Origin of the sequence: Mycolicibacterium stellerae (assembly GCF_003719305.1) — a bacterium.
Classification (GTDB): Bacteria; Actinomycetota; Actinomycetes; order Mycobacteriales; family Mycobacteriaceae; genus Mycobacterium; species Mycobacterium stellerae.
In genome coordinates this window covers 1-56,801 of the sequence record NZ_RARC01000021.1, presented here as the reverse complement: position 1 = coordinate 56,801, position 56,801 = coordinate 1, and the positions used below count along the sequence as shown (strand labels likewise).

At 65.4% G+C, this 56,801-nt stretch carries 56 protein-coding genes and 1 pseudogene (1 of these 57 running past the window's edge); 40 read left to right on the top strand and 17 right to left on the bottom strand.

The window, feature by feature from the left end:
• The 3 genes from D6M19_RS22685 to D6M19_RS22675 all read left to right on the top strand — a co-directional run.
• A protein-coding gene (locus tag D6M19_RS22685; RefSeq protein ID WP_123027520.1) for a transglycosylase domain-containing protein crosses the window boundary here: on the top strand, positions 1–72 show its final stretch. Its footprint begins 2,409 nt before the window's first position; 72 of the gene's 2,481 nt are visible here — the last part of the coding sequence; the start codon falls outside the window, past its left edge; its stop codon occupies positions 70–72.
• Between the two features lie 83 nt (positions 73–155).
• Positions 156–1,790, top strand: coding sequence for a glycosyltransferase family 87 protein (locus D6M19_RS22680; protein ID WP_123027575.1), 1,635 nt, complete (start codon positions 156–158; stop codon positions 1,788–1,790).
• Between the two features lie 140 nt (positions 1,791–1,930).
• Positions 1,931–2,524: an SGNH/GDSL hydrolase family protein gene (locus D6M19_RS22675; protein WP_234834999.1), complete on the top strand. Its 594-nt coding sequence runs from the start codon at positions 1,931–1,933 to the stop codon at positions 2,522–2,524.
• Positions 2,525–2,656: 132 nt separating this feature from the next.
• On the opposite strand, the gene D6M19_RS22670 is transcribed toward D6M19_RS22675, so the two are convergent.
• Positions 2,657–3,964, bottom strand: coding sequence for an adenylate/guanylate cyclase domain-containing protein (locus D6M19_RS22670; RefSeq protein ID WP_123027519.1), 1,308 nt, complete (start codon positions 3,962–3,964; stop codon positions 2,657–2,659).
• A gap of 141 nt (positions 3,965–4,105) precedes the next feature.
• On the opposite strand from D6M19_RS22670, the gene rpsF reads away from it, so the two are divergent.
• The 5 genes from rpsF to D6M19_RS22645 all read left to right on the top strand — a co-directional run bounded on the left by rpsF (position 4,106) and on the right by D6M19_RS22645 (position 9,344).
• A complete protein-coding gene (rpsF, locus tag D6M19_RS22665; RefSeq protein WP_123027518.1) occupies positions 4,106–4,396 on the top strand; it encodes a 30S ribosomal protein S6 in 291 nt (96 codons plus the stop codon).
• A 76-nt stretch (positions 4,397–4,472) separates the two neighbouring features.
• Positions 4,473–4,988: a single-stranded DNA-binding protein gene (locus D6M19_RS22660; protein WP_123027517.1), complete on the top strand. Its 516-nt coding sequence runs from the start codon at positions 4,473–4,475 to the stop codon at positions 4,986–4,988.
• 37 nt (positions 4,989–5,025) lie between these two features.
• The gene (gene rpsR, locus D6M19_RS22655; RefSeq protein WP_123027516.1) at positions 5,026–5,283 is read left to right on the top strand and encodes a 30S ribosomal protein S18; all 258 of its coding nucleotides are present in this window, start codon (positions 5,026–5,028) and stop codon (positions 5,281–5,283) included.
• Positions 5,284–5,315: 32 nt separating this feature from the next.
• A complete protein-coding gene (gene rplI / locus D6M19_RS22650) occupies positions 5,316–5,774 on the top strand; it encodes a 50S ribosomal protein L9 (RefSeq protein WP_123027515.1) in 459 nt (152 codons plus the stop codon).
• 480 nt (positions 5,775–6,254) lie between these two features.
• Positions 6,255–9,344 (top strand): replicative DNA helicase, encoded by a 3,090-nt coding sequence (locus D6M19_RS22645; protein ID WP_123027514.1) that lies wholly within the window; start codon positions 6,255–6,257, stop codon positions 9,342–9,344.
• A gap of 193 nt (positions 9,345–9,537) precedes the next feature.
• Here D6M19_RS22645 and D6M19_RS22640 read toward each other — a convergent pair whose 3' ends face one another.
• The 4 genes from D6M19_RS22640 to D6M19_RS22625 form a co-directional block, all read right to left on the bottom strand.
• Positions 9,538–10,350: an NAD-dependent epimerase/dehydratase family protein gene (locus D6M19_RS22640; protein WP_123027513.1), complete on the bottom strand. Its 813-nt coding sequence runs from the start codon at positions 10,348–10,350 to the stop codon at positions 9,538–9,540.
• Between the two features lie 14 nt (positions 10,351–10,364).
• Positions 10,365–10,748 (bottom strand): MarR family winged helix-turn-helix transcriptional regulator, encoded by a 384-nt coding sequence (locus D6M19_RS22635; protein WP_123027573.1) that lies wholly within the window; start codon positions 10,746–10,748, stop codon positions 10,365–10,367.
• 136 nt (positions 10,749–10,884) lie between these two features.
• Positions 10,885–11,577 (bottom strand): helix-turn-helix transcriptional regulator, encoded by a 693-nt coding sequence (locus tag D6M19_RS22630; RefSeq protein WP_164478632.1) that lies wholly within the window; start codon positions 11,575–11,577, stop codon positions 10,885–10,887.
• Positions 11,578–11,598: 21 nt separating this feature from the next.
• Positions 11,599–12,003, bottom strand: a complete 405-nt coding sequence (locus tag D6M19_RS22625; RefSeq protein WP_123027512.1) for a nuclear transport factor 2 family protein — start codon at positions 12,001–12,003, stop codon at positions 11,599–11,601.
• A 152-nt stretch (positions 12,004–12,155) separates the two neighbouring features.
• Here D6M19_RS22625 and D6M19_RS22620 point away from each other — a divergent pair, with 152 nt between their 5' ends.
• Together D6M19_RS22620 and D6M19_RS22615 are read left to right on the top strand one after the other, a co-directional pair.
• On the top strand, positions 12,156–12,917 hold the full coding sequence (locus D6M19_RS22620) for an AraC family transcriptional regulator (RefSeq protein WP_206428604.1): 762 nt from the start codon (positions 12,156–12,158) through the stop codon (positions 12,915–12,917).
• A 175-nt stretch (positions 12,918–13,092) separates the two neighbouring features.
• Positions 13,093–14,292, top strand: coding sequence for an FAD-dependent monooxygenase (locus D6M19_RS22615; protein WP_123027511.1), 1,200 nt, complete (start codon positions 13,093–13,095; stop codon positions 14,290–14,292).
• Positions 14,293–14,417: 125 nt separating this feature from the next.
• Here D6M19_RS22615 and D6M19_RS22610 read toward each other — a convergent pair whose 3' ends face one another.
• Entirely contained in the window at positions 14,418–15,167 is a 750-nt protein-coding gene (locus tag D6M19_RS22610) for an IclR family transcriptional regulator (RefSeq protein ID WP_123027510.1), read from the bottom strand.
• A 145-nt stretch (positions 15,168–15,312) separates the two neighbouring features.
• Between D6M19_RS22610 and D6M19_RS22605 the strand changes: the two genes are divergently transcribed.
• The 5 genes from D6M19_RS22605 (at position 15,313) to D6M19_RS22585 (ending at position 21,428) form a co-directional block, all read left to right on the top strand.
• On the top strand, positions 15,313–16,074 hold the full coding sequence (locus D6M19_RS22605) for an MIP/aquaporin family protein (RefSeq protein ID WP_123027508.1): 762 nt from the start codon (positions 15,313–15,315) through the stop codon (positions 16,072–16,074).
• 10 nt (positions 16,075–16,084) lie between these two features.
• Positions 16,085–17,083, top strand: coding sequence for a dihydroxyacetone kinase subunit DhaK (gene dhaK, locus D6M19_RS22600; protein WP_123027506.1), 999 nt, complete (start codon positions 16,085–16,087; stop codon positions 17,081–17,083).
• Complete coding sequence (gene dhaL / locus D6M19_RS22595; protein WP_123027504.1) at positions 17,084–17,731, top strand: dihydroxyacetone kinase subunit DhaL; 648 nt, start codon at positions 17,084–17,086, stop codon at positions 17,729–17,731.
• A 4-nt stretch (positions 17,732–17,735) separates the two neighbouring features.
• The gene (gene ptsP / locus D6M19_RS22590) at positions 17,736–20,168 is read left to right on the top strand and encodes a phosphoenolpyruvate--protein phosphotransferase (protein WP_123027570.1); all 2,433 of its coding nucleotides are present in this window, start codon (positions 17,736–17,738) and stop codon (positions 20,166–20,168) included.
• 156 nt (positions 20,169–20,324) lie between these two features.
• Positions 20,325–21,428 (top strand): coiled-coil domain-containing protein, encoded by a 1,104-nt coding sequence (locus tag D6M19_RS22585; RefSeq protein ID WP_123027502.1) that lies wholly within the window; start codon positions 20,325–20,327, stop codon positions 21,426–21,428.
• Here D6M19_RS22585 and D6M19_RS22580 read toward each other — a convergent pair.
• Together D6M19_RS22580 and D6M19_RS22575 are read right to left on the bottom strand one after the other, a co-directional pair.
• Positions 21,425–23,575, bottom strand: coding sequence for a DNA gyrase subunit A (locus D6M19_RS22580; RefSeq protein WP_123027501.1), 2,151 nt, complete (start codon positions 23,573–23,575; stop codon positions 21,425–21,427). The two genes, D6M19_RS22585 and D6M19_RS22580, sit on opposite strands and share 4 nt — an antisense overlap.
• A 9-nt stretch (positions 23,576–23,584) precedes the next feature.
• Positions 23,585–25,618, bottom strand: coding sequence for a toprim domain-containing protein (locus tag D6M19_RS22575; protein ID WP_123027500.1), 2,034 nt, complete (start codon positions 25,616–25,618; stop codon positions 23,585–23,587).
• 195 nt (positions 25,619–25,813) lie between these two features.
• Between D6M19_RS22575 and D6M19_RS22570 the strand changes: the two genes are divergently transcribed.
• From D6M19_RS22570 to D6M19_RS22525, 10 genes are all read left to right on the top strand, one after another.
• Positions 25,814–27,106, top strand: a complete 1,293-nt coding sequence (locus D6M19_RS22570) for a DUF2786 domain-containing protein (RefSeq protein WP_206428603.1) — start codon at positions 25,814–25,816, stop codon at positions 27,104–27,106.
• A gap of 352 nt (positions 27,107–27,458) precedes the next feature.
• Positions 27,459–27,980: an MSMEG_0572/Sll0783 family nitrogen starvation response protein gene (locus D6M19_RS22565; RefSeq protein WP_123027569.1), complete on the top strand. Its 522-nt coding sequence runs from the start codon at positions 27,459–27,461 to the stop codon at positions 27,978–27,980.
• Positions 27,981–28,012: 32 nt separating this feature from the next.
• Positions 28,013–28,912, top strand: a complete 900-nt coding sequence (locus tag D6M19_RS22560; RefSeq protein ID WP_123027497.1) for a carbon-nitrogen hydrolase family protein — start codon at positions 28,013–28,015, stop codon at positions 28,910–28,912.
• Positions 28,905–29,201, top strand: coding sequence for an MSMEG_0570 family nitrogen starvation response protein (locus D6M19_RS22555; protein WP_123027495.1), 297 nt, complete (start codon positions 28,905–28,907; stop codon positions 29,199–29,201). Before D6M19_RS22560 ends, D6M19_RS22555 begins: the two co-directional genes overlap by 8 nt.
• A complete protein-coding gene (locus tag D6M19_RS22550) occupies positions 29,198–30,475 on the top strand; it encodes an MSMEG_0569 family flavin-dependent oxidoreductase (protein WP_123027494.1) in 1,278 nt (425 codons plus the stop codon). Before D6M19_RS22555 ends, D6M19_RS22550 begins: the two co-directional genes overlap by 4 nt.
• Before the next feature lie 11 nt (positions 30,476–30,486).
• Positions 30,487–31,938 carry an AMP-binding protein gene (locus D6M19_RS22545; protein WP_123027493.1) on the top strand — a complete coding sequence of 484 codons (1,452 nt, stop codon included), beginning with the start codon at positions 30,487–30,489 and terminating at the stop codon, positions 31,936–31,938.
• An 11-nt stretch (positions 31,939–31,949) separates the two neighbouring features.
• A complete protein-coding gene (locus D6M19_RS22540) occupies positions 31,950–33,005 on the top strand; it encodes an MSMEG_0568 family radical SAM protein (protein ID WP_123027492.1) in 1,056 nt (351 codons plus the stop codon).
• The gene (locus D6M19_RS22535) at positions 32,975–34,417 is read left to right on the top strand and encodes an MSMEG_0567/sll0787 family protein (protein WP_234834998.1); all 1,443 of its coding nucleotides are present in this window, start codon (positions 32,975–32,977) and stop codon (positions 34,415–34,417) included. Before D6M19_RS22540 ends, D6M19_RS22535 begins: the two co-directional genes overlap by 31 nt.
• Positions 34,418–34,427: 10 nt before the next feature.
• Entirely contained in the window at positions 34,428–35,279 is an 852-nt protein-coding gene (locus D6M19_RS22530) for a carbon-nitrogen hydrolase family protein (protein WP_123027490.1), read from the top strand.
• Positions 35,276–36,361, top strand: coding sequence for an MSMEG_0565 family glycosyltransferase (locus D6M19_RS22525; RefSeq protein WP_123027489.1), 1,086 nt, complete (start codon positions 35,276–35,278; stop codon positions 36,359–36,361). Before D6M19_RS22530 ends, D6M19_RS22525 begins: the two co-directional genes overlap by 4 nt.
• 56 nt (positions 36,362–36,417) lie before the next feature.
• Here the strand turns inward: D6M19_RS22525 and D6M19_RS22520 are convergent, their stop codons facing one another.
• The 3 genes from D6M19_RS22520 to D6M19_RS22510 all read right to left on the bottom strand — a co-directional run bounded on the left by D6M19_RS22520 (position 36,418) and on the right by D6M19_RS22510 (position 39,101).
• On the bottom strand, positions 36,418–37,086 hold the full coding sequence (locus tag D6M19_RS22520) for an NADPH-dependent F420 reductase (RefSeq protein ID WP_123027488.1): 669 nt from the start codon (positions 37,084–37,086) through the stop codon (positions 36,418–36,420).
• A gap of 101 nt (positions 37,087–37,187) precedes the next feature.
• Positions 37,188–38,210 (bottom strand): aldo/keto reductase, encoded by a 1,023-nt coding sequence (locus D6M19_RS22515; RefSeq protein ID WP_234834997.1) that lies wholly within the window; start codon positions 38,208–38,210, stop codon positions 37,188–37,190.
• A gap of 12 nt (positions 38,211–38,222) precedes the next feature.
• Positions 38,223–39,101, bottom strand: a complete 879-nt coding sequence (locus D6M19_RS22510) for an SDR family NAD(P)-dependent oxidoreductase (protein ID WP_123027487.1) — start codon at positions 39,099–39,101, stop codon at positions 38,223–38,225.
• 210 nt (positions 39,102–39,311) lie between these two features.
• Here D6M19_RS22510 and D6M19_RS22505 point away from each other — a divergent pair, with 210 nt between their 5' ends.
• Positions 39,312–39,890, top strand: coding sequence for a TetR/AcrR family transcriptional regulator (locus tag D6M19_RS22505; RefSeq protein ID WP_123027486.1), 579 nt, complete (start codon positions 39,312–39,314; stop codon positions 39,888–39,890).
• Between the two features lie 164 nt (positions 39,891–40,054).
• On the opposite strand, the gene D6M19_RS22500 is transcribed toward D6M19_RS22505, so the two are convergent.
• Positions 40,055–40,549 (bottom strand): Lrp/AsnC family transcriptional regulator, encoded by a 495-nt coding sequence (locus D6M19_RS22500; RefSeq protein WP_234834996.1) that lies wholly within the window; start codon positions 40,547–40,549, stop codon positions 40,055–40,057.
• A 38-nt stretch (positions 40,550–40,587) separates the two neighbouring features.
• Here D6M19_RS22500 and D6M19_RS22495 point away from each other — a divergent pair, with 38 nt between their 5' ends.
• Both D6M19_RS22495 and D6M19_RS22490 read left to right on the top strand, forming a co-directional pair.
• The gene (locus tag D6M19_RS22495; protein WP_234834995.1) at positions 40,588–41,043 is read left to right on the top strand and encodes a PTH2-like family protein; all 456 of its coding nucleotides are present in this window, start codon (positions 40,588–40,590) and stop codon (positions 41,041–41,043) included.
• 187 nt (positions 41,044–41,230) lie between these two features.
• Positions 41,231–42,271, top strand: a complete 1,041-nt coding sequence (locus D6M19_RS22490; RefSeq protein ID WP_123027485.1) for a zinc-dependent alcohol dehydrogenase family protein — start codon at positions 41,231–41,233, stop codon at positions 42,269–42,271.
• Here the strand turns inward: D6M19_RS22490 and D6M19_RS22485 are convergent.
• Entirely contained in the window at positions 42,260–42,922 is a 663-nt protein-coding gene (locus D6M19_RS22485; protein WP_123027484.1) for a TetR/AcrR family transcriptional regulator, read from the bottom strand. The two genes, D6M19_RS22490 and D6M19_RS22485, sit on opposite strands and share 12 nt — an antisense overlap.
• 216 nt (positions 42,923–43,138) lie before the next feature.
• The gene (locus D6M19_RS22480; RefSeq protein ID WP_123027483.1) at positions 43,139–44,188 is read right to left on the bottom strand and encodes an aldo/keto reductase; all 1,050 of its coding nucleotides are present in this window, start codon (positions 44,186–44,188) and stop codon (positions 43,139–43,141) included.
• A gap of 74 nt (positions 44,189–44,262) precedes the next feature.
• Here D6M19_RS22480 and D6M19_RS22475 point away from each other — a divergent pair, with 74 nt between their 5' ends.
• The 11 genes from D6M19_RS22475 to D6M19_RS22425 all read left to right on the top strand — a co-directional run bounded on the left by D6M19_RS22475 (position 44,263) and on the right by D6M19_RS22425 (position 54,161).
• Entirely contained in the window at positions 44,263–44,802 is a 540-nt protein-coding gene (locus D6M19_RS22475; protein ID WP_123027482.1) for a TetR/AcrR family transcriptional regulator, read from the top strand.
• Between the two features lie 127 nt (positions 44,803–44,929).
• Positions 44,930–45,769 carry a class I SAM-dependent methyltransferase gene (locus tag D6M19_RS22470; RefSeq protein ID WP_123027481.1) on the top strand — a complete coding sequence of 280 codons (840 nt, stop codon included), beginning with the start codon at positions 44,930–44,932 and terminating at the stop codon, positions 45,767–45,769.
• Positions 45,766–46,641, top strand: a complete 876-nt coding sequence (locus D6M19_RS22465; RefSeq protein WP_123027480.1) for a lysophospholipid acyltransferase family protein — start codon at positions 45,766–45,768, stop codon at positions 46,639–46,641. The genes D6M19_RS22470 and D6M19_RS22465 overlap by 4 nt, the downstream gene beginning before the upstream one ends.
• 133 nt (positions 46,642–46,774) lie before the next feature.
• On the top strand, positions 46,775–48,055 hold the full coding sequence (locus D6M19_RS22460; protein WP_234834994.1) for a glycoside hydrolase family 27 protein: 1,281 nt from the start codon (positions 46,775–46,777) through the stop codon (positions 48,053–48,055).
• A gap of 250 nt (positions 48,056–48,305) precedes the next feature.
• Entirely contained in the window at positions 48,306–48,917 is a 612-nt protein-coding gene (locus D6M19_RS22455; protein ID WP_206428602.1) for a DedA family protein, read from the top strand.
• 79 nt (positions 48,918–48,996) lie between these two features.
• A complete protein-coding gene (locus tag D6M19_RS22450) occupies positions 48,997–49,698 on the top strand; it encodes a response regulator transcription factor (protein ID WP_123027565.1) in 702 nt (233 codons plus the stop codon).
• Between the two features lie 478 nt (positions 49,699–50,176).
• Complete coding sequence (locus D6M19_RS22445; RefSeq protein WP_234834993.1) at positions 50,177–50,794, top strand: MspA family porin; 618 nt, start codon at positions 50,177–50,179, stop codon at positions 50,792–50,794.
• Positions 50,791–51,012 carry a hypothetical protein gene (locus D6M19_RS22440; RefSeq protein WP_123027477.1) on the top strand — a complete coding sequence of 74 codons (222 nt, stop codon included), beginning with the start codon at positions 50,791–50,793 and terminating at the stop codon, positions 51,010–51,012. Before D6M19_RS22445 ends, D6M19_RS22440 begins: the two co-directional genes overlap by 4 nt.
• A gap of 75 nt (positions 51,013–51,087) precedes the next feature.
• Positions 51,088–51,987, top strand: coding sequence for a polyphosphate polymerase domain-containing protein (locus D6M19_RS22435; protein ID WP_123027476.1), 900 nt, complete (start codon positions 51,088–51,090; stop codon positions 51,985–51,987).
• Between the two features lie 57 nt (positions 51,988–52,044).
• Positions 52,045–52,722: a DUF4956 domain-containing protein gene (locus D6M19_RS22430; protein ID WP_123027475.1), complete on the top strand. Its 678-nt coding sequence runs from the start codon at positions 52,045–52,047 to the stop codon at positions 52,720–52,722.
• Positions 52,722–54,161: a CotH kinase family protein gene (locus D6M19_RS22425; protein ID WP_123027474.1), complete on the top strand. Its 1,440-nt coding sequence runs from the start codon at positions 52,722–52,724 to the stop codon at positions 54,159–54,161. Before D6M19_RS22430 ends, D6M19_RS22425 begins: the two co-directional genes overlap by 1 nt.
• Here the strand turns inward: D6M19_RS22425 and D6M19_RS22420 are convergent.
• Positions 54,158–55,009 (bottom strand): annotated as a pseudogene (locus D6M19_RS22420) (lysophospholipid acyltransferase family protein). The gene D6M19_RS22425 and the pseudogene D6M19_RS22420 overlap by 4 nt on opposite strands.
• Positions 55,006–55,848 (bottom strand): class I SAM-dependent methyltransferase, encoded by an 843-nt coding sequence (locus D6M19_RS22415; protein WP_123027473.1) that lies wholly within the window; start codon positions 55,846–55,848, stop codon positions 55,006–55,008. Before D6M19_RS22415 ends, D6M19_RS22420 begins: the two are co-directional and overlap by 4 nt.
• Positions 55,849–55,922: 74 nt before the next feature.
• On the opposite strand from D6M19_RS22415, the gene D6M19_RS22410 reads away from it, so the two are divergent.
• Positions 55,923–56,495 carry a TetR/AcrR family transcriptional regulator gene (locus D6M19_RS22410; RefSeq protein ID WP_123027472.1) on the top strand — a complete coding sequence of 191 codons (573 nt, stop codon included), beginning with the start codon at positions 55,923–55,925 and terminating at the stop codon, positions 56,493–56,495.
• Positions 56,496–56,586: 91 nt separating this feature from the next.
• On the opposite strand, the gene D6M19_RS34570 is transcribed toward D6M19_RS22410, so the two are convergent.
• Positions 56,587–56,801: hypothetical protein (locus D6M19_RS34570; protein WP_206428601.1), on the bottom strand; the 215-nt coding region annotated here is incomplete at its 5' end.

Genomic DNA, 56,801 nt, shown 5'->3' with positions numbered 1-56,801 from the left:
GGTGCGCCTGGGTCGCCGGTTCCGCCGGGTGTGCCAGGTCCTGGTCCGCAACCCTCGCTTCCGCCCCCGTGACCGAGAGCGGGGATACCGAAATCGAAGACGGAGCGGCGGCCACGCCGCTCCGTTCGTCGCGGCCCTCACAGCGGCCCGCCGCGGTGTCGTCGTCGCGGCCCGCCGCGGTGTCCCCTCAGCCGCTTGCCCTCGACCGGCGCAGCGCCGACGACCGCGACAAGCCAAGCAGGACCGATGTTTTGGCCGGTTCGCTCTCGCAGGTGATCGGCGGCCCGGTGGGCAGGCACGCGCTGATCGGCCGGACGCGCTTCCTCACCCCGCTTCGGGTGATGTTGCTGATCGCCGTGGTGTTCCTCGCGCTGGGCTATTCGTCGAAGGCCGCGTGTCTGGTGACCACCGGGTCGGGCACCGCCGACCAGAAGGTGGCCAACTGGCAAAACCAGCGGGCCTACTACGAGATGTGCTACTCCGACACCGTCCCGCTGTACACCGCCGAACTGCTGAACCTGGGCAAGTTTCCGTACAAGTCGAGCTGGATCGAAAAGGACAGCGAGGGCAGGCCGCAGAAGCAGTTCGACGGCAATATCGCGGTGCGCTACATGGAGTATCCGGTCATCGTTGGCACCTACCAGTACGTGTCGATGTCGTTGGCCAAGAGCTACTCCGCGCTGAGCAGGCTGGTCCCGATCCCGTCGATCGCGGAAGTGGTGATGTTCTTCAACATCTCCGCGCTCGGGTTGGCCCTGGCGTGGTTCGCGACGGTGTGGGCCACGTCGCAGCTGGCGGGCAGACGCATCTGGGACGCAGCGCTCGTTGCGGGCTCGCCGATCGTCATCTTCCAGATATTCACCAACTTCGACGCTCTGGCAACGGCTTTCGCCACCGGGGCCGTGCTGGCATGGGCGCGCCGAAGACCCGTGCTCGCGGGCGTGCTGATCGGCCTTGGCGTTGCCGCGAAGCTGTATCCGATCCTGCTGTTGATCCCGCTGGCGCTTCTCGGCCTGCGCAGCGGCCGGCTGCGCGAGGTCGGCAGGACGGCCGGCGCCGCGGTCGTCGCTTGGCTGGTGGTCAACCTGCCGGTGATGGTGATGTTCCCACGGGGGTGGTCGGAGTTCTTCCGGCTCAACACCCGGCGCGGCGACGATATGGACTCGCTGTACAACGTGGTCAAGTCCTTCACCGACTGGCAGGGCTTCGACACCGGCCTCGGCCTGTGGGAACCGCCGACGATCCTCAACACCGTCGTGTTCGTGTTGTTTGTCTTGTGTTGTGCCGGTGTCGGTTACATCGTGCTGACCGCCCCGCAGCGGCCGCGACTGGCACAGGTGGCGTTTCTGATCGTCGCCCTGTTCCTGTTGACCAACAAGGTGTGGAGCCCACAGTTCTCGTTGTGGCTGGTGCCGCTGGCGGTGCTGGCATTGCCGCACCGACGCATCCTGCTGGCGTGGATGACCATCGATGCGCTGGTGTGGGTGCCGAGAATGCTCTTTCTGTACGGCGAGCAGAACCGCGGTCTGCCCGAGCAGTGGTTCACGATCACCGTCCTGCTACGCGATATCGCAGTGATTGCGCTGTGCGCGTTGGTGATTCGACAGATCTACCGGCCTGAGCTCGACCTGGTGCGCAATCGCGGCCAATTCGACGACCCGTCCGGCGGGGTGTTCGACGGAGCCGTTGACCGCCCACCGGGCTGGCTGCCCAAGCGCCTGCGGCCCGCATCCAGAGATACCGCAATCACCCTTCCCGAAGAGAGGCCCGCGGCTATTCTCAACGCGTGAGGCGCGCATCCAGGCTGGTCGGCGTGTTGGCCTGCACCGTGGCGGCTTTGGCAGCTGGCTGTAGTGGCACAAGAACCGTGCAGTCCGATGGGCCACCCTCGGAGACGAGTGCGGCGGCTGAACCCAGCACCGCAGCTCCTGTGTCAGGCGGTCTTCGCTATCTCGCACTGGGTGATTCGTTGACCCAAGGCGTCGGCGCCCCCGATGAGAGCACCGGTGCGTTCCCTGCGTTGCTCGCCGAGCACTGGCGGGCTGACGGTTGTCAGGTCGAATTTCAGAACGTCGGTGTCAGTGGCTACACGGCAGGCCAGATCTTGGCTGAGCAGGTGCCGCAGATCGAGTCGTTTCAGCCGAACATCATCACGTTCCAGGCGGGCGGCAATGACATCGCCAACGGCATCCCGATCGACGAATACCGCGAGAACGTCAAACACGTGCTGGACTCGGCGACGGGCAGCGGTGCCCGCGTGATCGTTTTGGCCCAGAACGACTGGTTCCGTTCGCCGGTGGGCGTCGACTACGGCGAGAGCGTTCCGTCACAGCGGGCCGCCTATGACGAGGTGTTGATCGAGGAAGCGTCGTCCGCCGGTGCCGAATTCGTCGACATGCGACCGCTTTACACAGAGCAGGCCGATCAGAACCAGTGGGTCGAAGACGGACTCCACCCGACACCCGAGGCATATCAGGCCTGGGCCGACAAGTTGTCGGAAGAAGTCCCCGCGCCCTGTAAATAGCCGGGCTACGTCGTGAGGCCCGCCTGCTCGTCGCGCTGTGCGCCCAACGTGCACCCACTGCGAAATTCTGGCCGCGGTTTCGCAAGGACTTCACGTTCGGCGCTTGCGGGGGCATCATTCGCCGCGGTGTCGCTAGCCGGTTGTGACGGCGAACAGCTGCCATTCGCCGGGTACGTCTTTGAGTTGGTGATTGCCGCGATCGTCGAACTCGAGCCCTGACCCGATCACGAGGTCATGCAGTGTGCTGGACACCAGCACGTCGTTGGCTCTGGCGAGCGCGCTGACGCGTGCGCCGATGTGCACCGCGATCCCGCCGATGTCGTCGCCGCGGATTTCACATTCGCCGGTGTGCAGGCCTGCACGCACTTCGATGCCGAGCGGCTGCACCGCGTCGCGGATCGCCATGGCACAGCGGATCGCTCGCTGCGGCCCGTCGAACGTCGCGAGGAAGCCGTCTCCGGTTCTGTTCACCTCGCGGCCGCGGAAGCGGGCCAGCTGCGATCGGACGACCGCATCGTGGGCATCCAGCAGGGCGTGCCAGTTGCGGTCGCCGATCTCGGCGGCCATCCGCGTCGAACCGACGATGTCGGTGAACAGCACGGTGGCGAGCACGCGATCGTCGGCCGCCTCGGCCTGATGTCCGGTGAGGAACTCATGGACGACCTGAAACGACTCGTGCCACGGTTCAACGAAATGGTATGCGTTGCGGCCCGGCAACTCGACGTACTTGGCGCCCGCGATGTTGTCGGCGACATACCTACCCATCGCAGGCACGATCACTTGGTCATTCCCGTGGTGCATGACGAGTGTGGGTACTCGAATGGTCGGAAGAACGGCCCGCACATCCAGCTCCTGAACGAGTTCCAGCATGAGAGCGACTGTCGAAGGGCTGGCCGCTAGACGTTCCATCCGCGCCCACCCGGCCCGGATCTCCTCGTTCCATGGCATATCCGGATTCATGGCGCGCTGGATCTCGCCGGTGCCCCAGCTGGCCGCCATCGCCTCGATGATCGACTCGTCAGATCGGATCGTCTTCGCGTCCGCGTAGCTCTCGACTGCGATGAGTGCCGACGTACGGGAAGGATGGGTCGCGGCGAACAACGCTGCCGCCGAGAAGGCGCCATCGGCCGCGTAGAGAACCGCTTCAGCTACGGCGAGGTCGTCGAGCACCGCGGTGATGCTGTCCGACCACTGCTCCAACGTCGGCAGCGCACCGGGGCTGACCGGATCCGACGCGCCTGTGCCCGGCTGGTCGAAGAAGATGAGGCGGCCCAGCGAGGTCATCGCCTCGATCCACCCTTGAATGGACGTCAGTTCGGGGACGACCTCGCAGCAGGTGAACCAGTTCGGGACGAAAACGATGTCGCGCTCACCCGGCGGCGACGCCCGGTAGGCGACGCGCAGATCTCCGTTGCGGGCATAGCGTGTCTCGGAGAACACGGCCGAAGTCTAAGCACCCAGGCAGCGCGATTTCGCAGATCAGCGGGGTTTCCTGTAACCTGGCCCGGTTGCCGACGCAGGCGACCCTCCTGCCACGGACACGCCGTGGCCGATTAGCCCATAGGAGGTGATGAGGTCCTCATGCGTCCATACGAAATCATGGTCATCCTCGACCCCACCCTTGACGAACGCACTGTCAGCCCGTCCCTGGAGACGTTCCTTAACGTCATCCGCAAGGACGGCGGCTCCGTCGACAAGGTCGACATCTGGGGCAAGCGCCGGCTGGCCTACGAGATCCTCAAGCATTCCGAGGGCATCTACGCGGTCATCGATGTGAAGGCCGCCCCCGCCACGGTTTCCGAGCTGGATCGTCAGCTCAGCCTGAACGAGGCCGTGCTGCGCACCAAGGTGCTGCGGACCGACAAGCACTAGTCGTCGAACGGCTGTCGGGTGTCATGAGCCTTGCGTAGGCTCGCGCCCAACATGCCGCCCATCTGAGGAGGATCTCGTGGCTGGTGACACGATCATCACCGTTGTCGGAAACCTGACTGCCGACCCGGAACTGCGTTTCACCCCGTCCGGGGCGGCTGTCGCCAACTTCACCGTCGCATCCACTCCGCGGATCTTCGACCGCCAGAGCAATGAGTGGAAGGACGGCGACGCGCTGTTCATGCGGTGCAGCATCTGGCGCGAGGCCGCCGAGAACGTGGCCGAAAGCCTGACCCGCGGCTCGCGGGTGATCGTCCAGGGCCGGCTCAAGCAGCGGTCCTACGAGACCCGTGAGGGCGAGAAGCGCACGGTCGTCGAACTCGAGGTTGATGAGATCGGCCCGTCGCTGCGCTACGCCACCGCCAAGGTGAACAAGGCCAGCCGCAGTGGCGGCGGAGGCGGCGGCTTCGGCAGCGGCGGCGGTGGTGGCGACCGTGGCGGCTCCCGGCCAGAACAGCAGCCCAAGGACGACCCATGGGGCAGCGCCCCGGCGTCCGGATCGTTCTCCGGCGGCGACGACGAACCGCCCTTCTGATCCAAACTCCAATAGCAAGTAAGAAAGAGATAGACACATGGCCAAGTCCTCGACCAAGAGGCGTCCTGCGCCCGAAAAGCCGATCAAGACCCGTAAGTGCGTATTCTGCTCCAAGAAGGGGCAGACCATCGACTACAAGGACACGGCGCTGCTGCGCACGTACATCAGCGAGCGCGGCAAGATCAGGGCCCGTCGGGTCACCGGTAACTGTGTTCAGCACCAGCGGGACATCGCGATTGCCGTCAAGAACGCGCGCGAGGTTGCGCTGCTGCCGTTCAGCTCGTCCACCCGCTGAGCCGGCAGTAACACCAAGGAAAGACACCAGAGATGAAACTGATTCTTACTGCTGAGGTGGATCACCTCGGCGTGGCCGGCGACACCGTCGAGGTCAAGGACGGCTACGGGCGCAACTACCTGCTTCCGCGCGGACTGGCGATCGCCGCCAGCCAGGGAGCCGAGCGCCAGGCCGACGCGATTCGCCGGGCGCGCGAGATCAAGACCGTCCGCGGCATCGAGCACGCCAACGAGCTGAAGACTGCTCTGGAGGGCCTCGGAACCGTGGAGCTGCCGGCGAGGACCGCCTCCGACAGCGGCAAGCTGTTCGGCTCGATCACCGCCTCAGACGTCGTCGGCGCCATCAAGAAGGCCGGCGGACCCAATCTCGACAAGCGGACGGTGCAACTGCCGAAGGGCCACATCAAGACCCTCGGTACCCACTCGGTCGCCGTGCGGCTGCATACTGATGTGGACGCCGCCGTGACAGTCGACGTCGTCGCCCAGCCTTAAGCGCGTACGTCAATTGGCGCGTGAAGGCCATGATGGGCCTTCACGGCGCCGTTGCTGTAATCCTGGCGAACTGTAAGCGGGGCTATCCGCGCTGCGAAGCTAACCTGCTGTTAACCTGCGCGGCGCCAAGGCGAAACACAACACGCCCGGGGGCGCAACCCGGCCCGACACGCCGATGAATTTGTCATCCACAACTAACTCCCAACGTTGTGGTCCGCTTATCTGCGGGGATGTGGCCGACGACGGCGTCCGTCCACAGGTTCTCCCCAAGGCCTCAACACGGCCGACTGCAGATATCCACACTCCATCCACAAGTTCATCAACAGGCCCCCCTTGCGGTCTGTCCAGCAACGTCTACCGTTGGCCGTCGCAAGGTCGTTCCGACGCCGGGAGGTTGTGCCCGTCGGGGGCTTGACCTAGCATTCATGTTGGTGCTATCGAACGTATGTTCGACCTTGTAAAGGGGGAGGTGAGGGCGCAGTGGCTGTCGTGGACGATCGCGGTCACTCGGGTTTCGACGACGTCCGACCGCCCACCGAAGATTTCGGCCGCCAGCCTCCTCAGGACGAAGCCGCAGAACAGGCCGTGCTCGGCGGGATGCTGTTGAGCAAGGACGCCATCGCCGACGTCCTGGAGCGGCTGCGGCCCGGCGACTTCTACCGCCCCAACCACCAGAGCGTCTACGACGCCATCCTCGACCTCTACGGCCGCGGCGAGCCCGCGGACGCGGTGACGGTGGCTGCGGAACTCGACCGGCGGGGTCTGCTACGCCGGATCGGCGGCGCCCCCTATTTGCACACGTTGATCTCCACCGTGCCAACGGCTGCCAACGCCGGGTACTACGCGGGCATCGTCGCGGAGAAGGCGCTGCTGCGGCGCCTTGTGGAGGCGGGCACGCGGGTCGTGCAGTACGGCTATGCCGGCGCGGAGGGCGCCGACGTGGCCGAGGTCGTCGACCGCGCGCAGGCCGAGATCTACGACGTGACCGACGGCCGGACGTCGGAAGACTTCGTGGCGCTGGAAGACCTCCTTCAGCCGACGATGGACGAGATCGACGCGATCGCGTCCAACGGCGGGCTGGCCGCGGGCGTGCCAACGGGCTTCTTGGAACTCGACGAGCTCACCAACGGGCTGCATTCCGGACAGATGATCATCGTCGCGGCACGCCCCGGCGTTGGAAAGGCTCTCGCGCTCGACACGCCACTGCCGACGCCGACGGGATGGACCAGGATGGGCGACGTCGCTGTCGGCGACTGGTTGCTCGACGCCGATGGATCACCGACGCGCGTGCTCGGGGCGACGGATGTCCTGCTGGGCCGCCCGTGCTACTCGATCGAATTCTCCGACGGGACCACGATCGTCGCCGACGAGAGCCATCAGTGGCCGACGAGCCGTGGCATCCGGACCACGGGAATGCTGCGGGCAGTGGCCGACACCGTCACTGCGTCCCGCATGGTTGGTTCGCGCGGGAACGCCGCGGTGTTGGCGCCGAACCGGGCGGCCGTCGGGGTCAACTGGACTCGCCGAGTGGGTAGCGTGCCCGTCCGATGTGTCGAGATTGATAACGCCGAGCACCTGTACCTCGCGGGCCGAGGAATGGTTCCGACGCACAACTCGACGCTCGGGCTCGATTTCCTGAGGTCGTGTTCGATCAAGCACCGGCTCGCCAGCGTGGTGTTCTCACTTGAGATGAGCAAGTCGGAGATCGTGATGCGACTGCTGTCTGCCGAGGCGAAAATCAAGCTGGCGGATATGCGGTCCGGACGGATGAGCGACGACGACTGGACCCGACTTGCGCGGCGAATGAGTGAGATCAGCGAGGCGCCGCTCTACATCGACGACTCGCCGAACCTGACGATGATGGAGATCCGCGCGAAAGCTCGCCGACTGAAGCAGAAAGCCGATCTGCGGTTAGTTGTCGTCGACTACATGCAGCTGATGACCTCCGGCAAGAAGGTCGAGTCTCGGCAGCAGGAAGTCTCTGAGTTCTCCCGAAGCTTGAAGCTGCTCGCCAAGGAGCTGGAACTCCCTGTGGTCGCCATCAGTCAGCTGAATCGCGGTCCCGAACAGCGAACCGACAAGAAGCCGATGCTGTCCGATCTTCGTGAGTCGGGCTGTCTCACCGCGAACACACGAATCCTGCGGGCGGACAACGGCGCCGAGGTGACGTTCGGTGAATTGATGCGTACAGGCGAGCGCCCGCTGGTGTGGTCGCTCGACGAACGCAAGCGGATGGTTGCGCGGCCGATGACGAATGTGTTCTTCAGCGGCCGCAAGGAGGTGTTCAAGGTTCGTCTCGCCTCCGGGCGCGAGGTCGAGGCGACCCGCAATCATCCCTTCATGACACTCGACGGTTGGTCGGCGCTGGAGGAGTTGACCGTCGGTGATCGGGTGGCGGTGCCACGCAGGGTGCCGGAACCCATCAACACGCAACGGTTGCCGGACGACGAGGTCATCCTGCTGGCGCACATGATCGGCGACGGTTCCTGCGTCAAGAATCAGCCCATCCGGTACGCCCGCATTGACGAACTGAACTTGACGGCGGTGTCGAGCGCAGCGAGGCACTTCGGCGTCACCCCTGTCCGCGACGACTATCCGGCAGCGCGCGTCACCACACTGCGTTTGCCTGCGCCGTACCGTCTCACCCACGGCAAGCGCAATCCGATCGCGGCGTGGTCGGATCGCCTGGGAATGTTCGGCAAGCGAAGCCATGAGAAGTTCGTGCCGCAGAACGTGTTTGCGCTGCCCGACGATCAGGTGGCTCTATTCCTGAAACACCTGTGGTCGACGGACGGCTCGGTTTCGTGGGATGCGAAGAACGGCGACGCGCGGATCTACTACGCCTCAACAAGTCGCCAGCTCATCGACGACGTTGCCGGTTTGCTCGCGCGAGTAGGTGTGCTGGGACGCATCAAGCGTGTCCGCAAGGCCGGCTACCGCGACGGATGGCATCTGTACATCTATGGCGCAGAGAACCAACTGCGATTCCTGCGCCATGTCGGTGTCCATGGCATGAAGGCCGCTGCAGCTCGAAATGTGATCGGGCATATCGAGAACAAGGTGCGCAACACAAACCTCGACACGGTGCCGAAAGATGTTTGGGCAGACGTCAGAGTTGCGCTGCAAACCAGGCAGATGACGCACCGCCAGTTCGCCACAGCGATGGATACGAAGTTCTGCGGTTCGACGATGTGGAAGCGGGCACCCAGTCGGGCGAGGCTCCATCGGGCGGCAGCACTGCTGGAGAATGCAGAGCTCCACGATCTAGCGACCAACGACGTCTTCTGGGATCACATCGTCGAGGTGACGAGCATCGGCGAACACGACGTATACGACGGAACCGTAAGCGGCACACACAATTTCGTCGCCAACTCGATTAGCCTGCATAACAGTCTTGAACAAGACGCGGACATGGTGATTCTGTTAAACCGCCCAGACGCGTTCGAGCGCGACGACCCACGCGGCGGTGAAGCCGACCTGATCATCGCCAAGCATCGCAACGGGCCGACGAAGACAGTTACGGTCGCGCATCAGCTGCACCTGTCACGCTTCACCAACATGGCGAAGTAGCGCTCGCAGCTGCAAGCAATGAAACAACATCAGGGCCTTTCGGTCGCTGTGGTCTTCGGAAATCGTTGTTTCTCAACGCGTGCACTTCGAGGGCGGATCACGCCGCCACGATCGGATCGCCGTCGGTGCCGGGCCGGCAGTTGCTCTTGGCCCATGCGGGCAGGTTTTGATGCTGGCTCATGTTTCCGGTGGCTCACATGAGGTCGTCCTGGACGGCCTGATAAACCGTCCGTACGACCGGTTGAAAGCCGAGGCGACGCGCCAGCGAGGCATCCATGTGGATGTTCCACGGATTCGTCAGCGGTTTTGAGGACGGTTCCATGTTGCCTCCGACCAGCTCGACGAGTTCGTAGACCGACGTGGGTGCGTCGTCGGCGACGTTAACGATTCGGCCGTCGAATGCGCCACTGAGAGCGAGCATGGTGGCAGTCGCGATGTCGCGGTGATGGAGCATGCTCATCCGTTGGGCTGGATGAAACCTGCCAGCGGCAAGCTGGGGCAGGGACTCCAGGTGCCCATCCTTGTCGCCATAGACGAAGCCGTACCGCAGGATTGACCAATTCAGCCCGCTGCTGCGCAGTTCGTTTTCGGCGGCGAGTTTGCTTGCCGGATAGTCCAGTTTCGGCGCCACCGGATCGTCTTCGCGGCCGGGATGTGTGGCATCGTCGTCATAGATCCAAGCAGTGCTGGCCATGATGAACCGCGCCTGCGGTGTGTGGGCTTGTACTGCGGCGATGAGATTGCGCGACCCCTCGAGATTGCTTCTCCAGATGAGGTCGGTGTCGGCGGTTCGAAAGGTCGCCGCGAGATGGATGACGGCACTGACGTCGCGCACCGCAGAAGCGAGCGTGCCGGCGTCGACCAGGTCTCCATGCACCGGTATCGCCCCCTCGGGGAGTGCTTTATCGCCGCGGACGAGAGCGCGGCACTCCACGCCTTCGGCCAGCAGCCGGGGAAGGAGTCGTGCTCCTACCAGTCCTGTTGCGCCGGTGAGTAATACGGTCATGTGACTACTTCCTCTCATGTGGGTGATCTATCAAGACGTTCGGTGGCAGTGCGTAGAACTCGTACTGCCGTGGCAAGATCGGCAGCATCCATTCCGCTGAACGCCACGTCCTCGATCCGGGACAGATCGGGCAGCTCCTCCCACAGCCGCGTCCCGGCCGAAGTCATTCGAAGAAGCTTTTGCCGCTGGTCACGGCGGTCTGGCAGCTGCTCGACAAGACCCTTGCGCACCAACGTGGTCACGACGACGCTCAGCGTTGCACGCTCCACCTGAAGGGTCCGCTGTAAGTCGCGCTGCAGGATTGGTCCTTCGTGCGCTAACTGATAAAGCACATACCACTGGGTCGCACCGAGACCATATGGTCGCAGAGCATCCTCCATCGCCGCCCGCGCCGCCATGTAACACCGCTTCGCCCAGGCCCCCACTAGAAACGGCTCGACGGTGGCCAACCGCGTAAACCAACGCTGTGTGACATCGCGCTGCGCGTCTTCTCCGGGCGCACTGCGACATTCCGCGGTTGTCGGCTCGGGGGCGTCACCCGAGCCGTCGAGTGCGCCACCGCGAGAGATCCGCGTCCAGCACCGCCGGATCGCGTTCGGGGAACACCTCTGCGGTCATCTCCAGGTGCCGGATGCGGTCGAGGTGAAATCCGCGGATGCCTTCGCGCAGCCGACACCATCCCACGAACATCCACGAATCGCCTCCGCGCAGCAGGCCCATCGGCTCCACGTCACGGGTGGTGTGGGTCTCGCCGTTCTCGGAGGTGTAGTCCAACCGCACGACCCGGCGCGCGGCGATCGCCTCGGGGATCAGTGAGACCGCCACCTCGGACGGCGGCTGGGCGTCGATGACGAACATCGACGCCAACGCCTCATCGACTGGCGCGAGCTGATCCTCTCGGCTGATTGCGAGGATCTTCGCTCGGGCCCGACGCGCCGCCGCACCGTAGGGCGAGTTCTCCAGCAAGCCAAGCCCCGCGAGCACCGCCAGCGACTCCGGCACCGTGAGATTCAGCGGCGGCAGGGAGTGTTCCCGCAGGATCGAATACCCGCCCGACGCGCCGTGGTCGGCATAGATCGGGACCCCCGCGAGCTGAAGCGACTGGATGTCACGCTCAATAGTGCGCTTTGACACCTCGAACTCCTCCGAGAGCCGAGCGGCTGACAACGGCCGGCGCGATCCCCGCAGCAGATCGACCAGCGCGTACAACCGCTCGGCCCTCCTCATGGATGTGAGTCTCCGCCGGTCTCAGGTGAGATGCGCGCGCGTCCCGCCCACCGACCACACCTCGCGGATCAGCCCATCCTCGGTGAAGTCGAAGACATCGATCCCGCCCGCAGCAAGAGCCCCGGCCTGCACGTTCCACAGCATCCGCCCGTGCGCGCCGTCCACGGCCCTCGTGACCTCGGTGAACACCACATCCGGATGCCGCTCGCGATACACATCCAGGAACCGAGCGAAACTCTGCGCGCCCAGCACGTCGTCGCCCGGGTTGGACCCATCCTGCTCGGAGTTCAGGAAATGAATCCGGAAGTCCTCGCTGCAGATCCGACGCGCGATCTCACTGTCGGTGTTCCACATCTCCAACCACACCGCGAGTGCCGCATCCGCAGCAACCGAGTTCGTATCGACCATGTTCGTGTTCTTGTTCATGACACCAGCATCAGACAGTGTCGCGACAACGGTATGTCGGTGTTCTTCGTTGAACAAACATCGCCTTTCGCTCCGCCTGGGGCAAGCACATCCCTACCGAATAAGGGAACGTCACCGGTAATGTGAGCGCTGATGCTGGAAAGTCGCCAACCGTGACAACGCCTCCGGCCATCCCAGTGGGGATCTCTCACGGCGCAGGCTGGCTCGCCCACGCCTTCCACATCGACGTCCACTCGCACACCGATGGTCAGCTGGTGTATCCGGCCTCCGGTGTGCTGGCCACCACGACCGAGCGCGGCACCTGGATCGCGCCGGCCAACCGGGTGACGTGGACGCCGCCGGGATTCGAGCACTCTCACCGCTTCTATGGCCGGACTGATGTCCGGCTGGTCGTCATTCCGGCGGAGCTGTGCGGCGCGCTTGTCTCGCACCCCAGCGTGTTCGCGGTGAATCCCTTGCTGCGAGAGGCGCTGCTAACGCTGAGCGAACGGCAAGACGCGGGCTCCGATGCCTACGAACGGTTGCGCGCGGTGGTGATCGACGAGCTCGTCGAGGCCCCCGATCAGTCCCTGCACCTGCCTGAACCGCGCGACGACCGGCTGCGCGTCGTCACTGATCTCCTACGTGCCGATCCTGCCCAGAGCGCGACCCTGATCGAGCTGGGACGGACCGCGGGCGCGAGCGGGCGCACCCTGAGCCGACTGTTTCATGACGAGTTCGGGATGAGTTTTCACCGCTGGCGCACGGTCTTGCGCATCCACCACGCCTTGATCGATCTGACCAATGGCAGCTCCGTCACCGACACCGCGATCGCGTGTGGGTGGTCCAACCCAACGAGCTTCATCGAGGCGTTCACCGCCGTCGTCGGTCAAACCCCAGGTCGCTATCAAGCCGGTCTTCGCGACAGCCAGTAACTGCGCTGCGCTCAGGCAGTCCGCCGAATTGGCGAGTTTCCGATATCAAATGTCGATTTGCCGGTTGTCGGCACAGGCGGCGCAGCTGACAGTGGAAGCACACGGAACGCGCCAAGAGACACCTATCGGAGCCTTGGCAGCTGATCTTGATCGAAAGCGGAATAGCTGAGGATGTATGGACACAACGAAGAGAATCCTGATTTGCGGTAGTGGCGTCGCCGGCCCTACCTGCGCCTATTGGCTGCACAAGTACGGTTACTCCACCGTCATCGTCGAAAAGGCAGCGGCTTTGCGGGACGGCGGTCAAAACGTCGATATCAAGGGAGCAGGTCAACAAGTCATCGAAATGATGGCGCTCTCCGAAAAGATCGAAGCCAATAACACTCAAGAACGCGGCCAGAAGTATCTCGATGCCGCCGGCAACGTAATCGCCGTTCTACCGAAGGGCGCGCTGGGAACGCTGACGAGCGATTTCGAGATCTTGCGGGGTGATTTCGCTCAGGTCCTCTTCGAATCCACGAAAGACGACTGCGAATACCGCTTTGGGAGATTCGTCACCGCGCTCGAAGAGAAGGAAGACGGCATATCGGCCACGTTTGACAATGGAAAGACCGAAGATTTCGAACTGGTCATTTGCGCTGAAGGCATAAATTCGTCGACCAGAGACATGCTTATGGCCGCGCAAACGCGCTTCCGCTACTTGGGTGCCTATATGGCGTTCTTCAAGATTCCCCGACGCGAAGAAGATGATCGGTGGGCCTATACGGTAAACGGCATTGGCGGAACGTTCATTACCCTGCGACCTGGCAACGAGAAAGAGACCACGGTCCTCATCACCTTTCTCAGAAGAGACCACGACATGTTTGGGGACACGCCCGCAGCTAGACGGCGGTTGCTACGCCAAGCCCTCGACGGCCGGGGCGCGATTGCTGATCGCGTCAGTGCGGATTTGGACACCGTCGACGATTTTTACTTCGGGCCGATGAGCCAGGTACAAGCGTCAACTTGGTCAAAGGGACGGTTCGTTCTGCTTGGCGATGCCGCCTTTTGTCCGACGCCGTTCACAGGGAAAGGCACGGCCTTGGCGCTGGTGGCGGCGTACGTACTTGCCGGTGAGATCAAACGGAGCGCAGATCACTCGCAAGCCTTCGCCGTCTATGAAAGGCTTCTGCGCCCATACGTCGAGGCGTCGCAGAAGCAGTTGAATCCACGCCGTATCCGTTTGATTCACCCGAGAAGCGGATGCGGAATCTACCTCACACACCTAGCGCAGAGACTCTTGGCGAGCCAGGCCGTACAAAGGCGGTTTCGGCCAAGCGCCGCGAAGCGTGCACGAATGGCTGCAGACGATTTCCTATTTGCCGACTACTCATGACGGTGTGAGCTTTCCCTGGAGCCGAAACACTTGAGGAGAATTAGCTCGCGGCTACGCCCACGCAAGGTGGACAGTCTTGCGTGACAACGCCATCAACCTCGTCGACATCCCACCGGCCCGCCTGCTCACCGGGTTCGGCGAGGCGGCCACACTGGCGCGCCGAGCTCGCGAGAGACCGTGCGCGCGGTATCGCGCAGCGCATCGATCGCCTCGGGGTCCAGCGGCCAGCGCGCCGCGGGCACCACGAGGCCGATGGCCCCGGTGGCTTCACCCGATGAGTCGAAAACCGGTGCGGCCGCTGCGCATTCGCCTAGTACGGCCTCTTCGACTTCCGTCGCGATTCCGGTGGAGCGGATCTGCTCGAGCTGCTCGTCGAGCACCGATAGCTCGGTGATGGTTTCGCCCGTCATGCTGCGCAGATCGTCGCCGGACGTGGAGTCGGCTTGAAAAGCCAGCAGGGCCTTCCCCAGCGCGCTGGCGTGCGCCGGGATCACGATGCCGACCTCGGGCATCTGCCGTGTGCCGTCCGGACGGGGCTCGTGTGCGACGACCACGACCTCGTCGAAGAGCAGCACGGCGGTGCGGACGGCGCAGCCGGTGCGCCGCGCCAAGCCTTCGGCCCAGATCGCCACCCGTGAGCGCAGTTCGAGCGTGTCGAGGTAGACGTTTCCGAGCCGCAACGTCGCTGGCCCCAGCCGGTACCGGCCGGAGTCGATCTCCTGCTGAACCATCCCGTGTGCCAGCAGCGTGCGGACCAAACCGTGCACGGTGGACGGCGCCAAGTCGATGGCGGTCGCGATCTCGCCCAGGCTCATTCGACGGCCGCCCTGCAGCACCGTGAGGATGCGCAACGCGCGATCCACGGCCTGGATCATCCGTCCTCGCTTTCGCTGATACGAGTCTTGTGCTCACCGAAGCATAGGCGTATGGTCCAGATCACATTCGACATTATCGAATGATATCCGAGATAGTCGACCACCAAACGGCAGCCGGCTTCGACCCCGATCTCAGGAGAATCTCGTGGACGAACCTTCGATCACCCAGAAACTCGCGGCCGAAGCATTCGGCACAGCCTTCCTGGTATTCATCGGTGTGGGATCGGTACCAGCGACGATCATCGTCAACGGCGACGCGCCGTTCACGATGGCCGACCTGGGCATGATCTCGTTCGCATTCGCCACCGTCGTCGTGGCCACCATTTACGCGCTCGGGCACATCTCCGGTAACCACATCAACCCGGCCGTCACGCTCGGGCTCGCGGTCACCGGCAAGTTCCCGTGGTCGCGGGTGCCCGCCTACATCGCCGCACAAGTCGTCGGCGCGATTGTCGGCGCTGCGGCCATCATCGGCGTGCTCGGGATGGCGGCCCGCGACGCCGGCCTGGGAGTTGCCACCTATTCCGGTGAGATCAGCGCACTACAGGCCTTTTTCGCCGAATTCGTGGGTACGTTCATTCTCGTGTTCACCGTGTTCGGCGTGATACACCGCAAGGCCTCGGCGGGATTCGCCGGTGTCGCCATCGGTTTGGTGGTGTTCGCGGCGATCATCCCGGTGGCACCGACCACGGGCGCGTCGATCAACCCGGCCCGCACCTTCGGCCCGATGCTCGTCCAGCAGCTCGCGGGCGGGTCCGTCTCGTGGGGGCAGCTACCGGTGTACGTGGCCGCCGAACTGCTCGCAGGCGTTCTCGCGGCGTTCGCCTATGCCGCGATCTCCCGCACCCGCGCCGACGCCACATCCACTCCCGTCGCCGTGCCCGCGCAATCCACGACAGCAGCCTGAGGAACCAGCCATGAAGAAGCTCATCAACGATCCCGCCGATGTCATCAGCGAGGCGCTGCACGGCATGTCCCTCGCGCATCCGGAACTGCGCATCGACCTCACCAACCGGATCGTCTACCGCGCCGACGCCCCGGTCACCGGCAAGGTCGGGCTGATTTCTGGCGGAGGCTCTGGGCACGAGCCGCTGCACGGCGGCTTCGTCGGGCAGGGAATGCTGGACGCCGCCTGTGCGGGTGAGGTTTTCACCTCTCCGGTACCCGACCAGATGCTGGAGGCGACCAAGAACGTCGACGGCGGCGCGGGCGTGCTGCACATCGTGAAGAACTACACCGGCGACGTGATGAACTTCGAGATGGCCGCCGAACTGGCCGAGGCCGAAGGCATCACCGTCGAGTCGGTGGTCGTCGATGACGACGTTGCCGTACAGGACAGCACCTACACGGCCGGCCGCCGCGGTGTCGGCGCGACGGTGTTGGTGGAGAAGCTCGCCGGTGCCGCGGCCGACCAGGGCCGCAGCCTGTCGGATGTCGCCGGCGTGGCGCGGCGGGTCAACGCCGCGTCGCGCAGCATGGGCGTCGCGCTGACGTCGTGCACGGTGCCCGCCGTCGGTCATCCGACCTTCGAGCTGTCCGACACCGAGATCGAGGTCGGCATCGGCATTCACGGCGAACCCGGCCGCCAGCGAATGCCCATGCAACCGGCGCGGGCGGTGGCCGAGCTGATGCTCGAGCCGGTGCTAACCGATCTCGACTTCGGCGGCGATGACGGTGTGGTGCTGTTCGTCAACAGCATGGGCGCCACCCCACTCATCGAGTTGTACGTCATGTACTCGGAATTTGCCGCCATCCTGGACAAGGCCGGTGTCAGGATCGCCCGCTCGCTGGTCGGGCCCTACATCACCAGCCTGGACATGGCCGGCTGCTCTGTCACGCTTCTGCGCGCGGACGACGAGCTGCTGCGGCTGTGGGACCATCCCGTCAATACACCCGCCCTGCGGAGGGGATACTGAATGACCGAACCCGCCGTCGACCTCGATCTGCTGACCCGATGGGTGCGCGAGTTCGCCCGCGTGATCGGCGAGAACGCCGGTTACCTATCCGATCTCGACGCGGCGATCGGCGACGCTGACCACGGGATCAACATGCAGCGCGGTATGACCGCGGTGGTCGCGGCGCTGGACGAATCGCCGCCGGCAGACATGACAGCGCTGTGCAAGCAGGTGGGCATGACGCTCGTGAAGTCAGTCGGCGGGGCCAGCGGGCCGTTGTACGGCACCTTCTTCCTGCGGATGGCCGCAGCGATGGGCAGCGGCGACAGCGTCGACGCCGCCGGCTTCGCCAAGGCGCTGCGCGCAGGTGTCGAGGGCGTCGTCCAGCGTGGTCGTGCCGAGGCTGGCGACAAGACGATGTTCGACGCGCTGGCACCCGCGTTGGATGCGCTTGACGCCGTGCTCGCAGCCGGATCCGGTCTTGATGCCGCGCTCACCGAAGCGACTGTCTCGGCCGAAACCGGCAGGGATGCAACTGAATCGATGGTCGCCCGCAAGGGCCGCGCCAGCTATCTCGGACAGCGCAGCGTCGGTCATATCGATCCGGGCGCGACGTCGGCGGCGATGCTCATTGCTGCGGCGGCCACCGCATTCGCCGCGGGCGGGTGATGTCGTGAGCGTCGGACTCGTCGTCGTCTCGCACAGCCGGGTACTGGCGCGCGCCGCTGTCGCCCTGGCCCAGGAGATGTTGCACGGTAAGCAGATTCGAATCGCGGTCGCCGCAGGTCTCGACGAGACCACGTTCGGAACCGACGCCGCACAGATCGTCGACGCGATCAACGCGGCGGATCAGGGTGCCGGTGTCGTGGTGCTGATGGATCTCGGCAGCGCGGTGTTGTCGGCCGAACTCGCCACCGAACTGCTCGACGACGGCGTCCGCGAGCGGGTGGTGTTGTGTCCCGCTCCCCTCGTCGAGGGTTTGGTCGTCGCCGCGGTGGCAGCGGCCGGCGGCGCGCCGATCGATGAGGTCGCCGCCGAAGCGGCTGGCGCACTGGCCGGCAAGATCGGCCACCTCGGGCCGCCCACCCCAGCTGCCGCTTCAACCGAGGTGGACGGCGACGCCGACGAGCTGACAGGCAGCTTCGTCGTCACTAATCCGCATGGGCTGCACGCCCGGCCGGCCGCGCGACTAGTCCAGGAGGTGCGAAGGCGCGACGCCCGCGTGCGGATCCGCAACCGCCGCACCGAGTCGGAATGGGTTGACGCCGCCAGCCTTTCGAAGATCGCGACGCTTGGCGTGCGATCCGGCGACGAGGTCGAGGTCCGGGCTTCCGGCAGCCAGGCTATCGAGACACTGGACCACATCCTGTCGTTGGCAGCGCGGAGCTTCGACGAGTCACCGGCCGAAGCCGCACCCGCGGTCGCGCCGCCCGCGCAGCACGCACCCATCGGCGCCGCCCCCGGGCTGGGCATTGGACCTGCCCGCTCGGCGCGGCTGGGGGCCATCACCATTCCAGACACCCCCGCCGATGAGCCGGCGGTCGAGTGGCGCCGGCTCGGCAAGGCGATCGCCTCGGTCCGGCGCACCATCAGCCAGCTGCGCACCCGCACCGCCCGCGAGGTGGGCGAAGCCGAGGCGGCGATCTTCGACGCACATCAACTCCTGCTCGACGACTCCGCACTGCTCGACGGTGTGCGTGGCCGCATCGACGGTGGGCAGTCCGCGGTGTCGGCCTGGTCGGCCGCCGTTGGCGAGCTGGCCGCCGAATTCGCGGCGGTGCCCGATCCGTACCTGCAGGCCCGGGCGGACGACGTTCGCGCAGTGGGCGATCAGGTGACCCGCGCGATGCTCGGCACCGGCGAGGGTTCGAGGGGACCCACGGGTGTGCTGGTCGCGGCCGACCTGACCCCCGCCGAGGCCGCCGAGCTGGATCCCGCACAGGTGGCCGCCGTGCTGCTGGCGTTCGGCAGCCCGCACGCGCATAACGTGATCTTGCTGCGGGCCAAGGGAATTCCAGCGATCGTCGGCGCCGGGGCCGCTGTGCTGTCGATCCCCGATGGTGCGACGGTCGCCGTCGACGGTGGCCGCGGCGAGTTCGTCGTCGACCCGCCCGAGGAGGCGCGGCGGGAGTTTGGTGCCCGGGTCACAGCGCTTGCGCAACGACAGCAGCAGGCACACATCCGTGCCGCCGAGCCTGCGGTCACCCGCGACGGCGTTACTGTGCCCGTCGGAGCGAATATCGGCTCGGTGGACGACGCGCGGGCCGCCGCGGGCCACGGCGCGGATTTCGCCGGCCTGGTCCGTACGGAGTTCTTGTTCCTCGGCCGCCAGGACGCGCCGGATGTCGAGGAACAGTTCGCGGTCTACCGCAAGATCGCCGAGGCGCTTGACGGGCGGCGAATCACGTTGCGCACGCTGGATGTTGGCGGTGACAAGCCGCTGGAGTTCCTCCCGACACCGGCCGAGGTGAACCCGTACCTGGGTGTGCGTGGTATTCGCCTGTCGTTGGCTCATCCGGAGCTGCTGGCCGATCAGCTGTTGGCGATGGTCCGGCTGGCACAGGAGACGCCGGTGAGCGTGATGTTCCCGATGGTCGCCACCCTCGACGAATTGTTCACCGCGCACCGGCTTTTGGCCGAGGCGATCGACCGGACCGGTCGCCGCCGCCCGCCCGGGCTCCAGGTGGGCATGATGGTCGAGGTGCCTGCGGCCGCGCTCAAGGCGGCTGCGTTTGCCCACCATGTGGACTTCCTGTCGATCGGCACCAACGACCTCACGCAGTACACGCTCGCCGCCGACCGCAACAACGATGCGGTCGCGTCCATCGGCGACACGTTCGACCCGGGTCTGCTCGCACTGGTGCGCGCGACGTGCCAGGGCGCGGCCGGCCACGCGTCGGTGTCGCTATGCGGCGAATTCGCCGCCGACGAGCGCGCAGCGGGTCTGCTGATCGGACTTGGCGTGGACGCGTTGAGCGTCACGCCGCCTGCTGTGCCCGCCACGAAGGAGGCCATCCGCCCGGTCGACAGCCGCGATGCCCGGCGGCTCGCCGACGAGGTGCTCGCGATGGACAGCGCCGCCGCGGTGCGCGAGCGCCTCAGCTAACACCCCTAGCCGCGGTCCAATTCGCGCGTCGCGGTGTCTCAGGCGCATTCACGTCGACGGACGAGTGGACATCGGCGATGCCACTTCGTAGCCTGTCCGGGACGCACATGCCGGACCAGGATGGGTCCCTGATGCCGAAGGATCGTGACAAGCCGAATGACCCGGGTGTGCCATTCACTTCGGCGAACGGCGTACGGCGCGGCAGCTGCGGTACTGGCACTGGTGATGTCGGTGGGCGGCGTGATGGCGGACCCGGCGGCTGACGCGCTGTCGAGGCTCAACGAGTTGTCGCGCCAGGCGGTGCAGAGTCGCGAGGCCGTCACAACGGCCCAGCGCGATGTCGACGCCAGACTGGCCGCCCAGACAGCTGCCGAAGAGCGCCATCGCGTTGACCTGGCTGCGCTCGAGGTCGCGAACTCCGAGCTCGAACCCTTTCAGGCCGCGGTCGACCGACTGGCGGCTATGGCGTATATGAGCGGAGGCACCGGTCAATTCGCGGCGGTGCTGACGGCCGGCTCCCCGCAGCATCTGATCGACCAGCTGTCGCTACAGCGGGCGACAGCCGATCAGACGGCCGATCAGATGAAGGCCTTCAGTTCAGGGCGTGAGCGCGCGGCCGCCGCCGCCAGGGTGTCGGAGGCATCGGCCGCCGACGCCCGCGCCGCGGCCGAGCAGGCCTCCGCGGTGCGCGCCGGCCTGCAGGCAAAGTGGAGTGAACTGCTGCGTCAGATCGCCGCCGCGGAGGCGCAGTACGCGGCGTTGACACCACAACAGCAAGCGGTGGTCGACGCCGCGAGCTCGGTTCCGCCGCCGGCGCCGAGTGCGCCCGCTCCGGTAGATCCGCCGATGGTCGCGGTGCCTGGCGACGTCGGTCCGTCCCTCGCAGCTGCCGTTGTAGATATCCCAGAGGCGTTGCCCGTCGGAGTCGCGTCCGAGGCCGGGTTGCAGCCCAACACCATCGTGGCGGCGCGGGCCGTTAGCGCGACGTTCCCCCAGATTGCCGAGATCGACGGCGTCCGGCCCGACTCGAAACCGTGGCATCCGAGCGGTCTGGCGATCGACATCATGATTCCCAACCCCACGAGCCCAGAGGGCGTCGCGCTCGGAGACGAGATTCTCGCGTTCGCGATGAGCAATGCGGCCCGATTCGGAATACAGGACGTGATCTGGCGGGGCACGTACTACACGCCGGGCGGTCCGCAAGGCTCGGGTTACGGCCACTATGACCACGTGCACATCACCACGACACCGCGTCGCTAGGTGGCGAGTCGGGCACCGTAGGCGGCAGGCGTCACATCCCCGCCTGACCCCTTGATCGTCGATTTCGCGCGCTTCTCAGCGCGCACAGACTTCCTGCCCCGCACGAACCCGGTCGCCGAGATCGACGCAGACAGCACTGCGTCCTCGCCCTTGATGAACGGATGGAATCCGACGCCGGCACCACCGCGACCCTTCACCGGAATGTCGGCGACTTCGGTGACCTTCCAACCCTTTTCGGACTTGGACAAGATGGCCTCGCCGTTCTCACCCGAAATGGGAAGCGCGGCGATTACCTCGTCGCCATCGTCTGCCAGCTTCACGCCGGCCACCCCGTTGCCGGCCGCGCCCTGCGGATTCACCGCAGCGGGGTCGATCCGCAGAACCTTCCCGCGCCGAGTCACCATAGCCAGGTGATATCCATCGGCCAACACGCCTGAACGCAACAGCCCGATGATGTCCGGAGCCACCGGAATGTCGCGGATCTTGTAGGGCAGACCGCTACCCGTGGTGAACTTGACACGTCCGTCGGTCCACACCGCCCATCCCAGACCCGAGGTGAGTAGGTCTCCGTCGCTGTCGGAGAACACACCCCGATCGTCAAGCCGCCAGGCGGCGTTGACCTTTCGCTCGCGCGGCCCGTCCTCGTCGGAGCCGGACGTCACAGGGGTGGCTTCGTAGTCCAGCACGGTGCGCCGATCGAACTCGGGGCCTTTGAACAGTTTGGCGGTCTCCACCAACTCCTGGTCGATCACCTTCCTGCGCGCGTCGGGGTTGGACACCAGCTCGGTCAGCGCCGCGAACTCGGCATCCAGCTTCTCTGCTTCAGCCTGCAGTTCAATCACGTCGAGCTTGGTCAGCCGCCGAAGCTGAAGCCCTAGAACATAATTGGCCTGCTCCTCATCGATCTTGAACCGCTCCTGCAGCCCCTGTCGCGCATCGTCGACAGTGTCGGAGCCGCGGATCACCGCCACCGCGGCGTCGATATCCAGGTGGATGGTCATCAGGCCCGCCACCAGATGGCGTCGCGCGGTGACCTTGTCCAGTCGGTACTCACTTCGCCGCAGCACCACCGAATCGCGCAGGTGCAGGAATGCGGAGATCAGTTCCCGCACCGACCACCAGCGCGGCACCCGGTCCTCATCGAGCGCGACCAGGCTGGCGGCGAAGGTCGATTCCAACGGGGTCAGAGCGAGCAGCTGGTCGCGGATCGTCTCGGCACTGTGGCCGCGTTTGGCCGTGACCACGATGCGCAACCCGTTGCGGCGGTCTGTCAGATCGGACATATCGGCCACCCCCGACATCTCGCCGGACTCGACCAAAGCCCGGATCCGGTCCTGCACGGTGTTACTCGCGACGCCGGGCGGCAGCTCGGTGATGATGCAGTGCTTGCCGTCGACCGACACGGTGCCGCGCACTGTGAACGCGCCGCGGCCCGTGGTGATGTACTCCCGAAGTCCGGCCGTGCCGACCACGGTGGCCCCACATCCCCAGTCGGGGCCCGGAATCAGCTTGACCAACGTGTCGTCCGTCGTGTTAGGCCTGGCCAGCAGCGCCCGACAGGCCGCCATCACTTCGCGGGGATTGTGCGCAGGCACCTTGGTGGCCCAACCCTCGGCGATGCCAACGGCGCCGTTGCACAGCAGCACCGGCCACTGCGCAGGCAGCATCGTCGGCTCGGTCCACTCGCCGTCGAACGTCTGCACCATCGGTACGGCGTGATCGTCGAGTTCGGCGGTCAGCGCGGCACCGGGTGCCGACAGCCGCATTTCGGTGTAGCGGTCGGCCGCGGGGATGTCACCCTGGATGCGGGGGAACGCCCCCTGTCCGTCAATGACTTTCACGCGCTGGAATTCAGCGGCCATCAGCGCCGCGGCGCCGTACATCGACGCACCGCCGTGGGGGTGCAGGTTTCCCGTGACCGCCGAGCAGACCTTGGACGACTTCTGCGGCTTGTTGCCGGGAAGGAGTTTCGAGTCGTGCATCTGGTAGAGCAGGCGCCGCTGGCCCGGCTTGAGACCGTCGAACGCGGACGGGATGGCGCGGTCGCTGACGCTGTAGAGCGCGAAGGTCAGTTGGTAGCGGTTCCAGTAATCGTCGGCGCTCTGGTCGAGCACCAGGTCGGGGTTCTGTTCGATAACGGCGGTCACGGTGCGCTCCTAGTCGAGGTCCAGCGATGAGGTGTCGACACGGGAGGCGACATCGGCCATCCACGTGCGTCGGCCCTCCGGCGGCCCGCCGAACAGAGTGTGATGCAGATTCTTCTCACCGTCATCGAGATGTACGCGAATCACGGTGCGCCGCTGCGGATCCAGCACGGTGTTCCAGAAGTCGTCGGCGTCCATCTCGCCGAGTCCCTTGTTGCGCTGCACTTCCACCCTGCGTTTGGACGTGGCCTTCATCTGAGCTACGGCGGCGTCGCGCTCGGACTCGTCCTGGCAGTACACCCGCTGAGTCCCGTCCTTGACGACGAAAAGCGGTGGCAGCGTCACGTAAACCATCCCGGCGTCGACGAGTGGCCGATAGAAGTCCAGGAACATCGAGATGAGGCTCGAGTTGATGTTGCCTCCGTCGGGGTCGGCGTCGGAGGCGAACAGGATCCGGTCGTACCGGCACGCTTCCGGGTCGCAGTGGTCACGTACCCCGCAGCCCAGGATGCGTTCGATCGAGTCGAACTCGTCCTTGACCCGTGCCTTGCTCACAGTGAATCCGAACACGTTGGGAGGCTTACCCTTCAGCGGGAAGGCGGCCTGGAACGTCGCGTCCCTGGCCGCCTTGATCGTGCCCAGGGCCGAGTCGCCCTCACACAGGAACAGTTCGGCGCCCGACCCACGGCCGGTCTCCCGGCTGGGCAGTAGCTTCGGGGGCAGCGACAGATTCGTCCCTAGACCCTTGGCCTTCGATGCCGCCCTGGAGCGGGCCTTCGCGCCCTCGGCGCTGCGCCGTGCCCTTGCGGACTCGAGGGCCAGCTTGGTCCACAGCGTCACGGTATCGGCGTTGGCGGGGTTGGCCGCCCAGATGGTGACGCCCCGCGCCACGTCGGGGGCCATCGCCACGTTCAGTGACCGCGACGACACCGCGGTCTTGGCCTGGGAGTCCCACGACACGTCAGGTGCGCGGGTGTCGACGGCCAGCGCGGTGACTGCTGCGAAATCCTGCGGCTCCGGGCCCTCCTCGCCTTTAGCCAGGCCCAAGTCGCGGATCCGGGAAGCCCGTTCTGCCAACGCTTCTGACAGCCCCTTGACCGCGGCCGTCAGATGGGATCCACCGCCGGGGGTACGCACGGTGTTGCAGAACGCGGCCACGGTGGCCGGTTCAGCAGGTCCCGCGCTCAGCGACCAGCGGAAAGGAGTAGGGCCACGCCCGGTGGTGTACTCGCCGCGGCCCTCCACGGTGGCCCGCACGGTCGGCACGGAGGTGTCGCCGGCGGCACACATGAGGTCCAGCAGTGGCTCGGTGCCCCACGGGCCGCTGAACTGCTCGAGCAACTCGGGCCTGACCTCATCGCCGGGCCAGCCTTCGTCGACGACCACGAGGTGAACTCCAGGCGACATCCGCGCCGCGGCGTGCGCCCGCAGCAGCACCTCGCCGATGTCGATGCTGGAATCCGGCACCACCACCGGGTCGAACAGGATCCGCACCGTGGTGCCGTGCGCGTGGGGTTGGCGGTTGCCGGAGCCGCGCAGCTTCTGCGTGTCGGCCCGAGTGAACGTGGCGTTCGGGTCGAAGTCCTTGCCCTCGAACTCGCCGGGGTAGCCGCCGCCGAAACTCTGCAAGTAGGTCTTGCCTGCGCGGCGGACTGTCACGTCGGTACGCGCGGAGATGAACACCGCTGCTGCGGCGCCGATCCCATTCAGACCGGCCCCGGTGCTGGTCGCATCGGAGTGTGCGGAGAACTTGCCACCCGCCCGTGCGGTGCCAAGCGTCTTGACGATGCCGTTCTTCCCGTTTACGGGGTCTGAGTCGACCGGTAGGCCGCGGCCGTCGTCGGCAACGCTGACAGATCCGTCGACGTGCAAGGTGATCGTCACCGTCGAACCGCCGTGACTCGGATCGGCGACCTCTTCGATCGCGTTGTCCACCAGCTCGCGCAGCGCGGTGTTGAGCACGTCCAGACCAAGATTCACCGCAGGCCGCAGACGCGTGTGCTGGACATCGTCGAGCTCGGTGATGTCGGCGGCGGTGTAGCTCACTGCTGGTCCTTTCCATCAGGGCAGAGTCGTGCCGAGGTTGGGGCAGCACGGGTGGCGTACGCATTCTGCCCCGACTCCCCGACACCTGACCGCATCGTCTGTGTCCGTGTCGTCTTCCATCCCCGTCGCTCGTGCCCAGCCTGTGTCGCGCGCGCCCTTCATCGACTGTCAGACCCGCGCATCACACTTGCGGACATGGGCAAGCGCAACCGCGAGCGACGGTCGGCTAAGCAGAAGCAACGGGGCCGGACAGCCACTGAACGCGAACGCATCCGGCCAGACCCGGGACCGGATCGGGCGCAGATCCTCGAACGCCTCGTCATCGCATTGAGTACGGCTGCGAACGTCCCCACGCCATGGCGCGCGGCCGAGCTTTTGGAGCAGTCCCGCGGTTACGAGCGCGAACTCGATGTTGCCGCCGACCTCGCCGTGCAGGAGGCGATCCGAGCGGCATGGGAGCACGGGTGGTCGCCGACGGACCTGCACGAGATTGCGCACCGCAGGGTGGCCGCGGCCACCGTGCGCTACCTCGATGAGGCCATCGTGCTGGAGTCCCGGCGATACTCGGAGGCGACGCTGCACCCCCGGTGGCGCGCCGGTCTCGCCGACATCTCGGCGGCGGTTGGCCCGTCGGCGCCCGCGCCGCAGATGTCGCGATGGGCTGCATCACATTCCGCTGGCGAGCGCGCCGCATTGACCGCAGTTCTTCAGGTGCTGCACCTGCTGGGGAGGATCCCCGCGATCCAGGCCCTGCTTCCACTGCCGGGCTCACACCGGCAGCTATCCGCGGTGGCCGGCGAGGTCGATGAGAAGATGCTCGCTCGGGTGCGCGCGTTGCTGGCCAAGGCCGAGGCCACCGAATACCCCGACGAGGCCGAGGCGCTGTCAGCCAAGGCGCAGGCGCTCATGGTCCGGCACTCTTTGCGCGAGGCGGTCGCCGATCACGACCGCGGACGCCCGTCCATCGCCGCGGCGCGCAGGGTCTGGATCGACAACCCCTACGTGGCTGCAAAGGTGGCGCTTGTGCAGGCCGTCGCCCAGGCCAATCGCTGCCGCACCGTCTGGATCAAGGACCTGGGCTGTGTCGTCACCGTCGGTGCGGAGACCGACCTGGATCTGGTCGATCTGCTCACCACCTCACTGCTGATGCAGGCAAGCCGGGCCATGTTGGTCGCCGGACGCCGGCACGGTGTTCGGGGCCAGTCGCGCACGAAGTCGTTCCGGTTCTCCTTCCTGGTCGCCTACGCGACTCGTATCGGGGAGCGGCTGGCCGCCACCAGTTCGTCGGTCACCGAAGAACTGCGACGCGACGACCGGCTGCTGCCCGTGCTGGCAGCACGCAACCGCGCGGCCGACGAGCAGTTCACCCGGCTGTTCCCGAACACGGTCGCCAGCCCGCTGGCTGCCTACGACTCCGTCGGACTGGGCGCAGGGCGCGCGGCGGCCGACACGGCGATGCTCGACGTCCGAGACTCGATCGCGGGCTAAGTAAGGCTGAAGAAATTGATCGAGAACAGGCCCGACCCGGAAGACCCGTAGTTTCGGCCCTACGCGTACGGCACTAGGTCCAGCGAGTTTTGGACCCCTTTGCAGTGGGCAACAACGCCGTTCGCATGATGGAGGCCCTCCTTGCTAACGGCGAGGGCGCGGGAGATGCCACCGGCACGGGCGTGTATTACCGCGATGTTTCGGATGTGAGCGCGTCCTAACACAGTCGTATTCCGCATCTAACCAATCGGTAATCACCGGGGCCTTGAATGGGAACCAGCCGAAGATCCGACTCGGCTGCAGGCACATCCGCCGCGAGACTTCTACACGACACCGAATTATGGAGACACTCATGCCTTTTGACGATTCCATCACCGAGAACATCAAGACTTCGCTCGGCGAGATCCCCCACCCGTCGCTACCCAAAGGGTCCAATATCTACGGCGGCACCAAAATCTTCCCCGACTACAAGGCGGAGAGTGGCGAGTCCTACTTCACCCTGGTGCACGGCATCGCCCATGAGTCGTCGGTGAGCTTCGTCGCCGTGCTGCAGGCCACCCGCGCACTACGTAAGGGATTCGAGTCGGCCCTGTACTTCTATGGCCCCGGCGCCATCAATTGCCTTGCCACGCGCGGATTTCCGAAGACCGGCGACTCCGGCTTCCCCGGTGAACAGAACATCAACGACTCGCTGGCCACCTTCATTGGTGAGGGCGGCACCGTGTTCTGCTGCCGCTTCGGGTTGGCGCTGCACGGTGGCCGCGAGGAGGATCTGATCGAGGGAGTCATCCCCGCGCATCCGCTCGACGTGCAGGACGCGCTCATCCATTACGCCCGCAAAGGCGCCATCATCAACTCCACCTACATGGTCTGACGCGAAAGCACTGAGGGACTTGAGGATTCGAGATGACGACACTTGCTTCGGTCGCGGCAAACTTCACCCGTGACCTGGAACAGAACTACGCACTGATCGCCTCGCTGGTCCACGAGGCGCGCGAGAGGGGCGTCGACTTCATGGTGCTGCCGGAGGCAGCCATCGGCGGATACCTGTCGTCGCTGGGCAATCACGGCGACACCGTCAAGACCACCGCGAGATCCCTTCCGCCTGCCATCAGCCTGGACGGACCTGAGATCGCCCGGGTGCAGCAGATCATCGGCGACCTGGTGATCGCCATCGGCTTCTGCGAACTGGCCGAGGACGGCGAGACCCGCTACAACGCCGCGGCCGTTCTCGACGGCAACCGGATCTACGGCACGTACCGCAAGGTGCACCAACCCCTCGGTGAGGGCATGTCGTACTCGGCCGGTTCCGACTACGACGTGTTCGACACGCCGGTAGGCAGGGTGGGGCTGCAGATCTGCTACGACAAGGCGTTCCCGGAGGCGGCGCGGATCATGGCGCTCAAGGGCGCTGCGATCATTGCCAGCCTGTCGGCCTGGCCTGCGGCGCGCACCGCCACCGCTGAGAATCTCCAGGACGACCGGTGGACCTACCGGTTCAATCTCTTCGACAGCGCCCGCGCCCTGGACAACCAGGTGTTCTGGATGGCGTCCAACCAGAGCGGCACCTTCGGATCGCTGCGCTACGTCGGCAACGCCAAGGTGGTCGATCCGGGGGGAAACGTGCTCGCCACAACGCTTCTCGGCAGCGGTATGGCGGTGGCCGAAGTGGACATCGACGGCACGTTCCGCGCCATGCGGGCGGGCATGTTCCATCTGCGGGACCGCAGGCCCGATGTGTATGGGGCATTGACCCAGACCGACACCACGGACACGGCGAAATGGCAGGAGCTGGCTCATGCCTGAGATGACCTTCGAGCTCCAATGGCCCGACGGAAGCCGGCAGCGCTGCTACTCGCCCAGCCTGGTCATGCACGACTATCTGACCACCGGCGCCAGCTACACCGTGGCCGACTTCCTGGACCGCTCGGCGACGGCGTTGGCGGTGGCCAGTGACAGGGTGCGGGCAAAGTTCGGCTTCGCCTGCACCTCGGCGGCCGCCACCAACGATGAAATCCGCGACACCGCAAGCCGATTTCCGTCGACCTCGTTGATTCACGTCACCGCGATGCATCCCGCCCTGGAGCAGGCATGAGCACCCGCGAGCATGTTCCTGTCGCCATCATCGGCGCCGGGCAGGCCGGACTCTCGGTCAGCTGGTATCTCTCCCGCGCAGGGATCGACCATGTGGTGTTGGACGCGAAGACGCCGGTGCACGCCTGGTCCGACAGCCGTTGGGACAACTTCACATTGGTCACCCCCAATTGGCACTGCCGGCTGCCCGGCTACACCTACGAGGGTCCAGACCCGGACGGCTTCATGACCCGCGACCAGGTGGTCGAGTGGCTCGACGGCTGGTTGAAAACCTTCGAAGCGCCGGTGCGCACCCACACCCGGGTCACCCGCCTGCGCAACGACCCCGACGGCGGCTTCGAGCTCACCCTGAGTTCGGGTGCCGGCGAACAGCTGCTGACCTGTGAGCACGCGGTCATCGCGACGGGCGGCTACCCGCTGCCGATCACCCCGGCGTTCGCCGGATCGCTCGATCCGTCCATCGCGCAGATCCATTCCGAGCAGTACCGCAACGCCGACCAACTGCCCGACGGTGCGGTGCTGGTGGTCGGCACCGGCCAGTCCGGCGCGCAGATAGCCGAGGACCTTCATCTGGAGGGTCGCCAGGTGCACCTCGCGGTGGGCAACGCTCCCCGCGTGGCCAGGTTCTATCGCGGTCGCGACTGCATGACCTGGCTGTCCGATATGGGCCTGTATGACAAAGCCGCCCAGGAGTATCCGGGCGGGAAGGCAGCGATCGAGAAGACCAATCACTACGTCACCGGACGCGACGGAGGGCGCGATATCGACCTGCGCCAGTTCGCCGCCGAGGGGATGCGGGTGTACGGGACGCTGATCGACGGCAAGGACACCACGCTGACGTTCGCGCCGACGCTGACCAAGCACCTGGACCATGCCGATTCGGTGTACAACTCGATCTGCGCCGACATCGACGCCTACATCGAACGTGCCGGCGTCGACGCGCCGCCGGCGCAGCGCTACACCCCGGTGTGGGCTCCCGACACCGACCCCACGGGGTTGGATCTGGCCGCCGAAGGTGTGACGAGCATTGTGTGGGCCATCGGCTACCGCCCCGACTACCGCTGGATCGAAGCCAGCGCATTCGACGGCGGGGGCCGGCCAATGCAGACCCGCGGTGTCACCGGGGTGGACGGGCTGAGCTTCATCGGTCTGCCCTGGATGCACACCTGGGGTTCTGGCCGTTTCCTCGGGGTCGACCGTGACGCGCAGCATGTCGCGGCGACCATCATCAGCAGCTATCACGAGTCCGTGCTGCGGCTCGCGGTCGGGCACTGAGGGATCACGCCGTGGCACGCCAGTCGTTTTCGCGAGTCATCACCGGCAGGGCTCGAGACTGCCCCGACGAGATCGTGGTGATCAGCGACGACGAGCGGCTGTCCGTAACCGCAGCCGAACTCGACCGGCAGAGCAACCGACTGGCGCGCGAATACCTGGCCCGCGGTGTCGGCCGCGACGACCTCGTTGCGGTCACGTTGCCGAACTGCGTCGAGTTCGTCGTCGCCTGCGCGGCGATCTGGAAGGCGGGGGCCATTCCCCATCCGGTGTCGCCGTCGCTGCCGGACAGCGAGCGCGCCGCTCTGGAACGGCTCGCCCGGCCAGCGCTGGCCGTCGGCGCCCCGCCGACGGACCCGACGATTCCTTGGGTGCCAAAAGGATTCGTCGCCCAGCGCAGCGCAGCGCAGTTGCCCGATGTGTGGGCGTCATGCTGGAAGGCACCCACATCGTCAGGCAGCACAGGACGCCCGAAGATCGTCAAGGCCGCTGCACCCGCGCTGACTGATCCGGGCCGGCCGGTCGCGGCCTTCCTGCCGCAGCGCGCCGTTCAACTGGTCACCGCGCCGTTGTGGCACTCGGCGGCCTTCACGTATGCCTTCCGCGGCCTGCTCACCGGGCATCGGCTGGTGCTCGAGGACGGTTTCGACGAGCAACGCTTCGGCGAGCTGGTGCAACGGCACGCCGTCACGTGGACATTGTTGTCACCGAGCCAGATTCACCGGTTGGTGCGTGCACCGCGCAGGTTCGACATGAGTTCGCTGGAGTCGGTGCTGCACATGGGGGCCTCGTGCTCTCCGGCGGACAAGCGTGAACTGATCGCCTGGCTCGGCGCCGAGAAGGTCATCGAGGTCTACGCGGGCAGCGAGTCCAACGGGCTCACCATGATCACCGGCACCGAATGGCTGCAGCGCCCAGGAAGTGTCGGCAGGCCCGTCGGGGGCACCCGGATCCGCGTCCTTCGCGGCGACGGGTCGCCGGCGGATATCGGTGAGATCGGCCAGGTCTGGATGCGGCGTGGCGAGAACCCCACGTACACCTATGTCGGCGGGCGATCACAGCGCACCGAGGACGGCTGGGACACCCTCGGCGATCTCGGCCGTCTGGACGAGGACGGTTACCTGACCGTCGTCGATCGGTCCGACGACGTGATCCGGCACGAGGGCACCGCCGTGTACCCGTCGCGGGTCGAGCACGCGCTGGAATCCCACCCGCGGGTGCGCGGCGCCGTAGCGTTTGGACTGCCGGACGGGCGCGGAGTCGCCGCAGTCGTCGAGGTCGAAAGTGATCCCCAGGGTCACCTCGCCGGTGAGGTCACCGCCAGCACGCTCACCCGGTTCGCACGACGGCGGCTCACAGAGGCCGAGGTGCCATCACGAATCGACTTCACCCGCAACCCGTTACGCAATTCCGCAGGCAAGGTTCGCCGCAGCACCTTCCGCACACCGACGCATTCAAAGGTATGAGGAGAACGCTCATGAACGTTTCGACGCGGGTCGACCTGGCCCTGCTGGGCATCCGGGGCCGTCCCCCGCTGCGCCGCACGGCCGGTGCCGGTCCCAGCGATGACGGCCACTTGGTGATCGACGGCATCAACGCCGCGATACCTCGTAACCCGAAGAGTCCGTTTGTGTTCGACGGAAGTCAAGTGTTGCGCGACGGTGTGGACACCGGCCTTGACGTGCAGGTGATCGAGCGGCCCAAGTTCTACGACCTGGCGACCGACGACGGGGTGCCCTACGAGAAGCTCGCCAAACTGCACGGCCGCAACGTGCTGGCGACCACGGTGGTGCAGACGTGCGTGCGCTACGCCCCCGATCAGCGCTGCCGGTTCTGTTCGATCGAGGAGTCGCTGCGGGCGGGCGCCACCACTGCGGTGAAGCGGCCCGCCGAACTCGCCGAGGTGGCCGAGGCCGCCGTCCGCCTCGACGGTGTCACGCAGATGGTGATGACCACCGGCACGTCAGCGGGCGCCGACCGCGGCGCCCGACACCTAGGCCGATGTGTGCGGGCCGTCAAGGCAGCGGTGCCTTGGCTGCCGATCCAGGTGCAGTGTGAACCACCCGAAGACCTCGCGGTGATCACCGAGTTGCGGGAAGCCGGCGCGGATTCCATTGGCATCCACGTCGAATCACTCGATGACGATGTGCGCCGTCGCTGGATGCCGGGCAAGGCCAGCGTGTCATTGACGCAGTACCGGCAGGCGTGGAGTGAAGCGGTGCGGGTGTTCGGCCGCAACCAGGTGTCGACTTACCTGCTGGTGGGCCTCGGCGAGGATCCCGACGAGCTGATCGCGGGCGCCGCAGAACTCATCGAGATGGGCGTCTACCCGTTCGTGGTGCCGTTTCGTCCACACCCGGGGTCGCTGGCCGTCGACGTCGACCGCGCGCACGCTCCGGACGCTGCCGTCGTGGAGAAGGTGTCACGTGAGGTCGCCGCCGCGTTGCAGATGGCGGGCATGGCCGGTGCGGATCAGCGCGCCGGCTGCGCATCCTGCGGGGCATGTGGCGTGCTGCAGAACCTGGGCGGGTGACGGCCATGCGGCAGAGCGCGATCGACCTGTCGATCCTGGCGGGCAGCCCGGTGGCGGCCTCACCGAGCTTCCTGATCGGCCCCGCCGAGGGGCCGGGTGAGTTGGCGGCCTATCGGCGAATGCGGCGCGAGGCGTTTGTCGTCGACCAGAGTCTCTTCGACGGCACCGACCGCGATGACCTCGACGATGACCCGCGCACCGTCGTGCTCGTCGCCACCACACCGGACGGCCACGTGCTCGGTGGAGTGCGATTGTCGCCCCGCTGCGCCCCCGACATCGGTTGGTGGACCGGCAGCCGGCTGGTGGTCGAACCGTCGGCGCACGCCACCGGTATCGGGGCGGCGTTGATTCGCGCAGCGTGCGCGTACGTCGAGACGGCGGGGGCGCTGAGGTTCGACGCCGCCGTCCAGCGGCGCTACGCGCCCCAGTTCACCGGGCTCGGCTGGGAGAATCACGGCGACTGCACGGTAGCCGGGCAGCCCCACGTTCGAATGAGCTGGCCGCTGAACCAGATTCAGCGCGTCGCGGATGCCACCAAATCGTTCCTGGCTGCCACAGTTGACCCACTGCGGGCCGTCGCAGGCGGGCTCGGCCCGGCCGGGTTCGTCGGCGACGACGGTGTGCCACTCCCCGGCAGCGATCTCATCGCCGCCTGCGACGCGATCATCCCGTCGATGGTGGAACGCGATCCCGAGTGGGCGGGGTGGTGTTCGGTACTGGTGAACGTCAACGACCTCGCCGCAATGGGAGCCACTCCGGTGGCCCTCCTCGACGCGGTCGGCGCCCCCACCCAGTCGCTGTTGACGCGCATCATGCGCGGCATGGCGCGAGCCTCGGCGGCGTGGCGAGTTCCGGTGCTGGGTGGTCACACGCAGCTGGGGGTACCCGCATCCTTGGCGGTGACCGCGCTGGGCCGGGCTGCCGATCCGGTACCGGCGGGTGGCGGATCGGTGGGAGACGACGTCCGATTGACCGTCGATCTGTCCGGCGGTTGGCGACCCGGCTACCACGGCCGTCAGTGGGACTCCTCCAGTACCCGCAGTTCAGACGATCTGGCACGGCTCGGCGAACTGGTCGCCGGGATGCGGCCCCGCGCCGCCAAGGACGTCAGCATGGCGGGCATCGCAGGCACCGCAGGGATGCTCGCCGAGGCCAGTGGGACCGGGGTGGATCTGGATGTTTCGGCCATTCCCCGCCCTGCCGGTGCGGAGATGGCATCGTGGCTGACGTGTTTCCCAGGCTTCGGCATGCTGTCCGCCGATCGAGACCAGCGGATCCCGCCGACGCCGACCGGCGTGACTAGCGCGGTGTGCGGCCGTCTGACGACCGAGCCCGGGGTGCGGCTGCGCTGGCCTGACGGGGCGGTGACAACGGTGGTGGCGTCGGGGGTGACAGGTTTGGGACGGGCATGAGCGGGTGCACATGGCCCCGGTGACGATCGCCGCGGTAGCGGCGCACTTCGGCCGCGACATCGACCGAGGCGTCGGCAAGGTGGTCGGCATCATCGAGGCTGCGTCGCGAGAAGGCGTGCAGCTGTTGGTGTTCCCGGACGCTTGTTTAGGTGGCTACATCGGCGACTTGCGTGAACCCGACCCGACAGACCTGCCGCCGGCCCTTGACCCCGACGGCCCCGAGATCGCGGCGGTGATCGCAGCGGCCGGACCGATGACAGTCTGTGTCGGATACGCCGAAGGTGCCGTCGGCGGTGGCCGCTACAACTCGGCGATCTGCGTGTCCGGCGACGGCGAGCTCGGCAGGCACCGCAAGGTGCACCAACCGGCCGGCGAGATGCTCGCCTACCTGGCCGGAGACTCCTTCGCCGCCTTCGACACTCCGGTCGGGCGGGTCGGCATGCTCATCGACTACGACAAGACCTTCCCCGAATCGGCGCGGGCGCTGGCGCTTGACGGCGCTCAGATCATCGCGGCACTGTCTGCGTGGCCTGCCAGCGTCACCGACAGGGCATCGCGGCTGCCCGCCGATCGGCAGTCGCGACTGTTCGACCTGTATGACTGCGCGCGGGCGGCCGAGAACCAGGTGGTTGTGGTGTCGTCCAACCAGACCGGGATCATGGGTTCACTGCGGTTCCTCGGACAGGCCAAGGTCGTCGGCCCCGGCGGCGACGTTCTGGCCACCACCCGATCCAAGGGCGGCCTCGCGAAGGTCGACATCGACGTCGACGCCGAAATCACGAGGGCACGAAGAGTTTTGAACCATCTGGCGGAACGCCGTGTCGACGCCTACCAAGCCCCGTCGGATCAGGCTCAGCCATGAGGGTTGCGCTGGTCACCTATTCCACCAAACCGCGCGGCGGTGTCGTACACACCCTCAACCTCGCCGAGGCGCTGGCTGCGATGGGCCTCGAGGTGACGGTGTGGTCACTGGCACGCCAAGGCGATCGGGGTTTCTTCCGAGAGGTCGATCCCGCAGTCGGCGTGCGACTGGTCGACTTCCCCGACCGCGACGGCGAGACGGTGACCGGCCGGATCGTGCGATCCATCGAATCGCTGCGGCGCACCTTCACCCCCGACGACTATGACATCGTCCATGCCCAGGACTGCATCAGCGCCAACGCCGTCGGCTCGTGCATTCGCACCATCCACCATCTCGATCAGTTCACCACGCCGATACTGGCCGAATGCCACGAGAAGGCCGTGGTCGAGCCCTACGCCCGCATCTGCGTCTCCGCTGCGGTAGCCGCCGAAGTCACCGCAGGCTGGGGCCTGGCACCGACAGTCATCCCCAACGGTGTGCGGGCCGACAGGTTCATCGAGGCGGCGTCAGCGTCTGCAGCGGGGCGGCGCGCCCGGTGGCGTAATGACCTCGGGCAGTACGTACTGGCGGTCGGCGGTATCGAACCGCGCAAAGGGTCGCTCGATCTGGTGGCGGCCTATTCGCTGTTCCGGCAACAGTTTCCGGCGGTCTCGCTGGTGATCGCGGGCGGGGAGACGTTGTTCGACTACCGCGACTACCGGGCTGAGTTCGAGGCGCTGTGCGCTGAGTTGGACGTGTCGCCGGTGATCCTCGGCGCCGTCGAAGACGACGACCTGCCGTCCCTGGTGGCCGCCTGCGAGGTCTTCGCTTTCCCCTCCACCAAGGAGGGCTTCGGCCTTGCCGCCATGGAAGCCCTTGCAGCGCAGCGGCCCGTCGTAACCCGCGATCTGCCGGTGCTGCACGAGGTGTTCGGCGAGACGGTGCGCTATGCCCGCGAACCGCGCGGCCTCGCCGACGCGATGGCGGCCGCGCTCGGTGACGGCAGCCGTGCGGCTGCGGGGCGGACACTGGCCGAGTCGATGACGTGGGAGGCCGCCGCGCGCGCTCATGTGGACTTCTACGCGGCCCATCGACGGGCCTGAACGACGCTGCATCCGGCGTTGTCCGATTGACGGTGCATCCGACTGCCGCAACCGGCTCACGCGGTGCGCGCGCTCCATTCGGAAGTCCGTTCGGGCGTCGCCTCGGCGAGCGCCTTCCGGGTGTCGTCTGCGTCGAAGTCCTTGCCGTACACGGGTGTTCCGGGCTGCTGGCGCCACGATTCGGAAATCGGGCCGGCATTGACCGGCTCGAATCCGAGTTGTTCGACGATGTCGTGGACCAGTTCACGACCAGGTCCGTCCTCGCCGGCGATCGGGAGTGCGATGCGGTTCGGTGTGCCGCTCGGCGTTCCCTTCTCCAGCAGATGCTTCCACCAGATCCCGTTGAACCCCTTGTACACCGGTGCACCGATCTGCTCCGCGACCCACGCACTCTCGACCTGACCGTCCTCGATGCCCGCGATGTCACCGTCACGCTGTTGGGGGTAGTAGTTGTTGGTCTCAATCACGGGGGCACCCGGTTTACGGGCATCGACGATTCCGTCGGCGAGGTCCGGAACGTTCTTCTGCGGAATGCTCACGACGACAAGGTCGGCGTCCGCGGCGGCATCCTTGGCCCAGACAGCCGTCGCACCAGTCTCCTTCGCCAGGTCGGCAAGTGTTTCAGGAGAACGTGAGTTCGACACGATCACCTCGTGTCCGAGTTGGCGCAGTCTGCGCGTCAGCGTGCCGCCAATCTGGCCTGCCCCAATGATTCCGATCTTCATGAATCGCCTCCATACGGTGGTTTCGCTTCGGGCCAACAATTGGCGCACAGGCACTATTCCGGGCCGATCTCGACCAAACGCCGGTCCTGATCCCCGTAGGGTCATCTGATCGTTCGGGCGTGCGCTGCGGCATACCGCTCGCCGGTTATGCGGTCCGCTGCGAAGACCTGTGAAAGGTAGGCGGCTTCGTCGGCGCTGATCGCGACGGTGGTGGCGGCGATGTTCTCTCGCACGAACTCGGCGCGCTTGGTGCCGGGTATCGGCACGACGTCCAGCGGCTGAGCGAGCAGCCATGCCAACACGAGTTGTCCTGGGCGACAACCCTTTGCATCAGCCATCGCAGTGAGTTCTTCGACGGGCTGGAGGTTCGTGGCGAGGTTGGCCGAGGAGAATCTGGGGTTGGTCGCACGAAAGTCACCCGGTCCGAACTGTTGGCCAGCTTTCAGTCGACCGGTCAGCGCAGACCTGCCAAGGGGACTGTAGGGAACCAGCGTGATGCCGAGTTCGCGACAGGTCGAGATGACGCCGTTTTCGACCCCGCGTTCCCACAGCGAGTATTCGGATTGCAGCGCTGTGATGGGGTGCACGGAGTGGGCGCGGCGAATCTGGTCTGGGCCCATCTCGCTGAACCCGATGGCGCGGACCTTGCCTTCCTGAACAAGTTGGCTCATCGCGCCGACGGTGTCTTCGATGGGCACCGAGGGGTCGAGGCGATGGTAATAGTACAGGTCGATGACGTCGGTGCGGAGTCGGATCAGGCTGGCCTCGCATGCATCCCGGACGTATTGGGGGCGACCGTCGATGGCGATCCCGGTGCGATCCGGGTTGATCTTCGCCGCGAACTTGGTGGCCAGCACGACGTCGCCGCGCCGTCCCGCAATCGCCCGTCCGATCAACTCCTCGTTGTGACCGAACCCGCGAATCGGCACGCCCCAGGTGATGTCGGATGCGCCGTAGACGTCGGAGGTATCGAGAAAATCCACACCGAGGTCGAGTGCGGTGTGAATGGTCGCTGTGGATGCGGCGTCGTCGGTGGCGCCATAGGATTGCGACATACCCATACAGCCCAGCCCGATCGCGTGCACCGACAGATCGGAGTGGCCCAGTGTGACTCGTGCCAGCATGTGGACCCTGGCTCAGTGGTTGACGGATCCGAGCGGATCCAGTTGATCGTTGGTGGCGTCGTCGGCGACGGTGGAAACGCTGAGCGCTGCCCACTTCTCATCGGTGGCGAGCAGGTCGCGTCCGGCGGCGGTGGCATAGCGATAGGCGTCTGGGCCGACCAGGAGGCGCGCGGGCGGCTCGGCCATGTCGACGACGTCGAGCAGCAGTGTGGCCACCTTGGCGGGGTCACTGGCGCTGAGGTTCTCGGGGCTGCTCATCGCGGCGGCGGCGCCGACGGTTGCGGCGTACTCGTCGCGGACGGAATCGATGCGCATCGAGGAACCTGCCCAGTCGGTGCGCATGCCGCCGGGCTCCAATACGGTGACCTTGATGCCCAGCGGCGCGACCTCCTGGGCGAGAACGCCGGAGAATCCGGTGACGGCCCACTTGGCCGACTGGTAGGCGCCCAAGCCGGGCCGTGTCAGCCGCCCGCCCACCGAGGACACCTGGACGATGTGGCCGGCGCGCTGGGCCCGCATGATGGGTAGCGCGGCCTGGGTCAGGCGCACCACCCCGAAGAAGTTGGTGTCGATCTGGGTGCGGAAGTCGTCGAAGTCGACGTCCTCGATCGCTCCCATGTTGGCATAGCCGGCGTTGTTGACCAGTACGTCGAGCCTCCCGAACCGATCGACGGCGGTGGCGACGGCGGCGTGCACGTGATCGCCGTTGGTGACGTCTAGTTCGACGACGACGAGGCGGTCGGGGTGCGCTTCGGCGAGATCGTCGAGTGCCGAGGTCGAGCGGACGCCGGCGACGACGCGGTGTCCGGCGCTCAGGGCGGCGTCGGTGATGGCACGCCCAAGTCCACGGGAGGCGCCGGATACGAGGAAGACGCGTGATCGATCAGACATGGCAATTCCTAACTGTGAATGGGATTTTCGGAGGGATTTCTCAGTTGATGGTGCGGAGAGTGCCGCCGTCGACGCGGAGGTCGGCGCCGCGCTGGCTCGGATACCGTCGGCAACCGCCCATGTCCATCGTCGACTCCTAATCTACGACCGTAGACTTATCGCAAATATACAGACGTAGACTTAGTCCGATCTATTCCCTACCGTTGGGGCATGGCCGCCGCCCCCTCCCGCCCGCGCAATGCCGCCGCCACCCGAGAGGCGATCCTGAACTCGGCCATCCGCAACTTCGCCCGTGCTGGATACGACGGTGTCGGTGTCCGCGAGATCGCCGGCGCCGCCGGTGTCACCGCAATGTTGGTGAACAGGTATTTCGGGTCGAAGGAGAAGTTGTTCGCAGAGGCAGTCGAGGCCTCGTTCGCGCCGCCGGTGTTCGTCGCCGAGAACTCCGACGCCATCGCCCGCGACGTCGCCACGGCGTTGGTTACTCGCTCCGCTGGGGACACCGATGACCTGGCACCGTTTCTGATCATGCTGCGGTCGGCGTCGAACCCGATCGCCATCGACATCGTGCGCGACGCGATCGAGCGTCACGTCGGAAAGCGACTGGCCGGCCAGCTGCCTCAACCGGGGCGACAGCTCCGCAGCGCCGTCGCGCTGTCGGTGATCAGCGGGATGCTCCTGATGCGCCGAGTGGTAGGCGCCCGCGCACTCACCGGACGCAACACCGACCAACTCGTCGAACTGCTGGAGGCGGTGTTCGACACCATCATCGACACCCCGTTGAGCTGACGACACGACGAGCGATTCGGTTGGTCACCATATGGAGTCCCGTTGAAGGGCAGGCGCATTCGGATACGACTCCAGCGCGGGTCAGCGATCGCTGGTGGCGAGCAGTCCGGTGCGGTGAGTGGTGATCATGTGCTCACGCTCTCGGTTAAGTGGCAGTGCCTCGGCTACGCCTGCGAGGGAGCGTGGTTGCGCTGATGGTCGAAGACCACATCCGTTCGCAGGCCGGCTACTTCGGGACGGCCCGTCAACGAATCGAGCACGAAATCGCGAAGCGCCTCCGTCGATTGCACGGCGACGTGCACCAACACGTCCTCGGTGCCAGTGGTCACGAACACCTGCAGCGTCTCGGGCAACCCGAGGATGAAGTCGCGGAACCCGAGAACGACCCGGCGCGACTGAGGGCGCAACCGCACGGTCACCATCGCCTGTACCGGTCGACCAACCTTGGTCAGATCAACGCTCGCGTGCACACCCGTCAACACCCCGCGCGCCCGCAGTGCGCGCACTCGTTCGAGCATCGTGGAGGGCGAGACGCCGAACGCGGCGGCCAGATCGCGGTTACTGCGCCGACCATCCGCCTGCAGTGCGGTAACGATCGCCGAATCAAGTTCGTCCATGATCCCGAATTCCCTGCCTTGTACCGAATTATATTCGGTCACGACTAACCCTTCCGAACTAGCAAATAGTATTATCGCCTATGACCGACCAAATGACCGACAAGCTGCCTGATATCCAGTGCGCTTTCCGAGCGAACACCAAGATTGCGTTGGTGCTGCGCGACGAGTTGGCCACGTGGCAGAAGCTCAATCTGACCGCCTTCCTCGCCAGCGGTATCGCCGCGAGCGCACCGGAGTCGATCGGCGCCGACTACGCCGACGCCGACGGCACCCGTTACACGCCCATGTTCGGGCAACCGGTGATGGTGTTCGCTGCGGACACAGCAAGACTGACGCGCACCCTGAACCGGGCTCTATCGAGGGGTGTGGTCCCTGCGATCTTCACCGCCGAGCTCTTCACGACGGGCCACGACGCTGCCAACCGCTCCTCTGTGGCGGCCACCGCCCGCGACAGCCTTGATCTGGTCGGTATCGCCGTCCGCGCCGACAGCAAGATCGTGGACAAGATCACCGACGGGCTGCGCTTGCACCCGTGACATGAGTCGCTGGCCGCAAACGATCCGGAATAAAACTCCACAGGTGTGACGTCATCACGGCGGGCGCAAGCAGAACGAGCCGCAGTCGACGCCGCCACTCACCAGGCAGGCAATGCCGCCAACGAGGCGCATTGAGGAAGGTCCACCACCTCACCTCAAACTTTCTTCGAGATGTGTGGAGGTAGTGATGACAGGAACCATGCGTCGGTGGGAGATAGACGGAATCGGCCGAAACCGGTTGGAGCTGAGGACCGTTGCGATTCCTGAGCCGGGCCGAAATGAAGTTCTGGTCAAGGTCGGCGCCGTCGCATTGAACTATCGCGACAAGATGGTCATGGAAAGCGGCAGAGGACTGCCATTGTCGTTCCCCTTCACGCCCGGTTCGGATCTCGCCGGCACCATTGTGGAACTGGGCGACGGCGTGAGTCGCTTCGGCCTCCACGACCGTGTCATCTCGACGTTCACCCCGGACTGGGTCGACGGTCTCCGCCGGGGTGACGCCCGCACACCGTCGTATCGCACGCTGGGGGGCTACTACCCCGGCGTTCTGAGCGAGTACGTGGCAATGCCAGAACACTGGTTCGTTCGCGCACCGGCAACACTCGATGATGCGCACGCCAGCACCCTGCCCTGCGCCGGAATCACCGCATGGTTCGCCCTCGTCGAACGCGGGCACCTTCGTGCCGGCGAGACGGTGCTCGTGGAAGGGACGGGCGGCGTTGCACTCTTCGGCCTCCAGATCGCCAAGATGCACGGCGCCCAGGTCATTGTGTCGGGGAGTGCCGACAAGCTCGGGCGCGCCTTCGCACTCGGGGCCGACCATGCCATCGACCGCAGGCGAGATGATTGGGTCGACGCCGTGCTGCAGGTCACGGGTGACCGCGGTGCCGACCACATCCTCGAACTGGTCGGCGGGGCGCATCTGGGTAAGGCGGCGCAGACCGTGGCCGTCGGTGGACACATTCATCTGATCGGGGCGCTGGAAGGCTTTGACGTCACGGCTCCGGTGATGCCGCTCCTGCTCAAGGACGTCACCATCCACGGGATCGGAACTGGGCATCGTCGCGCTCTTCAAAATCTTGTGGTCGCCGTCGACGGGACGCGGTTGACGCCCGTGGTCGACGTTCGGTACCGGCTCGATGAGCTGCCCGCGGCGCTCGACCACCTCGATCGCGGCGCCTTCGGCAAAATCGTCGTCGAGATGGCTCGCAGCGGCCTAGGCGGCTGATCCCGTGCCGTCGCCGACGGCGATATCGGGTAGCGGCCGCGATGTGAGGTGCTGGGCTTGTTTGGCTGTCATTCCGAACAACCGCAAGACGTCACGCGTGACGTCGTCGGTAGCTTGGGCGTCGTCGCGGTCGGGCTGTTCCAGCAGCAGTTGTCCCAGCCCGAGTAGCGCACCGCCGGCAACGGCGAGGGCAATCTCGGGATCGTGCACCTTGAAGCGGCCGGCGCTCGATGCGGCAATGATGTCGCGTTTGGCGCGGGGGGCAAGCCCGAGGTCGGAGGACAGCAGCGACAATCCGATGGACAGCATGATGCGGCTCTCCTGCGGCCGGCGCCGGAAGAGTCGCCCGCACAAGCGAAATCGGCACGCGAATCTCTCCGCCGGATCGCTCAGCGATTCGGTGAGTCGGTCCAGGAACTCGCCCTGGGAGTCGAGGACGTCGGTGACCGCGGCAGCGAACAGCTCATCTTTGGACGCGAAGTGGTTGTAGAACGAACCCATGCCGACGTCGGCGGCCTGGGTGATTTCGAGGATCGGGGCGTTGAGCTTGCCCGCGGCGATGAATGCCTGCGCCGCTTGCAGCAGCGCTTCACGGGTGCGCTGTTTTCGTCGCTCCAACCGGTTCGGCGTCTGCGTCTGCCCATCGCTCACTGCTCACACCTCCGCGTCGGGCACAGTCTAAGCGATGACAGTCAGTGATGACCATTTCGTCAGATTCCCTGGGCTGACGTTCCATCCGCCTACGACGATGCCGTCTTACCGGGACGCGCTGAGGGGCGATACAGCAGATGAGATCGCGCACAATCGGTAAAGGTCAGGAAGCGGCGAAAAGCCGGGGTGTTCGAATTCGCTGGCCATCAACGACTCCTAGGTGTTGGCGTACCCCGGAATCTGATCTCTGATCTGTTGCATCGCAGACTCATCCGAGATTCCTTGGAAGTCGTGGCGCGGCGTGTAGGGGCGCTCGAGGGCGGCAATGTCGTCGCTGGTGAGTGTGATGTCGAGTGACGCCACGGCGTCATCGAGCTGAGCGGTCGTGTTGGCGCCGACGAGCGGTGCGGTGACGACCGGCTGGCGGTGCAGCCAGGCCAGTGCGACCTGTGCCCTGGTGACGCCACGGTCGGATGCGATCGCGCCGACGGCGTCGATGATCGCGCGATCGCTGTCGGCGGCGAGTGGCCCGTAGAGCAGATCCGCGAAGGCTCCATCTGTTTCGGCTCGGGTAGTCGACTTGGCGGCTTCCCACGGGCGGGCCAATCGGCCGCGGGCGAGCGGGCTCCAGACGATTGTGCCGACTCCCTCGTCGAGGCAGAGCGGGATCATCTCGCGTTGTTCCTCCCGGGCCAGCAAGTTGTAGTGGTGCTGCATCGACACGAACCGCGCCCAGCCGTGTTGCTTCTGCAGGTGCAAGGCCTTGGCGAATTCCCACGCGTGCATTGAGGATGCGCCGAGGTAGCGAACCTTGCCTGCCTTGACCAGATCGTGCAGGGCTTCGAGAGTCTCTTCTAGCGGGGTCGTGTGGTCGTTGCGGTGAACTTGGTAGAGATCGATGTAATCGGTGCCGAGTCGCCGCAGGCTGTGATCGACCTCGGCCATGACCGCCTTGCGGGACAGGCCTTTTCCGTTCGGCCCCGGCCTCATCGGATGGCGTAGCTTGGTGGCGATCACGACCTCGTCCCGGTCCGCGAAGTCGTTGAGCGCGCGGCCCAAAATCTCCTCGCTCGAGCCGTGGGAATACATGTTGGCGGTGTCGAAGAAGTTGATGCCGGCCTCGAGTGCGTGCCTGATGAGCGGGCGGCTCTTCTCCTCGTCTAGTGACCAGACGGGGTGTCCGCGGTTGGGGTCTCCGTAGGTCATTGCACCGACGGCGACCGGTGAGACGTCTAGACCTGTGGTGCCGAGCTTGATGTAGCGCATGATGCTCCTCTAAAGTATCCGGAGAGTTCTCCACAAACGGTACTGGAGACCTCTCCGGATAGCAAGGACGTCGCATGGTTCGTTCGGACGCCCGCCAGAATCGGGCCCGCATCCTGGAGGCGGCCCGGGAGGCATTCACCGACAGTGGCGATATCTCCATGAATCGGATTGCGCAGCGTGCCGGCGTAGGACCGGGCACCCTGTATCGCAACTTTCCGACTCGCGAGGCTCTCGTCCTGGCCGTCTATCAACTCGAGATCGAGCGGCTGGTCGCCAGCGCCTCGAAGTTGTTGGAGACGCTGCCTCCGCTAGAGGCACTACGGCACTGGACCACGGACCTGGTGGACGCTATGCGGAAAAAGCACGGTCTGGGCGATGCACTCAGCCCTGGCGCGCATCAGGCGATCACGGAAAAAACCTATGGCCCGGTCATCGCCGCGATCTCGGAACTGATCGAGGCGGGCAAACACGACGGCAGCATTCGCGCTGACGCGGATCCGGGTGACTTCCTGCAGCTCACCGGTGCCCTCTGGCGGGCAGCCTCGGGCCCAGAGGATCGATCGCAGCCCATGCTAGGACTGATACTCGACGGGCTCGGCGCCCAGCGGCACTGATCCAAAGCATCGACGGCCGAGTGTGTCACCAGGCGGATCGTCGTGCGCCGATGGCGCGCCCGGTAGGCACAGGGTTATCACACGAAACACATAACAAACGAAACAGTTCGTTTGGTACGTTGCAGCCATGACACACCGGTACGGCGCGGGGCCGGCGATTGCGTCGATGCCGCGCGGCGGCCCCAACGCCACCTGGCTGAATCGGCTCATGCAGACGGACGTCGCGGAATACACCGATCGCCGTGACGTCTCCGATGAACTCAAGCAGCGGGTGATCAAAGGATTGGACGCGATGGGCGAGCGCGCAAGCTTGCACGAGCAGTACGCCAAGACGGCGTTGCAGGTCGTCGAGGATATCGCCGACCCGCGCATTCTCGAGATCGGCGCAGGGCACGGACGGGTTTCGGAAGAGATCCTGAAACTGCACGCCACCGCCACCGTCACCGCAAGCGACCTGGACCCGACATCGGTGGCCAACATGGCCGCGGGCCCGCTCGGGTCCCATCCGCGGGCGCGGACCCAGGTGGTCGATGCGACCGACATCGATGCCGCCGACGCCACCTATGACCTGGTGGTGTTCGCGTTGGCCTTCCATCATCTACCTCCCGCGACCGCCTGTCTGGCCATCGCCGAGGCGACCCGGGTGGCCTCCCGCTTCCTGGTGATCGACCTCAAACGCGCATCGCCGATGGGAATCCTGCTCAATTCGCTTGTGATGGTGCCGATGTCACTGGCGATCCTGCCGCCGTCGTCGATCCTGCCGACGATGCACGACGCGATTGTGAGTTCGCTGCGGGCCTACTCGCCGTCGGCGTTCGTCGCGCTCGGGAAGGCCGCCGACCCGCGGATGGATATCGAATTTCTCCAGCTCGAACACAACGGCATCGGTCCGCGCCCGATGACCGCCGTCTTCCGGCCACCGCAAGCCCGCACCCCCGTCGTCACAAATAGAGGATCAGCGAAATGAAGAACGCTGCAGCCAAAACTGAGCAGATCATCGACCAGCCCGCACGCATTCGGACCCTGCGAAGGATTGCCGAAGCCACCGCCGACGGCGTCTGGCCGGCAATCGATCTCACGCTGCCGTATATCGACGGCACCGAGAACCTGCCGCGAGACGGGCGATTCTTCCTGGTCGGCAACCACACCCAGACCGGGATGGGCGAGGTGTGGCTGACTTGCCTTTCGGTCCGGCAAGCCGTTGGCACTCGGGTACGGCCGTTGACCGAACGAGGCATGGGCAGCATGCCCGGCCTGGCCGGAGATTTGTTGGCCGCATGCGGCGGGGTCGTCGGCACGCCTGAAAACGCGAACAAACTGATGCAGAACAACGAGACGTTGCTCGTCTTTCCCGGCGGCGGTCGTGAGATCGGGAAATTCAGAGGCGAGGAATATCAACTCAAGTGGCAAGGGCGGGCCGGGTTCGCGCGTGTGGCCATCGCCAACGACTACCCCATCGTTCCAGTCGGCCACGTCGGCGGCGACGATGTCTACCGCAGCGTCTGGGAGCGGGACAGCCTGATGGGCAAGCTCACCCAGAAGGTGGGTCAGGCCATCACCGGAAAGCCGGACATGACAATTCCTTTGGTGCGTGGCATCGGCCCGACACTGATCCCAAATCCACAGCGGATGTACCTACGCTTCGGTGAACCGATCGACACCACCCAGCCAGACGGGATATCCGACGACGAGTGGGTGGCGACCGTCAAGAAGACCACCCAGACGGCGCTGGAGACCATCCTGCAGGAGCTGCAGGACATCCGGGCCGAAGACCCGTTCCGTGGACTGAGCCCCCTGGCCTGGCGGAAAGCCGTGCGTCCGAACGCCGCATCGTTCTAGCCGTCCACCACCACACCGGGAGATCAAAGTCTTGCGTCGACTGCTCTGTGTGCTGGGTGTGGCCACCGTTATCTCCGGTTGCTCGTATCCTGCCGACTTCGTTGTTGACAACCCTGCGACATCACTTCCCCCAATGGGGTGGAACTCGTGGAATTCCGGGATCGAGATCGACGAGCAGTCGATCAGGGAGACCATCGACGCTATGGTGTCCTCCGGTATGCGTGATGCCGGGTACGCCTATGTCAACCTGGACGCGGGATGGGCTGCCCCCGAACGAGATTCCAGTGGAAAGCTGGTTGCAGACCCGCAGCTGTTTCCGCATGGGCTGCAACCGGTGGTCGAGTACGCACATGAGAAGGGGCTGCGCTTCGGCCTGTACTCCAGCCCGTTCAACCAGACCTGCGGGCAGGGTGTGAGCACCGCCAGCCTCGGCCACGAAACCGAAGACGCCGTAACGTTCGCCGCGTGGGGAATCGACTTCCTCAAATACGACTGGTGCAGCAGAGAAGCCAGCCACGACGAACAGCTCAAGGTGTTCCACACCATGGGGTCGGCACTGCGGACAAGCGGCAGACGCATCCTTTACAGTATCAACCCCAACAGCTCCGACGACCCCAGCGCGGGTACCCGCTACGACTGGTCCGACATCGCCGACATGGTACGGACTTCCGGTGATCTCGTTCCGCTGTGGCGCAGTGTATTGCCGCCATCAGGTGGTATGGACCCGTTCGCCGCCGGCATGTTCAACGGCGTTCCAGACCAGTTCGCGGATGCCGTCGCCGGTGTGACCCGGCCCGCATATCACAGCGACCCCGATATGCTGGTCGTCGGTGTGACGTGGAAGGACTTCTTTCTCAACCACCGAGAACTGTTGCGCCGCAGCGTGCAGACACAGCCCCTGTCCGCCGAGCAGCGCGCCATGCTCCAGCCGATGTTGGCGATGCCGGCGAGGACCGTGCGCTGGATGGCTACCGCCCAGCCCAGCTTGACAGAGGACGAGCAGCGCAGTCATTTCTCGCTGTGGGCAATGCTGGGCGCCCCGCTGTTGGCGGGTAACGACTTGCGCACGATGTCGCCGACCACGGTATCGATCCTGACAAATCGCGAGGTCATATCCGTCGATCAGGACCCACTGATGGCCGAAGCCCATCAGCTCGGCAGCGACGGAAGGATCTGGGTCAAACCGCTCGCCGATTCCGCGGTGGCGGTAGCCCTCTTCAACTCCTCAACGGTGCCGGCTGATATCTCAACCACGGCCGCCGCGGCAGGACTACCCGCAGCGCACTGCTATACGCTGCGCGACCTGTGGACCGGGCGCAGCGTCACAACCACCGGTGACATCTCCGCTAAATCCGTTGCTCCCCACGCTGTTAGGCTTTTCCGCGTGACAACTGCGGACACCTGTTCCCGCTGAAGGTGCTGAGGCGTGATTGCGCCTGTGACGCATCGCCGAGGTGACCCCGCCCACACATAACACTGGGATGCTCGGCGCCTCCCGGGTGGTTACTCAAAGCACAACGCTAAGCGTTCCCCAGGCTTTCCATAACTGGATGAGGCAGGCTGTCGGTATTGAAAGCCTGTGAAAATCAACCGAATTCGAGCACCGCTAGGCGGTTATGGAGTTGATCTCGCTGCCTGTCCTTCCGCTTCCAGACGGGCCGATCATGTACATTGTGCTGTCCGCGATCATCGTCGCCGCGGCCGTGCCGGTGCTGGCGGTTGTCGTCGTCGCCGAACCATTCCTGATCACCGCGGCGTTGTTGACCGTGGACGGGCGCACCTCGCTGGGGCTTCTGCTGGTGCTCACCGTGGTCTCCTCGTTAGTCGGCGACGTCCTCAGTTACTGGATCGGGCGGCAGTTCGGCGGCCGGTTGCTGAATGTGCGCGGCGTGCGCCGGTGCCGCGGCAAAGCGACCAAGGCGGTCCGCACGGTGCGGTCACGCGGGGGCATGATGGCGGTGGTGATCCAGCGGTGGATTCCACCTGGCCGTGGATTCGTACCCGCCATCATCGGCGCGACACACCAATCCTTCGGCCGGTTCGTTGGTTTCGCGACGCTGGCAGCGGTGCTGTGGGGCGTGCCGCTGGTACTCGCTGTGCATTACGGCGGCACCGAGCTACTCGTGGTGTTGCCTCTATTGCTCACTGTGGTGCTCGTCCGCGACGTATACCGCGCCACGAGGCGATTCCGAGCCGCGAGGCGAATCCGTCAATCTCCCGAGTTCCGCCAGGGGCAGTCAAAGCCCGCGCATAGACTTTCCACAGGGCACCGCTAAGTACCTGCTAGAGAATTGATAAGTGGACAACACCAGTGAAGTGGCCCGTCGATCTCCTGCTTTGGCCAGCGCCGACCGCATAACCCACCCCGACGGTTCCCCGATCGAAGTCCTCGTCGTCGACGACGAACCGGCACTCAGCGATCTCGTCTCGATGGTCTTGCGGTACGAGGGCTGGGAGGTTTCGACGGTGGGCGACGGTGCCTCGGCGATCCGCCAAGCCTCCGCTGAATGCCCCGACGTGGTGGTTCTCGACTTGATGTTGCCCGACATGAGCGGACTGGACGTGCTCCAGGAGCTCCACCGCATCAGGCCAGAGTTGCCTGTTCTCCTGCTCACGGCAAAGGACTCGATGGAGGATCGAATCGCTGGGCTTGCGGCAGGAGGGGACGACTATGTCACCAAGCCCTTCAGCGTCGAAGAGATGATCCTTCGCCTGCGTGCCTTGGTCAAGCGATCGGGACGCGGTGTGGTCGGCGGAACCAGCCAGCTCGTGGTGGGCGACCTCGTCTTGGACGAAGACAGCCACGAGGTAACGCGCGGAGGCGAAGACCTCTATCTCACTGCAACCGAGTTCTCCGTGTTACGAGTGCTCATGCGCAATCCGCGACGCGTACTCACCAAATCGCAGATCCTGCACCATGTCTGGGATTACGATTTCGATGGCCGCTCGAACGTCGTTGAACTCTACATCTCCTACCTTCGCAAGAAGGTCGATGCAGATCGACCACCGATGATCCACACCGTCCGAGGCGTTGGATATGTCATCAAACCCCGGTAGGAACCGACAGCGCCCAAGCGAGCACGCCTAGATACGGGGTCGGGCGCGAAACCCGGTAGGCAGGGCCCGGGGGGTGACCCCGCCCACCAGGCGGCTCGAAACCCGACGTTGGTCGGCAAAGAAGACGCTGTGCACCGTCGGCTCACGCGTCGCTGAGCGAATCGTGTTGTCGCGAAATCTCGTTGAGACGTACCACCCGACACTGGTTTTGGTCCGTCGCGCGTAGACGACTCGATCGTGCCGGTCGCACTTATCCAAATGCTGGGAAAGTCCGATGCTTTTCATATCAATCTGCCACCCGGGCCAGCCGTCTCGACGGCGTGATGACGTGGGCCTCGAACTCGCCAATCGTCGACCCAGGCACGGGACAGCACGGAGATACGTTCCAGACAGCAATTGCCCATGTTGGCGGGGCAAGCTGCGCGGGAACGGACGTGTCGTTGCGAGGACCGGCGCGTGTACTCGTCGAGCAGGGGTGTTGAGCAAGTTGATCTTTCGGAAAGGAATGGGCGCCGCGGCGGTGAGCGTCGTGGTGCTCGGTGGATCGGTCGCGGTGGCACACGCCGAAGTCGTCACCGTGCCAGATGTGGTCCGGAGCGCGACGACTATCAACGGATGGCGGGTGACGCTGTCGATGACCGAGGCACGAATCGATGCGGTGCCGAATATGGCTAACGCCCTCCTGTCGAAGGAGGGCTATCTCAGCGGCAGATTCACGCTCACCGTCGAGGGCGTGGGTGATCATCCCGTCAACACGGGGGAACTGGTTGCGGGCGCGCAGCTCGGTTGTCAGGTCGACCTCAGCGAGGGGCTGGACCTGGGGCTGGACTTCGACACCGACCTGTTCGACGACTCCACCATTCTGGGTCTGGGTCCCGATATCGGTTCGACACTGCACTCCGGCGGGATCACCACAGTGGGGTTTGGCGTCAAGCCGCTCAAGGCGTCCGTCGCCACTATCTCGATCCTCGACGCGCACGTTCAGGTCGACCAGTGCGGCGGCGCAGTCACTGCGCGGCTGTTTGCATCCGCAACCGTCAGTACGGATACGTCAGACGACGCCCTCAACGTCTACGGCGAGGTACTTCCGCTGTGAACATCGCGTGGAGATCGGCCGCGGCGTTGGTGGCGACCTTTGGCGTCGCGGTCGGGGTCGCATGGACCGCGCACGCCGACGACGATGACGACGACGATTACGAACCGAGTCACAGTTCGATCGAATCCTGGCCGCCCACAGAACTTTCCTGGCCGCCGCTGACGCCTCCCGAGGATGGTTACGACGAGGCGGCGCCGCCCGTCGTTCCGCTGCCTTGATATAGATCGGTTACGTCTCTCATACGTCATACATAGCTGCGCCTGCTTTCCTCTATGAACGAGGGGTGAACGTAGATGAAAGGGCATGCGGCGTTGAAGGATCTCAAGACCTGGTTCGCGAGAAGGGCCGCATCTCCGCAACGTTCGCACGAAGACGTGCCCACAGAACCGGCCGGTTACCAACAGACCGCGAGCCGACTGCACTCGTTCAACCGGTACGAGATCAAGTATCTTCTTGACGAATTCAGGGTTCCCGAACTGCGCTCGGCACTCACGGCGCGAATGGTTTCGGATCCGTTCTCGCCGCAGGGCGGTTACCCCGTGACGTCGTTGTATTACGACACCGCGAACTTACGGTTCTACTGGGAGAAGATCGAGGGGCTGAGGTTCCGTCGCAAACTGCGCATGCGCCTCTACGGGGAACCGGCGGAGTGCACCGACGAGACCTCCGTTCAGGTCGAAATCAAGCAGCGGGTGAATCGTGTGACGCAGAAGCGTCGAATCGAACTGCCGTACGGCGCCGCGAAGCACTGGCTTGATAGGCGAGAAGCCTTGCCGTGTAACCGATCTCAGAAAGGCTTCGTCGATGAGGTGACGACGCTGATCGGCAATCTGGACCTACGACCCATCGTCACCACAGGTTATCTGAGGGAGGCGTTCGTGGGCCGCGACGCAGACCTGGGACTGCGGGTGACGATCGACCACAAGGTGCACGGACGTGACCGCGACCTCGGCTTCGCGTCCGGCGCGACGAACCGGTTCATCATCCCGCCCAAGCTGGCGGTGGTCGAAATCAAGGCGAACGAACGAGTGCCCTACTGGGTCACCGATCTCGCCGCCCGCATCGACATGTCGGTGGTCCGGATCTCCAAGTACTGCCAGTCGGTGCAGGCCTTCGGCATGGCACCGCGTTCGCGCACCGGCGCACCGCAACTGGACAGCGATTTCAGCGCAATGGACTTCGTCGCAACGTAATGCTGCCCATACCACCTCGTCAGACATTGATTGTCAGACATGAAAGGACCGGCTGAAATGACCATCGATCTACAGGATCTCAGCGGCACGTTCACGGTATTCGACGTGGCGGCGTCGCTATTGCTGTCCTTCGTGCTGGCATCGATCATCGGGTGGGTCTACCGCTACACCCACAAGAACGTCTCCTATAGCCAGTCCTATGTACAGACCTTGGTGATGGTGTGCATGGTGATCTCGGTCATCATGCTCGTCGTCGGCTCGAACATCGCCCGCGCCTTCGCGCTCGTCGGCGCCCTTTCGGTGATCCGATTCCGCAACGCCATCAAGGAGACTCGCGACGTCGGTTTCATCTTTCTCGCGATGGCGGTCGGCATGACCACCGGTACACGCTTTTATCTGCTGGCGGTCGTCGCCACGGCGGTCATCTGCCTGGTGTTGGTGATCATGTACCGGTTCAACTGGTTCAAGCTCGATGTTCAACGCCAGGTCGTCAAGGTGCAGGTGCCTCCGGAGCCCGAGTACACCGCACGGGTCGAGGACGTGCTCATCGAGTTCTGCTCCGAGTTTGAGCTCGTGTCGACGGAGTCTGCACGTTCTGGCGCACTCAACGAGCTCTACTACTCCGCACAGATGAAGAAGGGGCGCAAGGGATCCGAACTGATCGCTGCCCTCAGTGCCGTGAACACCGGCCAGCGTGTCACGGTGCTTACCGGATACGACCAGACCGACATCTGATGCACGACGTCATCCGGCCCGCAGGCGACACGCCACCGCGGCGACGCCTCGTCCATCGCGTGCCCGTGCGATTGCGTCAGCACTGGAAGCTGTTGGCGATGCTGATCGCCGTCGCCATCGGATTGGCTGCAACCCTCGGCCAGAGCCGCATCCGGCCCTACATCACGGGCGACGTCACCATCATGCGGTCGGAGATAACCGACAACGTCGTTGGCAGCGTCGATCTGTTCGACAGCGATGTGCCGCATACGCTCAGCGTCGACATCACCGACGCGGAGTACCAGCAGATGATCTCGGCCTACGTGAAAGACGACGACAAGAAATGGGTGACTGCGGACGTCGTCATAGACGGCACGGTGATCAGTGACGCCGCAGTGCGTCTCAAGGGCAACTCGACGCTGATGGGGTTGGGTGGCGGCCACGCAGGCCCACCTGGTGCACACAGACCTGCCGGTGACGAAGCGCCGCCGGCAGGTTTCCCCGGGATGATTACGGCATCGGCCGAGGACCCCACGTCGTTGCCGTTGCTGATCAGCTTCGACGAAAATGCCGAGGGCCGTGGCTATCAGGGACTCACCGAATTGTCGGTGCGACCGGGAACCCCGGTGATCAACGAAGCGCTCTCCCTGTCACTGATCGGGGTTACCGGGCAACCCACTCAGCGCTATTCGTATGCCGCCTACACGATCAACGGTCAGACTACGACACGGCTGCTGGTAGAGCATCCCGACGAGACGTACGCAAACTCGTTGTTCGACACCGATGGGTACCTGTACAAGGCGGATGCGAACTCGCGCCTGGAGTATCGCGGCGTCGACCAGTCGGTCTACGCTGACCAATTCAAGCAGATCAATGCCGTGGACGACGGCAATCTGCAGCCGATAATCAACCTGTTGGCTTGGTTGGATGGCGCCGACCAGAAGGAGTTCGACGCACACCTGTCGGACCGGGTCGACACCGATTCGCTGGCTCGTTATCTCGCCACCCAGAATCTGCTCGTCAATGGCGACGACATGGGGGGGCCCGGGCAGAACTACTACCTCTGGTACGACCTGTCAGCCGAGAAGATCTCCGTCGTGTCATGGGATCTCAACCTGGCGATGAGCGGCGACACGGCGACCCTTCCCGGCGAGGACGTGAAGATGGGACCGCCGGAGGGCGTCGAGGGCATGATGCCCGCCGGCGGCCAGGCGCCGCAGTTCGGCAATCAGCTCAAGACCCGGTTTCTCGAATCGGAGGTGTGGGCCGCGACCTACCGCGACGTCTACTGGGAGCTGTACGACCAGATGTTCGGCGACGGAGCGGCCAAGACCATGCTCCACGACATCGCCGCCACGGTTCCCATCACGGATGGGCTTGACGAGCAGGAACTTTCGACTGCGGTCGGCACCGTGGACGCGTGGATCACCAAGCGGATGAACAGCCTCGAGGCACTCTAGGCCGCTCGGTGGCGGGCCAGCGGATTGAGCGCGCGGTAGGGGTCGCCTTCGCGCACCGCTAACAGCTGGGCCAACACGGCTTCCAATTCGGTTTGGGTCCTCTTCTTGACCTGCGTAACCCATTCGTCCTCGGACACATCGGCCGGAACCGTGGTGTCGATGGGTGCCCCGAACTGCAGGTACATCCGTTGCGGGCTGGGAATCAGTGTCGGACCGATGCCGCGCACCATGGGCAAGGCCATGTCCGGCCGTCCGGTCAGCCTCGAGCTGACCGCGAGAATCGCTCTGCCAAGGGCGCTGTCGCGCGCGGTGAGGCTGTGATAGATGTCATCACCGCCGACGTGGCCGACAGGCACGATCGGATAGCCGTTGGCGATGGCCACCCGCGCGAACCCGGACCTGCCCTCCCAGTTGAGCTTGTATTACTCACCCTTGAACTTTCCGATCTCGCGTCCCCCGCCGGGGAACACGAGCACGGTCTCGTTGTGCGCCATGAGTTCTCGCGCGTTCTCCGGTGAACCGACGACGGCTCCATAAGCTGCGGCCAGGTCGGCCACCGGTCCCGGCATGCGCGCCACGTCACGCACGGCCAGCGGCCGTACCCGGGTGCCGATGGCACGTCGGACCACCAGGCTGGTGAGCCACGCCTCGGCCATTCCGGTTTGAGTGTGGTTGCCCACCAACAGGAACCGGCCGTCACGCGGAAGGTTCTCGATGCCAGCGACGAAGGGGCGGGACGCGTCGATGACGGGGGCGATTCCATCCAGCGCTCGGTCGAGGACGCGGCGCCACGCCGCCACGCGCGGGGGTTGGTCGATGAGGTCGTCGATGTTCGACAGGGCGTTCATGAATTCTCGGATCCCTTCTCGTCGTGGTCCTTTGAATCTGCGGTTGGCCGGGAGAACACTGCGGTGAGCGACGGCGGGCCGAAGCCCATCCGGGGTGGGGCGAGGAACTCGACGTTCATGCTCGGGTCGGCAGCCTTACCGAGCGCGCTGAATGCCGAACGCGAGTAGGCCCGCAGTGAGCTGATGAGGCCGTCGTGCATCGTCGGAAGGATCGACGACAACGGCATCAGCGCCAGCGATGTCGGGGCCATCACAAAGGGCAGAACCACCATGCCAAGGGGCGAGGAGCGTTTCAGGTCGATGATCAGGAAGCGGCGCGCGACCCGGGTCGCCTCGGAGATCGCGCGGTATGCCAACTCCGGCGGCAGGTGGTGAAAGGCCAATGCGAACACGACCAGGTCGTAGGTGTTGTCTGGGGAGTCGATGGCCGTGGCATCGACGACCCGGGTGCGTGCGCGGGGATGGGACCCGAGCGGACCCGCGGACATGTTGGCCACCGACGTCGGGTCAAGGTCGCTGGCCGTGACGGTTGCCGTGGGATGCAGACCGAGGATTTCCCGAGCGAGCCTGCCGTGGCCCGAGCCGAGTTCGAGGATCCGCGGATGCGCAACGTCGGCGACGACGCCCAGCGCCACCTGGGCATACGACCGGTGCGTTCCGACACGGTCACCGATGGCGTCCAGGCCCGTGATCACGCGCTGCTTGAGCTCGTCGGAGACGTCGCTGCGATCGGTGTACTCCAACGCGTCGGTCTCGAACAGCCGGTCCAGCCACGACGCATCGGGCCCACCCCGTGGCATCGCGGCCACCGCCACAGGCGTATGAGCCTCGCCGTTCATGTTCGTCTCCCTCGGCGCTCAACTGATACTTCCAATATAGCGAACGAACCGGTTCGTTTGGTTATGATGTTGCTGTGAGAACTGGCGACCAGCTTCGCGACGAGATCCTCAGTGCCGCGCGGAACGAATTCGCGCAGTACGGGCTGGCCGGAGCAAGGATCGACCGGATCGCCAAGATGGCGCATGCCAGCAAGGAGCGTCTCTACGCTCACTTCGGCGACAAGGAGGCGCTGTTTCGTCAGGTGGTGAGCGCCGACGGCGCCGAGTTCTTCGACTCCGTCGTCGTGCGCCCCGAGGCGGTGGCCGAATTCGCAGGCGAGATCTTCGACCTGGCCCGCTCCCGCCCCGAGCACCTCCGCATGATCACCTGGGCCCGGCTGGAGGGACTGCGTCTGCAGGCACCGGAGTGGGAGGGCCAGGCCGTTCATGAACGCGACATGACCGCGATCGCCGATGCTCAGGCCAGTGGCCGGGTCGACACCAGGTGGAAGCCAGCCGATCTGCTAGCCATGCTTCTTGGCATCGGAATGGCCTGGGCGCATTGGCCGGATCCCGAGGCCGCCGACGCCGACGACGCCACCATGGCGTCCCGACGCGCGGATGCGGTCGAAGCCGCGGCGCGGATCATCGCACCACACCACGACTGAGCCCCGGCTCGAGTTACATCATGCGCCGGGGATGTGAGCGGGGACCTCCGGGCTTGCGACTCACCGCTCGCGCCAGCTCAGAGGTCCCCGGTCAAACGTCCTCGATCAGAAGGGCCCGCAGGGGGCGAACGGCGGGCACGGCGGAGGAGGCGGCGGTAGTGGCGGGCCGCCGGGGACCGAAGCAGGGCGCGCCGGGCGGAGAGGGCGGGTCAGCACTGGCGATGCCGGGCCCGACCATTCCGCCGCCGGACGCCAGACCTGCAGACAGCGGCGCGATACCAGCTAATTCAAGGTGTCGTTTCATGG

What these genes read in the sequence shown, in the direction of transcription:
- D6M19_RS22490 (WP_123027485.1), top strand. Translation starts at nt 41,231, where the DNA reads ATGACAGGAACCATGCGTCGGTGGGAGATAGACGGAATCGGCCGAAAC.
- D6M19_RS22475 (WP_123027482.1), top strand. Translation starts at nt 44,263, where the DNA reads ATGGTTCGTTCGGACGCCCGCCAGAATCGGGCCCGCATCCTGGAGGCG.
- D6M19_RS22465 (WP_123027480.1), top strand. Translation starts at nt 45,766, where the DNA reads ATGAAGAACGCTGCAGCCAAAACTGAGCAGATCATCGACCAGCCCGCA.
- D6M19_RS22480 (WP_123027483.1), bottom strand. Translation starts at nt 44,188, where the DNA reads ATGCGCTACATCAAGCTCGGCACCACAGGTCTAGACGTCTCACCGGTC.
- D6M19_RS22425 (WP_123027474.1), top strand. Translation starts at nt 52,722, where the DNA reads ATGCACGACGTCATCCGGCCCGCAGGCGACACGCCACCGCGGCGACGC.
- D6M19_RS22435 (WP_123027476.1), top strand. Translation starts at nt 51,088, where the DNA reads ATGAAAGGGCATGCGGCGTTGAAGGATCTCAAGACCTGGTTCGCGAGA.
- D6M19_RS22525 (WP_123027489.1), top strand. Translation starts at nt 35,276, where the DNA reads ATGAGGGTTGCGCTGGTCACCTATTCCACCAAACCGCGCGGCGGTGTC.
- D6M19_RS22530 (WP_123027490.1), top strand. Translation starts at nt 34,428, where the DNA reads ATGGCCCCGGTGACGATCGCCGCGGTAGCGGCGCACTTCGGCCGCGAC.
- D6M19_RS22625 (WP_123027512.1), bottom strand. Translation starts at nt 12,003, where the DNA reads ATGAACAAGAACACGAACATGGTCGATACGAACTCGGTTGCTGCGGAT.
- dhaL (WP_123027504.1), top strand. Translation starts at nt 17,084, where the DNA reads ATGACCGAACCCGCCGTCGACCTCGATCTGCTGACCCGATGGGTGCGC.
- D6M19_RS22555 (WP_123027495.1), top strand. Translation starts at nt 28,905, where the DNA reads ATGCCTGAGATGACCTTCGAGCTCCAATGGCCCGACGGAAGCCGGCAG.
- D6M19_RS22630 (WP_164478632.1), bottom strand. Translation starts at nt 11,577, where the DNA reads ATGAGGAGGGCCGAGCGGTTGTACGCGCTGGTCGATCTGCTGCGGGGA.
- D6M19_RS22570 (WP_206428603.1), top strand. Translation starts at nt 25,814, where the DNA reads ATGGGCAAGCGCAACCGCGAGCGACGGTCGGCTAAGCAGAAGCAACGG.
- D6M19_RS22535 (WP_234834998.1), top strand. Translation starts at nt 32,975, where the DNA reads ATGTGGCGTGCTGCAGAACCTGGGCGGGTGACGGCCATGCGGCAGAGC.
- D6M19_RS22495 (WP_234834995.1), top strand. Translation starts at nt 40,588, where the DNA reads ATGACCGACCAAATGACCGACAAGCTGCCTGATATCCAGTGCGCTTTC.
- D6M19_RS22510 (WP_123027487.1), bottom strand. Translation starts at nt 39,101, where the DNA reads ATGTCTGATCGATCACGCGTCTTCCTCGTATCCGGCGCCTCCCGTGGA.
- rpsR (WP_123027516.1), top strand. Translation starts at nt 5,026, where the DNA reads ATGGCCAAGTCCTCGACCAAGAGGCGTCCTGCGCCCGAAAAGCCGATC.
- dhaK (WP_123027506.1), top strand. Translation starts at nt 16,085, where the DNA reads ATGAAGAAGCTCATCAACGATCCCGCCGATGTCATCAGCGAGGCGCTG.
- D6M19_RS22415 (WP_123027473.1), bottom strand. Translation starts at nt 55,848, where the DNA reads ATGAACGGCGAGGCTCATACGCCTGTGGCGGTGGCCGCGATGCCACGG.
- D6M19_RS22550 (WP_123027494.1), top strand. Translation starts at nt 29,198, where the DNA reads ATGAGCACCCGCGAGCATGTTCCTGTCGCCATCATCGGCGCCGGGCAG.
- D6M19_RS22520 (WP_123027488.1), bottom strand. Translation starts at nt 37,086, where the DNA reads ATGAAGATCGGAATCATTGGGGCAGGCCAGATTGGCGGCACGCTGACG.
- D6M19_RS22505 (WP_123027486.1), top strand. Translation starts at nt 39,312, where the DNA reads ATGGCCGCCGCCCCCTCCCGCCCGCGCAATGCCGCCGCCACCCGAGAG.
- rplI (WP_123027515.1), top strand. Translation starts at nt 5,316, where the DNA reads ATGAAACTGATTCTTACTGCTGAGGTGGATCACCTCGGCGTGGCCGGC.
- D6M19_RS22610 (WP_123027510.1), bottom strand. Translation starts at nt 15,167, where the DNA reads ATGATCCAGGCCGTGGATCGCGCGTTGCGCATCCTCACGGTGCTGCAG.
- D6M19_RS22635 (WP_123027573.1), bottom strand. Translation starts at nt 10,748, where the DNA reads ATGGCGGCGCGGGCGGCGATGGAGGATGCTCTGCGACCATATGGTCTC.
- D6M19_RS22585 (WP_123027502.1), top strand. Translation starts at nt 20,325, where the DNA reads ATGACCCGGGTGTGCCATTCACTTCGGCGAACGGCGTACGGCGCGGCA.
- D6M19_RS22565 (WP_123027569.1), top strand. Translation starts at nt 27,459, where the DNA reads ATGCCTTTTGACGATTCCATCACCGAGAACATCAAGACTTCGCTCGGC.
- D6M19_RS22470 (WP_123027481.1), top strand. Translation starts at nt 44,930, where the DNA reads ATGACACACCGGTACGGCGCGGGGCCGGCGATTGCGTCGATGCCGCGC.
- D6M19_RS22515 (WP_234834997.1), bottom strand. Translation starts at nt 38,210, where the DNA reads ATGCTGGCACGAGTCACACTGGGCCACTCCGATCTGTCGGTGCACGCG.
- D6M19_RS22455 (WP_206428602.1), top strand. Translation starts at nt 48,306, where the DNA reads ATGTACATTGTGCTGTCCGCGATCATCGTCGCCGCGGCCGTGCCGGTG.
- D6M19_RS22430 (WP_123027475.1), top strand. Translation starts at nt 52,045, where the DNA reads ATGACCATCGATCTACAGGATCTCAGCGGCACGTTCACGGTATTCGAC.
- D6M19_RS22560 (WP_123027497.1), top strand. Translation starts at nt 28,013, where the DNA reads ATGACGACACTTGCTTCGGTCGCGGCAAACTTCACCCGTGACCTGGAA.
- D6M19_RS22460 (WP_234834994.1), top strand. Translation starts at nt 46,775, where the DNA reads ATGGGGTGGAACTCGTGGAATTCCGGGATCGAGATCGACGAGCAGTCG.
- D6M19_RS22615 (WP_123027511.1), top strand. Translation starts at nt 13,093, where the DNA reads ATGGACACAACGAAGAGAATCCTGATTTGCGGTAGTGGCGTCGCCGGC.
- D6M19_RS22640 (WP_123027513.1), bottom strand. Translation starts at nt 10,350, where the DNA reads ATGACCGTATTACTCACCGGCGCAACAGGACTGGTAGGAGCACGACTC.
- rpsF (WP_123027518.1), top strand. Translation starts at nt 4,106, where the DNA reads ATGCGTCCATACGAAATCATGGTCATCCTCGACCCCACCCTTGACGAA.
- D6M19_RS22540 (WP_123027492.1), top strand. Translation starts at nt 31,950, where the DNA reads ATGAACGTTTCGACGCGGGTCGACCTGGCCCTGCTGGGCATCCGGGGC.